At 43.9% G+C, this 57,671-nt stretch carries 49 protein-coding genes and 6 pseudogenes (1 of these 55 running past the window's edge); 24 read left to right on the forward strand and 31 right to left on the reverse strand.

The annotated features are described in order from the left end of the window. The 3 genes and pseudogenes from AB4263_RS19495 to AB4263_RS19505 all read left to right on the forward strand — a co-directional run. Positions 1-306 (forward strand): annotated as a pseudogene (locus tag AB4263_RS19495) (transposase); the annotation flags it as partial. A gap of 537 nt (positions 307-843) precedes the next feature. Next, entirely contained in the window at positions 844-1,290 is a 447-nt protein-coding gene (locus AB4263_RS19500; RefSeq protein WP_372098725.1) for a hypothetical protein, read from the forward strand. Continuing rightward, on the forward strand, positions 1,268-1,687 hold the full coding sequence (locus AB4263_RS19505) for a hypothetical protein (protein WP_372098726.1): 420 nt from the start codon (positions 1,268-1,270) through the stop codon (positions 1,685-1,687). Before AB4263_RS19500 ends, AB4263_RS19505 begins: the two co-directional genes overlap by 23 nt. A 157-nt stretch (positions 1,688-1,844) precedes the next feature. Here the strand turns inward: AB4263_RS19505 and AB4263_RS19510 are convergent, their stop codons facing one another. Beyond that, the gene (locus AB4263_RS19510) at positions 1,845-3,050 is read right to left on the reverse strand and encodes a hypothetical protein (protein ID WP_372098727.1); all 1,206 of its coding nucleotides are present in this window, start codon (positions 3,048-3,050) and stop codon (positions 1,845-1,847) included. 211 nt (positions 3,051-3,261) lie between these two features. Here AB4263_RS19510 and AB4263_RS19515 point away from each other — a divergent pair. From AB4263_RS19515 to AB4263_RS19535, 5 genes and pseudogenes are all read left to right on the forward strand, one after another. Beyond that, positions 3,262-3,422 (forward strand): annotated as a pseudogene (locus tag AB4263_RS19515) (IS256 family transposase); the annotation flags it as partial. Positions 3,423-3,613: 191 nt separating this feature from the next. Next, a complete protein-coding gene (locus AB4263_RS19520; RefSeq protein WP_372098728.1) occupies positions 3,614-4,081 on the forward strand; it encodes a CS1 type fimbrial major subunit in 468 nt (155 codons plus the stop codon). A gap of 968 nt (positions 4,082-5,049) precedes the next feature. Then, positions 5,050-7,245, forward strand: a complete 2,196-nt coding sequence (locus AB4263_RS19525; protein WP_372098729.1) for a TcfC E-set like domain-containing protein — start codon at positions 5,050-5,052, stop codon at positions 7,243-7,245. Between the two features lie 17 nt (positions 7,246-7,262). Next, positions 7,263-7,970, forward strand: a complete 708-nt coding sequence (locus AB4263_RS19530; RefSeq protein WP_372098730.1) for a hypothetical protein — start codon at positions 7,263-7,265, stop codon at positions 7,968-7,970. Positions 7,971-8,456: 486 nt separating this feature from the next. Continuing rightward, a complete protein-coding gene (locus AB4263_RS19535) occupies positions 8,457-9,479 on the forward strand; it encodes an OmpA family protein (protein WP_372098731.1) in 1,023 nt (340 codons plus the stop codon). A 209-nt stretch (positions 9,480-9,688) separates the two neighbouring features. On the opposite strand, the pseudogene AB4263_RS19540 reads toward AB4263_RS19535, so the two are convergent. From AB4263_RS19540 to istA, 3 genes and pseudogenes are all read right to left on the reverse strand, one after another. Beyond that, positions 9,689-9,856, reverse strand: a pseudogene (locus AB4263_RS19540) (DUF2442 domain-containing protein); the annotation flags it as partial. A 200-nt stretch (positions 9,857-10,056) separates the two neighbouring features. Further along, positions 10,057-10,804, reverse strand: a pseudogene (gene istB, locus AB4263_RS19545) (IS21-like element helper ATPase IstB). Between the two features lie 15 nt (positions 10,805-10,819). After that, on the reverse strand, positions 10,820-12,361 hold the full coding sequence (istA, locus tag AB4263_RS19550; protein ID WP_372098732.1) for an IS21 family transposase: 1,542 nt from the start codon (positions 12,359-12,361) through the stop codon (positions 10,820-10,822). A 191-nt stretch (positions 12,362-12,552) separates the two neighbouring features. Here istA and AB4263_RS19555 point away from each other — a divergent pair, with 191 nt between their 5' ends. The 4 genes from AB4263_RS19555 (at position 12,553) to AB4263_RS19570 (ending at position 14,800) form a co-directional block, all read left to right on the forward strand. Then, on the forward strand, positions 12,553-12,930 hold the full coding sequence (locus tag AB4263_RS19555) for a hypothetical protein (protein ID WP_372098733.1): 378 nt from the start codon (positions 12,553-12,555) through the stop codon (positions 12,928-12,930). Between the two features lie 79 nt (positions 12,931-13,009). Then, positions 13,010-13,345: a type I restriction endonuclease subunit M gene (locus AB4263_RS19560; protein ID WP_372098734.1), complete on the forward strand. Its 336-nt coding sequence runs from the start codon at positions 13,010-13,012 to the stop codon at positions 13,343-13,345. A gap of 55 nt (positions 13,346-13,400) precedes the next feature. After that, on the forward strand, positions 13,401-13,841 hold the full coding sequence (locus AB4263_RS19565; RefSeq protein WP_372098760.1) for a lytic transglycosylase domain-containing protein: 441 nt from the start codon (positions 13,401-13,403) through the stop codon (positions 13,839-13,841). A gap of 599 nt (positions 13,842-14,440) precedes the next feature. Then, the gene (locus AB4263_RS19570) at positions 14,441-14,800 is read left to right on the forward strand and encodes a hypothetical protein (protein ID WP_016790675.1); all 360 of its coding nucleotides are present in this window, start codon (positions 14,441-14,443) and stop codon (positions 14,798-14,800) included. A gap of 18 nt (positions 14,801-14,818) precedes the next feature. Here AB4263_RS19570 and traI read toward each other — a convergent pair whose 3' ends face one another. From traI to AB4263_RS19585, 3 genes and pseudogenes are all read right to left on the reverse strand, one after another. Further along, positions 14,819-20,590 carry a conjugative transfer relaxase/helicase TraI gene (gene traI / locus AB4263_RS19575; protein ID WP_372098735.1) on the reverse strand — a complete coding sequence of 1,924 codons (5,772 nt, stop codon included), beginning with the start codon at positions 20,588-20,590 and terminating at the stop codon, positions 14,819-14,821. Positions 20,591-20,683: 93 nt separating this feature from the next. After that, positions 20,684-22,207: a hypothetical protein gene (locus AB4263_RS19580; RefSeq protein WP_372098736.1), complete on the reverse strand. Its 1,524-nt coding sequence runs from the start codon at positions 22,205-22,207 to the stop codon at positions 20,684-20,686. A gap of 455 nt (positions 22,208-22,662) precedes the next feature. Next, positions 22,663-22,874: pseudogene (locus tag AB4263_RS19585) on the reverse strand (type IV secretion system DNA-binding domain-containing protein); the annotation flags it as partial. A gap of 250 nt (positions 22,875-23,124) precedes the next feature. On the opposite strand from AB4263_RS19585, the gene AB4263_RS19590 reads away from it, so the two are divergent. After that, the gene (locus AB4263_RS19590; RefSeq protein ID WP_372098737.1) at positions 23,125-23,754 is read left to right on the forward strand and encodes a UvrD-helicase domain-containing protein; all 630 of its coding nucleotides are present in this window, start codon (positions 23,125-23,127) and stop codon (positions 23,752-23,754) included. A gap of 282 nt (positions 23,755-24,036) precedes the next feature. Here the strand turns inward: AB4263_RS19590 and AB4263_RS19595 are convergent, their stop codons facing one another. The 4 genes from AB4263_RS19595 to traD form a co-directional block, all read right to left on the reverse strand. Continuing rightward, complete coding sequence (locus AB4263_RS19595) at positions 24,037-24,615, reverse strand: hypothetical protein (RefSeq protein ID WP_372098738.1); 579 nt, start codon at positions 24,613-24,615, stop codon at positions 24,037-24,039. 333 nt (positions 24,616-24,948) lie between these two features. After that, the gene (locus tag AB4263_RS19600) at positions 24,949-25,155 is read right to left on the reverse strand and encodes a hypothetical protein (RefSeq protein WP_372098739.1); all 207 of its coding nucleotides are present in this window, start codon (positions 25,153-25,155) and stop codon (positions 24,949-24,951) included. Positions 25,156-25,486: 331 nt separating this feature from the next. Further along, entirely contained in the window at positions 25,487-25,861 is a 375-nt protein-coding gene (locus tag AB4263_RS19605; protein WP_372098740.1) for a hypothetical protein, read from the reverse strand. 211 nt (positions 25,862-26,072) lie between these two features. Next, positions 26,073-28,178 carry a type IV conjugative transfer system coupling protein TraD gene (gene traD / locus AB4263_RS19610; protein WP_372098741.1) on the reverse strand — a complete coding sequence of 702 codons (2,106 nt, stop codon included), beginning with the start codon at positions 28,176-28,178 and terminating at the stop codon, positions 26,073-26,075. Between the two features lie 897 nt (positions 28,179-29,075). Between traD and AB4263_RS19615 the strand changes: the two genes are divergently transcribed. The 4 genes from AB4263_RS19615 to AB4263_RS19630 all read left to right on the forward strand — a co-directional run bounded on the left by AB4263_RS19615 (position 29,076) and on the right by AB4263_RS19630 (position 31,448). Then, a complete protein-coding gene (locus tag AB4263_RS19615; protein ID WP_171350103.1) occupies positions 29,076-29,528 on the forward strand; it encodes a helix-turn-helix domain-containing protein in 453 nt (150 codons plus the stop codon). Further along, positions 29,528-30,097 carry a PIN domain-containing protein gene (locus AB4263_RS19620; RefSeq protein WP_171350101.1) on the forward strand — a complete coding sequence of 190 codons (570 nt, stop codon included), beginning with the start codon at positions 29,528-29,530 and terminating at the stop codon, positions 30,095-30,097. Before AB4263_RS19615 ends, AB4263_RS19620 begins: the two co-directional genes overlap by 1 nt. A 507-nt stretch (positions 30,098-30,604) precedes the next feature. Next, entirely contained in the window at positions 30,605-31,021 is a 417-nt protein-coding gene (locus AB4263_RS19625) for an SRPBCC family protein (RefSeq protein WP_102464168.1), read from the forward strand. Positions 31,022-31,091: 70 nt separating this feature from the next. Further along, a complete protein-coding gene (locus AB4263_RS19630) occupies positions 31,092-31,448 on the forward strand; it encodes a MarR family winged helix-turn-helix transcriptional regulator (RefSeq protein ID WP_252306624.1) in 357 nt (118 codons plus the stop codon). A gap of 324 nt (positions 31,449-31,772) precedes the next feature. Here AB4263_RS19630 and AB4263_RS19635 read toward each other — a convergent pair whose 3' ends face one another. The 20 genes from AB4263_RS19635 to AB4263_RS19730 all read right to left on the reverse strand — a co-directional run bounded on the left by AB4263_RS19635 (position 31,773) and on the right by AB4263_RS19730 (position 50,874). Beyond that, the gene (locus AB4263_RS19635; RefSeq protein ID WP_280557551.1) at positions 31,773-32,315 is read right to left on the reverse strand and encodes a hypothetical protein; all 543 of its coding nucleotides are present in this window, start codon (positions 32,313-32,315) and stop codon (positions 31,773-31,775) included. 83 nt (positions 32,316-32,398) lie between these two features. After that, a complete protein-coding gene (gene traG / locus AB4263_RS19640; RefSeq protein ID WP_372098742.1) occupies positions 32,399-35,206 on the reverse strand; it encodes a conjugal transfer mating-pair stabilization protein TraG in 2,808 nt (935 codons plus the stop codon). A 3-nt stretch (positions 35,207-35,209) separates the two neighbouring features. Continuing rightward, positions 35,210-36,616: a conjugal transfer protein TraH gene (locus AB4263_RS19645; RefSeq protein WP_048661582.1), complete on the reverse strand. Its 1,407-nt coding sequence runs from the start codon at positions 36,614-36,616 to the stop codon at positions 35,210-35,212. Further along, positions 36,613-37,026 carry a type-F conjugative transfer system pilin assembly thiol-disulfide isomerase TrbB gene (gene trbB, locus AB4263_RS19650; RefSeq protein WP_048665083.1) on the reverse strand — a complete coding sequence of 138 codons (414 nt, stop codon included), beginning with the start codon at positions 37,024-37,026 and terminating at the stop codon, positions 36,613-36,615. The genes AB4263_RS19645 and trbB overlap by 4 nt, the downstream gene beginning before the upstream one ends. A 75-nt stretch (positions 37,027-37,101) precedes the next feature. After that, complete coding sequence (gene traF / locus AB4263_RS19655; RefSeq protein ID WP_372098743.1) at positions 37,102-37,881, reverse strand: type-F conjugative transfer system pilin assembly protein TraF; 780 nt, start codon at positions 37,879-37,881, stop codon at positions 37,102-37,104. 33 nt (positions 37,882-37,914) lie between these two features. Next, the gene (locus tag AB4263_RS19660) at positions 37,915-38,223 is read right to left on the reverse strand and encodes a hypothetical protein (protein WP_048661585.1); all 309 of its coding nucleotides are present in this window, start codon (positions 38,221-38,223) and stop codon (positions 37,915-37,917) included. Positions 38,224-38,512: 289 nt separating this feature from the next. Next, the gene (gene traN / locus AB4263_RS19665; protein ID WP_372098744.1) at positions 38,513-40,240 is read right to left on the reverse strand and encodes a type-F conjugative transfer system mating-pair stabilization protein TraN; all 1,728 of its coding nucleotides are present in this window, start codon (positions 40,238-40,240) and stop codon (positions 38,513-38,515) included. Positions 40,241-40,276: 36 nt separating this feature from the next. After that, positions 40,277-40,990 (reverse strand): type-F conjugative transfer system pilin assembly protein TrbC, encoded by a 714-nt coding sequence (gene trbC / locus AB4263_RS19670; RefSeq protein WP_372098745.1) that lies wholly within the window; start codon positions 40,988-40,990, stop codon positions 40,277-40,279. Between the two features lie 253 nt (positions 40,991-41,243). Beyond that, complete coding sequence (gene traU, locus AB4263_RS19675) at positions 41,244-42,254, reverse strand: conjugal transfer pilus assembly protein TraU (RefSeq protein WP_048661614.1); 1,011 nt, start codon at positions 42,252-42,254, stop codon at positions 41,244-41,246. A 133-nt stretch (positions 42,255-42,387) separates the two neighbouring features. Continuing rightward, positions 42,388-43,119, reverse strand: a complete 732-nt coding sequence (traW, locus tag AB4263_RS19680; RefSeq protein WP_372098746.1) for a type-F conjugative transfer system protein TraW — start codon at positions 43,117-43,119, stop codon at positions 42,388-42,390. Beyond that, positions 43,070-45,619 carry a type IV secretion system protein TraC gene (traC, locus tag AB4263_RS19685; protein WP_372098761.1) on the reverse strand — a complete coding sequence of 850 codons (2,550 nt, stop codon included), beginning with the start codon at positions 45,617-45,619 and terminating at the stop codon, positions 43,070-43,072. Before traC ends, traW begins: the two co-directional genes overlap by 50 nt. Positions 45,620-45,639: 20 nt before the next feature. Next, positions 45,640-46,005 carry a hypothetical protein gene (locus AB4263_RS19690; protein WP_372098747.1) on the reverse strand — a complete coding sequence of 122 codons (366 nt, stop codon included), beginning with the start codon at positions 46,003-46,005 and terminating at the stop codon, positions 45,640-45,642. A gap of 13 nt (positions 46,006-46,018) precedes the next feature. Beyond that, positions 46,019-46,414, reverse strand: a complete 396-nt coding sequence (traV, locus tag AB4263_RS19695) for a type IV conjugative transfer system lipoprotein TraV (RefSeq protein WP_048657845.1) — start codon at positions 46,412-46,414, stop codon at positions 46,019-46,021. Positions 46,415-46,416: 2 nt separating this feature from the next. Continuing rightward, positions 46,417-47,955 (reverse strand): TrbI/VirB10 family protein, encoded by a 1,539-nt coding sequence (locus AB4263_RS19700; protein ID WP_132785210.1) that lies wholly within the window; start codon positions 47,953-47,955, stop codon positions 46,417-46,419. Beyond that, the gene (gene traK / locus AB4263_RS19705; protein ID WP_080967332.1) at positions 47,945-48,730 is read right to left on the reverse strand and encodes a type-F conjugative transfer system secretin TraK; all 786 of its coding nucleotides are present in this window, start codon (positions 48,728-48,730) and stop codon (positions 47,945-47,947) included. Before traK ends, AB4263_RS19700 begins: the two co-directional genes overlap by 11 nt. After that, a complete protein-coding gene (gene traE, locus AB4263_RS19710; RefSeq protein WP_372098748.1) occupies positions 48,717-49,292 on the reverse strand; it encodes a type IV conjugative transfer system protein TraE in 576 nt (191 codons plus the stop codon). Before traE ends, traK begins: the two co-directional genes overlap by 14 nt. A gap of 14 nt (positions 49,293-49,306) precedes the next feature. Then, positions 49,307-49,609, reverse strand: coding sequence for a type IV conjugative transfer system protein TraL (traL, locus tag AB4263_RS19715; protein WP_048661540.1), 303 nt, complete (start codon positions 49,607-49,609; stop codon positions 49,307-49,309). A gap of 9 nt (positions 49,610-49,618) precedes the next feature. After that, positions 49,619-49,906, reverse strand: coding sequence for a type IV conjugative transfer system pilin TraA (traA, locus tag AB4263_RS19720; protein WP_048661539.1), 288 nt, complete (start codon positions 49,904-49,906; stop codon positions 49,619-49,621). A gap of 78 nt (positions 49,907-49,984) precedes the next feature. Beyond that, the gene (locus AB4263_RS19725) at positions 49,985-50,350 is read right to left on the reverse strand and encodes a hypothetical protein (protein ID WP_048661538.1); all 366 of its coding nucleotides are present in this window, start codon (positions 50,348-50,350) and stop codon (positions 49,985-49,987) included. Positions 50,351-50,694: 344 nt separating this feature from the next. Next, positions 50,695-50,874: a TraY domain-containing protein gene (locus AB4263_RS19730; RefSeq protein ID WP_048661537.1), complete on the reverse strand. Its 180-nt coding sequence runs from the start codon at positions 50,872-50,874 to the stop codon at positions 50,695-50,697. A 787-nt stretch (positions 50,875-51,661) separates the two neighbouring features. Between AB4263_RS19730 and AB4263_RS19735 the strand changes: the two genes are divergently transcribed. The 7 genes and pseudogenes from AB4263_RS19735 to AB4263_RS19765 all read left to right on the forward strand — a co-directional run. After that, complete coding sequence (locus AB4263_RS19735; protein WP_372098749.1) at positions 51,662-52,495, forward strand: hypothetical protein; 834 nt, start codon at positions 51,662-51,664, stop codon at positions 52,493-52,495. A 1,091-nt stretch (positions 52,496-53,586) separates the two neighbouring features. Beyond that, positions 53,587-53,952 carry a hypothetical protein gene (locus AB4263_RS19740; RefSeq protein WP_372098750.1) on the forward strand — a complete coding sequence of 122 codons (366 nt, stop codon included), beginning with the start codon at positions 53,587-53,589 and terminating at the stop codon, positions 53,950-53,952. A gap of 311 nt (positions 53,953-54,263) precedes the next feature. Further along, on the forward strand, positions 54,264-54,584 hold the full coding sequence (locus AB4263_RS19745) for a hypothetical protein (RefSeq protein WP_372098751.1): 321 nt from the start codon (positions 54,264-54,266) through the stop codon (positions 54,582-54,584). Positions 54,585-54,718: 134 nt separating this feature from the next. Then, a pseudogene (locus tag AB4263_RS19750) lies at positions 54,719-54,790 on the forward strand (DUF4113 domain-containing protein); the annotation flags it as partial. 384 nt (positions 54,791-55,174) lie between these two features. Then, complete coding sequence (locus AB4263_RS19755; RefSeq protein ID WP_102556540.1) at positions 55,175-56,020, forward strand: RepB family plasmid replication initiator protein; 846 nt, start codon at positions 55,175-55,177, stop codon at positions 56,018-56,020. Positions 56,021-57,120: 1,100 nt separating this feature from the next. Continuing rightward, complete coding sequence (locus tag AB4263_RS19760) at positions 57,121-57,399, forward strand: type II toxin-antitoxin system RelE/ParE family toxin (RefSeq protein ID WP_048659319.1); 279 nt, start codon at positions 57,121-57,123, stop codon at positions 57,397-57,399. Beyond that, positions 57,399-57,671: the 5' portion of a HigA family addiction module antitoxin gene (locus AB4263_RS19765; protein WP_048659320.1), read on the forward strand. Its footprint extends 30 nt past the window's final position; the window shows 273 of its 303 coding nt (coding positions 1-273); it begins with the start codon at positions 57,399-57,401; the stop codon falls past the right edge of the window. Before AB4263_RS19760 ends, AB4263_RS19765 begins: the two co-directional genes overlap by 1 nt.

A 57,671-nucleotide genomic window follows, 5' to 3' on the forward strand; every position in this document is an offset into this window, starting at 1 on the left:
TTTAACCAGCCAATATTGCCGTCGATGGAAGCTGCATTTTTCAAAGAAAACGGCCAATGTGACCCCCACCATGACTTACATGGGCCGATACCGCGGCCGCCCATATCAGCGTCTAGGTTACGACATGATTTCCAGGGAGGCTTAGTGACGTTTGATTATCTTAACCATAGGAATGGTCGGACGGAGTCCCTCATTTTGAGTCCAGAAGCACTGATAGAGCGCATGATTGAGCATATTCCAGATAAGCACTTCAGAATGATTCGATACTTTGGTTTTCTATCGAACCGACGTCGTGGTGAGATGCTCCATCATGCTCTGATTCAATCCCAAATCAGGTCAATTTAGGTTTTTCGTAGGATGAGTGTATCTGAAATAGCGAAAACAGTGTGAAAGTGTTCAATTAACACTCGACTTTAAATTGTAGTGTAGGAGTTAGGTCAGTCACACATTTATTTTGACATGAGTTAAGCCACAATAGTTCAAGGTAAGGAATGGTTCAGATTCCTTACCTTAAATTTTAGTGTTTTTTGAGTGCAACAATTTTGATTTGTGTGTAGTCAACTTTCGTGAGAAACGAACGAATAGTTGTCCATCGCATAAATCCGACACAGGAACGTCAAAGCGTTGCCCGTCAGAGAGCTCTTAACATTATAAAAACAATAGTTATCCACTTATCCACAGGACTAATTATCCTAAACTAAACTTAATATGAACCAAATTGATCCTTGTTCGCTCTAAAGCCTTGTCAGTAATGGCTCTGTCGTTGATCTAGGTGTAGCATAGGCTGTGCATGGTGTAGCTTGCACTGTAAAGTATGTTAGTAACTCATTTTGGATATTAACTATGGAAAACAAGCTCTTATCTGTAATTAGTGATGGTCTGGTTATATCTGATACACATACTATCCAACCTAATATATTAATTCGTACGGCTTTATTTACGCCGATTGCTAAAAACAGCAATAAAAGTGATGATCTTACCGTTGTTAAGCACAATGTAAGCGATGAGTTCAGAGATATATCTTTGTACAAGCGTGAAGGCTACGAGTACGCATCTCTAAAGGGGGAGAGGCTCAATGTTCGGACCGACTTCAAAGTGTGGTGTGGGGTTGTTTTCGCTTTTTCTAAATATGGTTACGACTCCGATAAGATAACAATGAAACTCTCTGAATTTACAAAGTTTTGTGGATTTAGTACACAGATGTTGAACTCTAAGTTTCGTAAACGTATCAAGGAGTCCCTTGAGCGCATCCAGAGCAAAGATAAGTATGGCCACAAAAGATGGTTCTAAAGCAACCTCAACATCTTTGCTTAAAAAGTTTGTGTACGATATGGATAGTGATACGATCATTTTGGAAGGTGAACCTGACTTATGGGAGTTGTATCGTATTGATCGTCAAATCCTAATTAGTATGCGCACTCTTTCGTCCATTCCAAGAGCTGAAACTGCCCAATGTTTGTATTTGTTTTTTGCGTGTCTACCTGAAGACCCCTTCCCAGTATCTTTAAGTCGTATGAGAGATCGTCTTGCTTTAAGTATGAGTAATAAGGAAGCGAACCGTTCTATTAAATCTGCAATTAAGAGTTTAGAATCAATTGGTTACTTACATGGTCAGGAGACGACATGGCATGGTGAATGGGCCTACAAGATCACCAAGAGAAATAAAGCTCTCCCTGAGATCAATTAGATACTGACTGTATTTAAGGTAAGGAATCTGAATCATTCCTTACCTTGTTTCACTGCTTCGATTTTGAATTGTTCGGGATAACGTTGGCTCATGAATACCTCTTTTTAGCTAGTTTATTTAACTAAAAGGCGTCTAGGAAATCAGTGGCAATTCAGACCTATAGGATAGCATCAATATAGATGTGAAGCTTTCCTTGATAACTACTACCGGGAAAATTTTCATATATACGTTCTGATTCACCAGGTGAGGTCTTTATTCCTAAATAAGTGTGTTGCCAGAGCACATCAGATTGCATTTCGTTAATAACATGAGACTCGTATTCCTGATCTATTTCAATATTATTATTTTGAATAGTAGAAATTTCACCTAACTTATCCGGCGCTTTAAAAGTAATGTCTAATTCGAGAGTATCATCATTTTCATTCTTCATGGCGCATTTGCCGTTTTCAGTTTTAAACTCACACGTATACCAAAATCTGAACTCTTCTCTATTACTATAAAATGTGACGCTACTATGCGCTTCTAATGTTTTAGGAGCTAGGCCAGTTGTTAACCATGTATTAAGTCTGTCTTGTAGTGTTAAGTGAGAGGTTTCAGCTTCCACAGCAAAACGATCTGGTACGGATAAGTCAACAGTAAATTTAAATTCACCATTGACTACGGCAAACGCAGGGTTAGCAGGAAAAACTATGACGCTATTGCTGCCTTGAGTACCATACGAAAAAAAACCGTCACCTTTATAACTTCCTGAGAAGTATCTACCTTTTGGTACACGCATCTCCATGCCAATATCTCTCATGTACATTCCATAGAGTGTATTTCTCATCGTTCCATTGCCGCTCGGCATTTTACAATACCCATTATCAGGTACATATACTCTAAATGTACCATTGGCTGCTGAAGATGATCTATAATAACTACATTTTTCTGGTGACCCATCCAGTGAGAAAGTGCCGCTATAATTTGACGTGCCAAATTGAATTTCAGTTTTGTTCACCCTGACATAAACGGGCATTTTATGACCAGATAATTCATTTGTTAAAATGATTTCTTTATAAGTGTTATCTTCTAGGTGTATCGCTGGCCAATTAGGATCATTCTTGTCAGGAAAATGATTTTTAGAGTCCTCATATGGAGTGAAATTAAAGCTACTACTCCATGGAACTCCAAAACCCGCATGGTCCGTAGCGGACAAAATAATATCCTCTTTTACTTCACCATCAATGGGGAGTTCATACTTAAACTCTGTCGAAGATGCATTAAAAGTAATAATAGCAGTGAATATTGAACAAACAGTTATAAAAACTTTCATGAGAGTACATTCTGAGGATTCTGAGGATTCTGAGGATTCATTTTTCGTCATTTTCACCATGCTCACAATGGCATGGCGAAAGTGGTGCGCACCTATTATGCTATTGACTAACTTGCGCAACTGTGCATCTGTTGGGTATTAAGTGGTCAGCTTGGATGAAAATAGAGCTATGCTGATTTTTGGTGTATGAAAGAGAAAGGAAGTTGCGGTGTAATCTGTTGATGCTGTTCTCCCCAGAACGATTAACCGATAGGTACACCGCATGACTAATAATACTGTTGTTTCACTGAATACACACCATAAGACCCGCTTACAGAACTGATACGTCAAGGGGCTAGATATTTGATTGCACAAGCTGTTGAAGCTGAGCGAGCCTTACAGACTAGCATTGGGGATGTCGAAGTTCAGCTCTCCAAGGTTCAAAAGGTAAGGAATCATTGAAACTCCTTACCTTTAGAATCAATCCTTTACCAAGAATGAATAGCTCGGGACTTAGCGGCGTTAGCATATTGACTGACACTTTCAGGATTTATGCCAACGGCAATGAAGGGTAAGATTGTTAAGATTATTTGACTCCTAGACTTGAGTGAAATAATTTTAACAAAGGATTAATTATGAAAAAGTTAGCAATTTTTGCACTTCCTCTACTTCTTGCATCTACTGTTCAAGCAGCAGAAACAACAACCATTCAATTGTCAGCGGATGTACCTAGTGATTCATTTCACTTCCGTCCTATTACTCCAATCACGGGTGTTCAACAATTTGAGTGGGACCTGTTGAATGACAAGCTAAAACCTATGTCTTATGACTTTTCTTTCAATAAAGGCGGCGCTAATGATTCAGTAACAGCTACGCTTGCGAATGATGTTCAATTGACTAATGGTGCTGATCAAATTCCAGTAATCGTTAGTGTTGGCGGTGTCACTTTAACGACTACAGCAGCGAATGTTGTAGAAGAAAGTGACGCGCAGACGGGTTCTAAAACTCTGACCCTCACGCCTGATGCTACAGGCCGAGCTGCTGCTGGTTCATATACTGGTACAGTTGAAATTGCATTTGATGCGGTTGTGAAGACGCCATAAAGACTCAAATAAAAGGGAGATGGATAACAAACATCTCCCTCCATAACTTAAGTCGGTAGTGATAACATTTATGTCTGTTTGCAAGTTTTTACTATATCTCGGATTGTAAATGCTGAAACAAATGACTTGTGTTTGAATTACCCATTAAAAGAAGGCGTGAAATTAGTTTCTCTAGTGACAACTGATATGGCTTTTCTTTGGAATACTGCATTTGATTACAAAAGTAAGGTCGGTGATCATTCGATATCAGACCATTCGTTTTAGAAAACTTCCTAACAAGTCATAAGCAACGCTTTACGCTAAATTATATCAAGCGCAAGTTAGATTTGGAACTTCGAGTTATCACGAAAAGTGGAGGCTTGACGATTGTAATTTCATTTCTGATTCAGGGGCGGGTCTTTCAATATTTTTCCCAGAGAATGACTCTAAAAACCCCTAAAGGACAATATTACGCTGGTAAATATAGAACTCGTGGGAGTATTAAATATGGACCTAATAGTTGTGGGCATGTACTACTAGAATGAATTTTTTAACAAAAGGGATGTGTTTAAATTTTGGTATGCGCGTAAAATTAAAGCTTAAACTGGTCAATGTATTATGAAAAATGAGCATAATTATTTCTTGGGATCATATGTATCATTAACTCCACCGAGATGTTTAGGTGAAATATCCTCTGACGCTATTGTTTATAACATAGAATTTGACACACATCATAGCTTTAAAGTGACAAAGCACGAACATTCTTAAATTAAAATCTTAAAATTTAAACAATTGATGGCGAGTCGGAGAGGATGTTTGAAGATTCCCCCAGTTCAACATGCAAAGAGAATTTACATCTATATGTTGATGCCTAGATTATATATTTAGTCGTTGATTTATCATTCGCAAAGTCAAAGTCAAAGTCAAAGTCAAAGTCATTATGTTTTTGTGCCAAAGGACTTTAGCTGAATTACAAAATGAGAAAATTTATGAAATTAAAATATGGTATTTTCTTAGCTCTATTTATAAGTAGTTCACCTAATGCTGAGTTATTCTGGAATGACCTTTACGATGAGCCTAGGCTGCTTTCATTAAATATGGATAAAAATAATGAATTATTAGGTTTCTTTAAACTATCGTTAAATGGTGATTTAAAACTTTTAGAAATTATCGATGGTGACCCTACAACGACTGGAGTTGATTCTCTTTTATCTGGGATCAATATGAAAGAATGTAATGCGGGACATTGCGATAGTATATCTTATATTGTCTTCAATAAAAATACTGGTGTATTGGAAGCTATAACAAAAAAAAACGACCTTAAAACTGATACGGAATCGACAAAGTCTTTTCAACTTGGACTACAATCTATTGCGTCTAATGATAGCCTTTCTACTGAATTGTCAGCTACTACATCACTATATGACTATCAAATAGTGACAGATGGATTAATGCAGAATAATAAACACTGGGATGACAGTTATAGATTAAATAATGCATACATAAAAAAAAATATGGGTGATAAAGTTTTAATGTCTGGACTGTTTACAACAGATAATGTTAATTCTGGATACAACGGTAGCATTAACGCACAGGCGGTGAGCGCACTTGGAATGTCAATTAATTCTAGAGATTTGCGTGATTCTAATAGTGATGTAGAACGAAATATATTTCTATCTTTGACTGACGAAAGCTATGTTGAGGTTTATAAAGGAGATCAGATGATTGATAGCTTAGTGCTTGGTTCTGGTCTCAATAAGATTGATGCATCGTTATATCCAATGGGTAATTACGTTGTTACAATAAAGGTTAAGTCTAGAATAACGGATAAAAACTATGAGTTAGAAGAGTATGTATACTCATCAGATATTAAAAGAAGCTATGGTATAGGGTTTGGTTTACCCTATAATTCCTTTGAAAGTAACTTAGAAGGTGATACCTTTTATATGTCTGCATTTCTCAATTCACCTCTGACTAAGGCCACATCTTACGGTGTTATTTTTGATTTGTATGGTGACCAAGTAAACTTAGGTGCGAAACTGAACTACAATATGGACTTTCTTAAGCTTTCTGTTGAACCAAAACTAGTTGAGGACGATTTTTCAGTAAACCTTAATAGTGCGTACTCCGGTGAATTTAGTTCGATTAACAACTATATGTTACTCGAAGAAGATCGATTTTACTCTAGTACGAATTTAATGATTAGATTGAAAGACTTAAAATCTTTGAGGTTAAGTCACAGGTATGATAATAACCAAAAAACGTCTAATGATTTAGAATATCATGAACTTTCATTATCTTACGATAAAAACTATAGATGGAAAGGACTGAATATAAGAGCTAACTATGTTATTTCAAATCGAGTTGAAAGAAGCGCGGATATTGACACTACATTTGGAGTAAACTATTCAATAGGGTTTGACCAAAGTAATAATTTTGATATTGGTGTTTCTTTACGGAACAATGACGGTGAATCTAGTACATTTTATAACGTAGGGTATCAAAAACGTCTAGATAACGATGTTCTCCAGAGCGCATTCATTTCCGCTAATTCTGATGGGAAAAATAGTCATTTATGGGACACAGGTGTAAATTTCGATAACGAGGCTATTAAGGGAGCAGTAAGAGTCTCTGGAGCGGCAGGTAAAAGTAATTTTGATGTAACAGGAAATGTTAGCGCCAACCTTCATAGTGACTTTTCCAATATTAATGTATCGTCCTCTACTGCTAACTCTGGTCTTATTGTCAAGTTAGATAATAACAGTGATGATGAAGTAAGAATGTTATCAAATTTTGGTCACATGACTTTAAAAAATGGAGACAATTTTATCCCTTCACCAGCAGGAGAGAATATTGATGCTACATTTTTTAGTGATAGTAACTTTGAACTTTCTAGGAAAAACTTTTCAACAAAGATATTGGAAAATGGGTACACGTTTGTTGACGTGTCTGTCATGCCCACAGTTACCGTTATCGGTAGGCTCATAACAAACGATGACTCAGATATGTCGAGTCATTTGATCAAAAATCATGCTTCTGAAACATACGCTAACAAAAATGGTTACTTTATGTTAAACGTTGACATGGAAAATCCTAACATTACTATTGGCGATAAAATTATTTATATTGATTTAGTAGACCAGGATTCTAATCATCCAATTTATCTTGAAGATATATATATTTAACTTATCTGGAGTTTATAATGAAACGTTTATTGATTTCTTTTTTTTGTTTGATAGGTGTTATTATTAGCCTGTCTGTTAATGCATCTATACAGCTGAGAAGTATATATTTTAATATGGATTCTCCAATTATTACTGAATTCATATCTAATAGTAGTAGTGAAACACCTATTTTTGTTAAAGCTGAAGTGTATAAATTAAGGTTTGATCCCGATCAAGAGCAGTTTGTAGAAGTGGAATTGGATGATGAACGAGAACTAATGTTGACCCCAAATAAGTTTGTCATTCAACCTAGAAAAACGATCCCTTTCAAATTAATAGGTAAAATGACCGATCAGTTTGAACGTTACAGAGTTAGGTTCCGAGCAATAAGCCCCAATGACGCTATGGAGTCATTTGAGGAATCAGATTTGAATGGCATAGACTTGCCTGAAAAAACCACAGCAAGCGCAGAATTATTGATTTCTTATGGTTCTGTCGTCTATAAAAATCCAATTAGAAAGAACTTCGATACGAAAATAAATAAAAAAAATGGCAAGATAGAGATAAGAAATGATGGGAATAGTGTTGTACTATTAACTAGAATAAAAGCATGTAAAAATAATGAAGAACAAAGCTGTGAGTTTTTACCTGATTATTTTGTTGTTCCGGGTCAATCTTCATCTATAGCGGGTGATAGAGTGACTTTTGATGTTGTTGAAAATGGTAAAAGTACACATTTCAATTAACGTTACCTATAAAAATAATTTCGCATACTTGCCAAAGTACGCGTTGATTTTTGTAGGATGAGATTATCTCCTTAACCTAAGAAGTTCATTGCTGTAAATAGAAATTAAAGCTAGGCTTAGTGTTGTTGGTGATAAATAGGGGAGAATAAACAAACGCAAATTTAGTCGATGATATAAAAATATTGCCTCGTTCTTGATATTGTTAAGTCAAAAAAAACTCTGAACCTGATTAAATCAGAGCGTATCAATAAGGAGTTTAGTTTATGATATCGTAGGATCGAAATATGAGGCGAAATTATAGTTATGATGGGAAGTAAGTTCTTAAAAATTGTTTTATAAATTTATATTTTCTGGATTATTTTAACACATCGTAATTGTTTGTATTTTTGTTTTAACTATTTTAGTTTTTAATTCTTTGAAAGGATCAAACCTCGACATTTACTAAAAAATCAAGTGTAAACAAAACATACTGATGATTTATGGCCAATGAACGATCTTTACTTAAGAAGTATTATACCTGCTGAGAATACTATGCGAAAAATAATGTTGCTTACTAGTTTAATTAATTTTCCTGTACTGGCTGTAATTCCTTCATCTCAATTTTTTGTTGGTGTTAAGGGGGGGTACCAATGGGTTCTCGACGAGAATCACTATAACTTAGACCCAGAAGGCACAAATTTGGGTTTAATTTCAGGTCTATACGGCGGGTTACAGTTAACCCCTCTTTGGCGCTGGGACTTAGGTTATCAATATCATAATGAACTAAAAGCGGATGCCACATCTGCTAACACTAAGACTTGGTTGATTGAAAGTGCTTTGCGTTATGATTGGCACCTACAAAATGACCTAAGCTTATACGGTCGATTTGGGCTAGCTTATTGGAACATGGAAAAAATGGAGTCTTTTTCGAGTAAGAACGACACCGCTGGCTTTTCTCCTCTCAGTGAAGTGGGGATTGGCTATAATTTTGATCATGACTTTCAATTATCGGCAGGCTATCAATATATTTATAATATTGGTAAAGGTACGGAAAAGTATGATAGTCAGGGATTGTTGGTGAGTTTTACCTACTTTTTTGGCGGCACAGCGAAACCAGAGTTAGTCGAAACGGCTGTAAGCCCTATTGTTAAAGATGTTCCAGTTAAGGAAATAGTCACAGTAAAGCCCCCTCCTCAGATAACGACAACGACCTTTTCAGGTATAGCATTTGATTCTGACTCAATCGACCCGAGTCAAGAATTAACTGAAATCGCTTCATTTTTAAAGTTTTACTCATCAGCTAAGGCCATTGTGATAGGGCATACTGACTCTACAGGTTCAGCGTTCTATAATCAAAAGCTTTCCGAGCGTCGTGCTCAAATGATCGTCAATAAACTGATTGAATTGGAAGTCACACCGACTCAGCTTGAGTGGCAAGGTAAAGGTGAATCGCAACCTGTTGTTAATAACAATACAATTGAGGAACGAGCTAAAAATCGCCGAGTTGAAATCACTATTCACAATCTCTGATTTCATGACTTGATTAACACAAAATGTTACTGATTGCAATCTAAGTAATGTGCACAAGCAAGTACGTATTACTTTAAGGTAAGGAATCGGAATCATTCCTTACCTTAAATTGACGGTTGAAATACAGCCCGACAACTGGCGATCAGTAGGCTGCATCTTCGGGCGCTTCTGTTTTAATTTGCTCGATGTCCATAGACATCTTTTCCCTCTTAGGGTTTTGCTTTTAGTGGGTATTTGTCAGGATTTTTAATTCCATCCAAAGTTAAATCCACATCCAATTCAGGCCAGTAATAACCATTACGACCTTGCTTTTCAACATTAAATACCGCATTGACTGGCGCAGTCTTAAACCAAGGAAACTCTTCAGAGCTTAAAAAGTGCTCCTCATTCTCTGCTAGTAATCAAAGGCCAAGAAGGTTAACCCCTAAGACCTTAACCGAAGTGTTTTTTCCAAGCTGCTCTGATTTCATCTTCATGCTCTCTTAGGGGTTTGCGTATTAACATGAAGGAGATCGGGTAATAACATCGATGGAGATCAGTTTTCTCCGGCTTCATAGAACCCTCTTTTAACTTACATTTACTGATCTCCTTCCGTCAACTGACTACATACTTTTCTCATTGATTCTCCCGCTAAGTTCACTTTTATGCTTCCGTGAACGAGACGGTCTAAGATCGCATCTGCGTGAGTAGCATCTCCGATCATCCTATGCCACTCCTCTATCGGGAGTTGGCTGATGAGCAAGATTGACCCTTTTTGATAATGTTGATCGATGATTTCAAGTAGATCACTACGCTGATCGGCGGCAAGAGGCTCAAGCCCCCCAGTCATCGATGATGAGGAGAGCACTCTTTGCAAGCTTCCCAAGAAGCTTGGGATAGCTACCATCAGCATGACTTTGATAACATTCTTCTAAGAGGTTCTTTAGACGGAAGTAGTAAACGCTATGCCCCTGTCGACAGATATGCCGCCCTAGAGCACAAGCTAAGTACGTTTTTCCACACCCTGTCGCTCCTGTAAGAAGGATATTTTGTTTCCGGCTTAACCATTGGCCGCTTGCTAAGTTTCGGATTACGGATTTCTCTAATCCTCTACCTGAGCGGTAATCCAGTTCTTCTAACTCCGCATGAAGCCTGAAGCGCGCCTGCTTTAGCAGGCGAGCGATCCTTTTATTTTCTCTCTGTGTCAGTTCTTCATCCAACAGTAAGCTAAGTCGTTCTTCGAAGCTCATTTCTTGGTAAGTACTAGGGATTTCATGTTGATGCTCTAGAGCACTTTTTATGCCTGAGAGCTTCAGTTGGGTCAGTTGGTTATGTATGGCTTGCATATCGATTTCCTGTGCTTAGTGATAATACTCACTGCCTCGTACGTTGCAGTGTTCTAGGTCCGCTAGATGATCCGAAGTAGGCTGAGGAAGAGGCCGCTTATCAAGCCCTTTCTCTAAGATGGATTTAATTCCTTTGAGTCGGTATACACCGGTCGCTAACGCTCGCTTACACGCGTCATTCAGCCTGTGATAACCGTAGGGTTTATGTAGCTGCATTAACCCCATGAGATAACGGTATGCTTGAGTCGGATGGTCTTTGCTATCGAAGATATGGTTCATTAGTTTTACCGTCGACTCACCACTTGCTGCCCCCCATTTTAAGAAGCGTTCCGGTGTCCATTGTGCATACTGACGATGATTTTCTGGCATGTGTTTTTCTAACGTACTGTAACCGAACTGTCGCTTCCTTGGGTGACTAGAGACAAGTTGACCGTTATGGTAAAGCGTGACTAGTTCACCGCTAATATGTGCCTCTAACTGCTCCCGAAGTAAGCGGTATGGTACTGAGTAGTAATGCCCATCAAGCTCTACATGATAGTCCATATGAACGCGTACCTTTTTTACGTAGGTGTAGTGATACGCTTGCCGTGGGAGTGCGTTAAGCTCAGGTTTATCGAGTTGGGTGAAGAGTTCGTATCGAGAACTCTTTAGCTTCTGCATCGGTCTTTGATTGAGCTCGAGCAAGAGCTCCTTGATACGATAATTGAGTGAACTCAGGCTGAAGAAGGTTTCATGTCGGAGCTTAGCCATTATCCACCTCTCAACGACTTGGACGGCTGTTTCCACCTTTGCCTTATCTTTGGGCTTTCTTGGTCTTGCTGGCATCACAGCGACGCCATAGTGTGCCAACATCTGTTGGTAAGTAGGGTTGATGTCGGGGTCATACCGGCATGCTCTTGTTGTGCTGCTTTTTAAGTTATCAGGAACCACGATTTCAGGTGTACCTTCCAGATAACCAAAGCATCGGACATGGCTCATGACCCAGTCCTCAAGCCCCTGGGACCAGGTTGCTTCAGCATAGGTGTAACTTGAAGCCCCCATCGTTGCGACGAAGATTTGAGCCGTTCTTATTTCTCCGCTATCAGGATCGACAATGTCCATGGTAGGCCCACAGTAATCGATAAATAGCTTTTCACCAGCCTTGTGAACCTGGCGCATCGAAGGCGTCATGGTTTTGTTCCAAGCTTTGTATAAACGGCAGTAGTGATTATAGCTGTAGTGACCATCGCTATTACGTTCGGCGTATTCTTCCCATAAAAGCTGAAGTGTCATGGTTTTAGAGCGAAGCTGCTTATGGACATCGGCCCAATCGGGTAACGCATACTTTTTAGGAGCCACTGTCGTTTTGAGGAACTCTCTGCTCAACATGGCATCGTCCCAGCCTTCCAGCAGTGGCCATTGGGAAATACCAAGTTGTGAGGCTCTATTCGCATATCGCGAGACGACTGAAGCTGAGATAGACAAGCTTCGAGCTATTTGTCGATGGCTAAGTTTTGCACCGTATTTTAAGCGCAGGATTTCTTTAAGTTTTCTCATAGTGATAGATGGTGTCGGCATATTGTTCCCAAAAAATCGAAATAACGATATTTAGGATAGGATTTCACACATCTATGAGGCGGGAAAAATAACATCGATGGAGATCAGGTAATAACATCGACACTGAAAAGTGATCTTCATCGATGGTAATTGGTGATCTCCATGAATGGTACTAAGCGATCTCGATGGATGTTATTAGGTGATCTGCTTAGATGAAAATACGCACCCAACAAGCTCAAACCGATTTATTCAATGAACTAGGCGCATTTTTCGCTTTCTCTAATCAACAGTTTAATGATGCCAAGAAAAAAGGCATTGAATATGTATCGCTTGGAATGGGAATGATTGTCCCAGAAAGTAACGCTAAAAATTTAGTGGTGCGTTTAGGTGAAATTCAAAAAGAGGGGATCAAAAAAGATATTGAAGAAAATGGAAAGCAAGCCATTATTCGCCGTGAGCTATTCAATCATGAATGTTTTTATACGAATGATATTTGTGATTGTGTTGATAAGCTCGAAGAATACGGCTATTCATACGATGATATTTATGAGGTATTTAATCATATTCGTAAAACAGAAGATGTGTATTAACCAAAAATAAAAAGCCTCAATATTTATTAGACGTAAATATTGAGGCATGTTCAAGTTAAGTAATATGAGGTAACATAAAATGAACACTTTGAATACTACTCCAAATCAAGAAGAAATGAAAGCACAACGTTATGTTTGTACAGCAATACCTTTTGAGTTAGGAGAGATAGTCATGACGCAAGGCATTGCTGAATTACTGGATAAAAATATTGGGGCAAGTTTACACATTTACTTAATGCGTCATAATAATGGGGATTGGGGTAATGTTTGTGCTGAGGATGAAATAACCAATGACGAAGCGGCCAAAACAGGCGAGCGTATTATATCTGAATACATACTGTGCGGTGAACGTATATGGATCATTACCGAGCGAGATAGAAGCGTAACAACTGTTTTACTACCGAGTGAATATTAATCACTTTCAATATGCGATAGAATGGAGTACACAACGGACTCCATTTTTTTTGATTATGAAAAAATTATCTTTGCTATTGCTATTGTTATTGTTCCCAACCGCTGCGGGCGCGTTCTGTTTTGATGAAGCCGGATCTCATTACAATGTTGATCCAAAATTGTTGCGTTCTATTGCTCAGGTCGAAAGCAGTCTTGATCCCAACGCTTACAATGAAAATAAAAACAGGTCGGGAAAAATTATAAGCCGTGATTTTGGGTTGATGCAAATTAACTCTAGTTGGTTCTCCCGACTCGCTGAATTTAACTTAAACAAAACGAATATTTATGAGCCGTGTTTTAATGTTTCATTAGGCGCATGGGTATTAAGCTCTAACTTTGCTACACATGGCTATAACTGGAACAGTGTCGGGGCATATAATGCCGGATTTTCTAAACGCACCGAAAACGCTAGAAAAATATACATCCAAAAAGTACAAAAAGTTTATTACCAACCGTAATTAAAATTAGCAGCTATGCACCATTGTGGTGCGGTGCTGACTATCTCAAACTCTTCCTTTTCCGCTTTCCATCCCTCTCAATATTTACATTATCACCCTTGATTCAATCGCCAACGGTTCGGCTTTTGCTCTCGTTGTTCCTAGAGCACCACCCAAAAACACAAAACAAACGGAAGTTCATTGGAGTTGATCGTCACTTCTTTAGAATCATCCACACCCTACGGCACATTGATTTCAATGTGAATGGTTGTCTGTGAGAAATATAAAGATAATAAAAACAATGACTTATGTTTATTGGTGGAGGTGAAATAGAGCGTGAAAAAATTTTCAAAATCTCAACTAATTAGCCGCTGAAATCCTAGTGTGAAAATATGTAATCACATTGAATTATCATTGACGCCTTTCTGTATAAGGGGTTGCGGTTATTTCAATCTAAATTCAATGGGATTTAATTGAATTATTATTTATCCCTTTGTAGGTAAGGCTTTGGCGGTTTTTTTAAAACTAAGTACAATGGGTTTACATTGAGAGTTTATTGGATTTCATTGGGGTTTAAAAGTGGACTTCATTGACATTCATTGAGGAGAAAAGGCTAAATTATGTCGCGTTCTTACCCTTTACAAAGCTCCCTTCGAGGGAAGCTAGAGCAAGATTTTAAGAAGTTCAGAGATAGAGAAAAGTTAAGTGATGCTGAGGCAACTCGTCAGCTTTTCACCTTGGCGTTGCGTATCAAACTGAATGACAGTGACGATGAAAGGCCGTCGAACCGTGAGTTGATGGAAGAAACGTATCGTAGAGTTAGGCAAGTACAAGGCGTGCTAAATTTAAATTTGGCGCATAGCTTTGATGGGGAGGGGTATTATAAGAATAAAGCGGATTCGATTGAGCAAAGAAAATCCAATACCGCTTTGGTTGATAAAAGCGTCGATGAATATCTTGAAGGCGAAAAAAAAGGGTAGCCATTGGCTACCCTTTTATTATCGCTCTAACTCTCTGTCGATTTCTCTGTCTTCCCAATGGCTCTCTTTCTCTGATTGATTAAATTCCATCTCTTTTTGAGGGGAATATTCTTTTGGCTCAAAGTGATCGAGTGATTGGCTGTCGGTTTCTTTTTTCTCATTATAGTTGAGGGTGTCTAATTCGCTCTCTTGATGAGAAATGTGTGGCTCACTTAATTCAATGTTATGTGCGCTGTTATCTTGCTCTAGTTTATCAAGGCATGATTTGATGTCCTCTTTAAGGTTATCATCTGACATGAATTGAATGTCTCGACCATTAAAGTTCTCGACGATTTTCTCAATGTTGTTCGGGTTTAAATCGTGGTTGCCGTGATTTAATACAATAATGATGTTCTGTCTCAGTTCATCGGTAGAGATGTTTTGAATGTCGTTCTTATGATTGACGTTGATAATGTCAATCTGCCCTTGAGTTTGGTCTCGAATTAAAAACGAGTTTTCTATCGATGTGCTGATGATGGTGGTGTTTAAATCCTCCCCCTGATGGAATTGTGTTAATTGTTTGGATTTTTTTCCTAGGGTTCTTGGATTAATATCTAGGGAGGAGTCTTTATTTCCTTGAGTGTCTAAATAGGTCACTTCTATGGCTTTGGTTTCACCTTGTTTATTGTGGATGTTGGTTAGCATCGCAGGGTGAAGGGATCTATCTTCGGATGAATAGACCGCCGGGTGGAATTTTACATGGTTGTTTTCAATGTTATTGACACCGAGCTTGTTTAAGTACGTTTGGGCCAGTGTGTTATCCATCGGTAAGCTTTGATTGATATAATCCTTAGCCCTTTCTTCAAACTGCGCAATATGCCTTGGGGTGGTGCTCAGTAATTTTTCGTGTTTACTGTTTTCCTCCAATTGATATTTGTCCGGCTCATTGAGCATCTTGTGCGCTTCATTCATCGCGGCTTTATAATTCATTTCCTTATGACTCATGATTAGGTTAATCAATGCGCCTTTTTCGCCCGTGGTGTAGTCTTTAAAATACCCTCGATGCTCTCCTGTTAGGGTCACTTTAATGGCTGATTTACCAATGCCAAAGGTTAAGTAATCCCGGTCTGATTTGGATTGATTCGGCTGGCCTAATAACTGAACGGCGAGGCTTTCTGTGTATTTTGGTAGTTGCGTATTGATGTGCTCCCTAAATTTGTTGTAGTCAAAGTCACCGCTTTTATTTTGGAACCGGACGTCCTCATGAGGGAGGGCATTACGGTTAAAGTAAGTGGTGTCTTTGGGTGGGATTTGGTTGAGGGTTTCTATCGCGCTGGCTTTGTGGCTCTCTTTAGAAAGCCAGCTTTTGACCAGTTGTTTTGTGTTGTCGGTATAGAGCCGAATGTGCTGACTGGCACGAGTCACATCGATACCGGCGCGTCTTAAGTTGGTCAGTGCGCCTTTGCTTTGTATCGCGCTAATGACGTGTTGATAGGTGGATCCTTGCGCCATGTCTGCGGTTCGACTGTACGCGTAGTCCCAGTGCCCGTCTTTAAGCGCATTAGGGTGAAGGTTGAGTGTTTGTCCTGTCTTAGATTGAGCGACAATACTGTCTGTAGTCGCTTGCGTGATGCGGTACTCCACGTTGGCTTTAATGCCGCGCTCTTTATCGGTAAAACGGGTGATGATTTTATCGCCCGTTGAGAGGGGTTTTTCTGACACGCTAAACAGTGTCGTGAAGGTATGGTCTCGATTGCGGGGTAAGAACGGCCTTGTCTTACCTGTACTCGCGTCTTGAAGTGTTACTACGCCATGCTCTGAATCTACGTGAGTGATTGTCGCGTACTCACCGGGTCTGGTGCTCAGTATTAAGCCTTTTTGATACGGCATCATGGTGGTGAGCTCTTCACCCGTCGCACCGATTGAGCGTAGCCGGGTTGCGATGACGTTCTCTTTGCCTAACTCACTCTTTTTCATCAATCCGACTCGGATGTATTCGGTAGTTTGGTCTCGCTCCTTGTTGGTGTAAAGAATGAGAAGTGTGTTTTCTCGCGTCTCTGGTGTGCGCTCTAGATAGTCCTTGGCGATCATATAGGGCAGTTTTTCTGTGGCTTCTAACTGCGCTTTGTGTCGGTCTTTACGGTGTTCATTCAGCGTGGAAATGACATGCTGGCGGTTGCCTTGAGTATCAGGGGCTTGCTGCTGGAGCTTATCCAGGGCGCTCTGTGGCTGCTTATCAATGATGTTTTGCGCCGCATTAAGTAAGGTGTCGTTTTGCTGACGGATGATGTCGGTCATGTAAGCGGTATCGATGCGGCCTTGGCTTATGGCTAGCTCAAAGGGTTTACCGGCACTGAGTGATAAAAGCTGCTCTTTATCGCCCAATTTGACTGTTTTGGACTGACTGTCATTGACGAGCTTTGTGAACTCATCGGCTTGCTTGTTGCTGACCATGGAGCTTTCATCGAGAAAGAACAAGGTGTGTTGATAGTCACTGGCTTCTCGATTGCCTTGCCGGATGTCAGAAAGCAAACTGTCTAGCGTTTGCGCTTTCACGCCTTTGCTTTCTAGCTCTGCAACCGCGGCGTGAGTGGGCGCAAGACCGATGACGCTTTGCTCTGGTTGCTGGCTGGCTTCTTTCACTAACTGGATAAGTTCAGTATTGGATTCAAGCATGGTGGACTTACCTGTGCCGGCTAACCCTTGGATGGCCACAAAGCTGTCCTTGGTGGTTGATATGAGGGTGATGGCGTCCTTTTGCCCTTGGGTTAGGCGAGGCTTGGTATTGAGAAAGTCTTGCACCTGTTTAGGTGTGGCAAAAGGCTGATGTTGGTCTTTACCATCATCGATGTTTTGCAAGATGCGCTTTTCAGTCTCCAGCGCGGCGTGCGTCGTCCAGCGTGTGCCGTCACTGTACTCTGCAGAGAGGGTGTCGCTGCGTTTAGTCAGTTCTGTTTCAACCTGCTCTTTGGTCATAGAGCCTCCGGCTTCTTCAAAGGCGTAACGCACCGCTTCCACCACTAACGCTTTTTGGCTAAACGCCGCTTCTCGCTCTGAGAGGTGGTTCAGGGCAAAACTGACCGCTTTTTCGATGAGTGGGGCGTTTTGCGCTTTGGCTAGTGCTGACAGTGCCTGACTGACATCGTGCTTTAGCCAATCTTGGGTGGCGTCATTTAGGTAGCGGTCGTTGACGTTTTGCGTCTGTAATACGCGCTCAATGGCTGACGGGGAGACTTGCTCTTTCTCAAGTGCGCTTTGGGCTTTGTCCGGTTTGTCGGTGAAGATATCAAGGCGCTCTGTTTTTTCGGTCAGGTCGTTTATCAGGGGCTTAGATAAAGTAAATGCTTTACCTGACAGCAAGGTATGGGCTTTTTGCTCAATATGGTGGGCGCCGTGAACATAGTCGTATTGCAGCGGCGCGTCTTTTAAGCTCTCTAAGTTGACGCGCTGCGTTTGACCTTGGCTCTCAAGCGTGAGGCTCTCTTTGCTAGCGCTTGTGACAGTGTAACTTTTATTGACGTCCAAACCGGCAGGGAAGTGTTTGCCTAACGAGCGAAGACGTTCGCCTTGGGCGATGTTGAGGCTTTGCGGTTTGCTGATTTGCATCTTCATGCGCTTAAAGGTGCGACTGGACGGGTCAAAGGTGTGTGACTGTCCATCGCGTTTGCTGAGTGCGGTCATGGTGTTGCTCTCTTTATCGATGCTGGCGATGACAAAGCTCTGAGGTTTGTTTTTCTCCCAGTGGGTGAGTGTCATGCCTGGTTTGTAGTGTTGAACGAGGGGTTGTTGCGCTTTGGAGAGGTGGTGAGGGGTTTGAGTGAATAGGGTGGTTTCGTGTCTGGCGAGGGCGCCGGTATTTTTCAGTTGGCCCCGTATCGCTTCGGTTAACCGCCGCTGCTCGACGCTGGAGGTGGCAATCACTTGCGTGTTGGCTTTATCAGGGAGGTCGGCGTACACCCGCGCTATCCTATCGCTATCATTGTCATGCAGTTTCACGTTGGTATGGCTGGCTCGCTTGCCGACCCAGGAATGACTCTCCACATTGCCTTTTTGATACAACGAGATAGCGTTATTGGTTTTAAATCCCTGACGGCTTGATACGCGGTTAAGCATCACCACTTTACTGCTCGATTGTTTGGCTTTATCGGTGAGGGCTAACAACTCATTCGCGCTCATCTTATTGGCGTCATCGATGAGCAAGACGTCTTTATTGGTCAGCAGCGTATCGCTTTGCAATAAGCTGTGGGTAGTGTGGCGCTGCTCTGGTGAAAAGAGCTGACCGACCCAGGCACTGAGTGTTTGACTCTTGCGCTGTACGCTCTCCATGCCCTCTGTCTTAGCTTTCACGCTTTGGGAGACCAATTGGACACGTTTACCGCTGTGATTTCCTACGTTGAGTAGCTGCTGCGCAATATCTTGTGATGAGCCGTGTACATTGACCACATGGAACTGTTTGGTGGAGTGGTACAGGTCAGTCAAGATACGCTGCTGGTTTTCAGGGATAGCAAGCTTGTTGAGCGTGCTGGATTCAACGTGGGTGCGCATGTGATGCGCCCGACCTTGGGTGCTGTCGATAAGCGCTTGTTCGTTATCAATTAAGCCTTTGGTGGTGTATTGCCCTTTCTCTCCTAAAGGTATGAGTGTGCCATTTTTAATCCATTCATCTGCGATGGTTTTTACTTCAATGGCATTGGCTTGAATACCGCCTTTGGTAAAATCAGAAACAGCCAGTTCAACGATTTTTTCTAAGCGAAGGGCTGTATTGTTTTGTTCAAGATGAGAAATAGCACGCGACAGGGCTTCTTGAGCGATTAAGGCTGGCTGAAATTCTTGTTTAGTGAATTGTTGTGCATTCTTTACCAACTCTTCGGGCTTGTACCCCATATCTTTAATTTGCTGCTGCCACTTTGTAGTGAGTTCACTGCTGGTCTGATAATTTTTGCTTTTACGGGTGTCAAGCGCAGCGGTATCTCTTGCTGCTTGCGTGTCACCAAAGTTTAAGGCTTGTTGGTCAATTTGTTGCTTTCGAGTAGAGGAACCCTCAATGAGAGGTTGCGGTACGCCAGAGATGTCTACCTGTCCATTGCCTAGCCCATGAGTTTGATAGCCAATGCCTTCAACGTCATGCGCTATTTTGCTGTGAAATAACGCCGTGTAATATTTTTGGAAGTTATAGATGCGTTCGCCAGTCCCGTTAATCACGCCCCCTTTTTGCTTAATGGTTGAAGCGAGTGAGCGAAGTTGTCCCTCCTGATCTCGCGTCATATTTGGGGTTAACAAGTGGTAATGAAGTTGCATGTCATTTTCACGGCTGGTCTTATGACCGATGGCAGCGAAAATCATGTTGTCTGTGTTGTGATACTCACGTTCGCCTTCTATATTGATGGATGTTACTTGTGCGGTGTCTTTTTCAATTTCATTGGCGACAAACTTAACTGCGTCTTTGAGAATGCCAAGTAATCGTGTATCCCCACCGCCTAACGCTAAAATGGAGAAGCCTTTAGATACGGACAAAGTCAGATCTAAACCGCATTTATGGTTATCTCGTTTCCCTTTAATGGTTTCACCACCAAGGTTGCCAGAAAGCACCGATTCTAGGGTGGCTTGCTCTACGGGTTTACCCGCCAGTCCCGCTTCGATGGCCAGCTTGCCATGCCAGAAGGTGTTTTCTACCTGGTCTTTTTCCTTGAGGTAATAGTTGTCGCCCGCGTCTTTTTCTAAAGAGACGTCAGGTAGGTCTTTGGGGTTTTCTTCGCTGAGGTAATATTTGGCAGCGCCAGAAGCGGATTTCAGTGGGCTAATAGAAAGCATGAGTATTTTCCTTATGCAACGCAAATTGCCGCTAGCAGCAAAACTGAGCGGTGAGTGGAGGTTAAGGGGGAAGTGGAATTAAAAGAGGTGTGGTTACAAAATGATCCCAACACAAGCAAAGGAATTGCTAGCGGTTAACGTTCGTTCTTCGTGAATGATGACGCCATTTTCATCAAGGTGAATGGATGTAATGCCCGCTTTAAATCGGTCTAACGCTACAATTTCTTCATTGGTTAAATGTTTGCCATGAGTTAGGCATTCCAGGCGGTTAAAGCTATATTCATCGGCGGTCATCGCTAGTTTCGAAGAATCAGAATGCTTCATGCACTCATTGCCATACAGCCAATCTTGAGCACACTCTATATTTGGCTCTAACTGGTAAGTCATATGGTGGGTGACGCTTGCAAAAGAATGGGACTGGCTTGTCCATTTGTAGCTTACTTGAAAACAATCAACCTCATCGGGAATGACGGCATACCAACCTCGACTTTTCGGCGAGGTCTCTAAATGCACAGACACGTAGCGTTTGTTTGGCCAAAAGCGCTTTGTTTTTAGATTGCCGTTTGGTTTCGCCCAGTCGGGGCCTATAAACTCAAAATGAATGTCTGTTACCTTGTTGCTGGTCAGCTCAGGTGTCAGAAATATTCTAGGCGTAAATTGAAGGTATCGCTCCTTGGGGTATTGAGGCAAATGGATGTCGAGTTGGTGTTTAATGGCCGATTGGATCTCTGAGTGTGCTTGAGTGTAGCATTCTGACCATTCAAGACTTTTTGCCGCCTCAATGGGTGACATGCCCCGGGCATATAAATCGATATAGGGTGTCCAATCTATCTTGATGTATCGGTATGGGATTTTTTTGAGATGCGCTGCAAATGCCTTAAACCATTCTTTCCATTGGTCGTCATATTCGTTGGTCATTTTTCCGTTGAGATAATTAAGACCTTTGCGAGTAAAAGTTACGCACCTTTGATCATCGTTGAGTTCTAGGTACTCGTCTGAAATCAGTTGCTCTAATATGTCTCTGATTAGCATGCCAGAGTGTGGGTAAACATCCAAAGCGCGCTCTTTTGCTTGAGACTTGCTCAAGCTCATTCGCTTTTCTTTCATGTGCGCTAGATACTGAGTGTTGATAGGGTCCACTTGGTAATTTTTTGTTCTTGGCCACAGCCAATCTAAAAGGTCGCGGGCATAGGCCGTATTCGGGCCTAATTCTAACGTATAGGACGTTGGCGCTTTGGGTAGTGGTGGAAGTTCTTCTTCATTGCCATTCATGGCGTTTAACTCTTCGGACGTTAAGTTTCTTAGTATGACATGGGTAAAGCCTTCAATATTGTCGATGTGCTCCCCCAAGCTGACTCTGACACTTTGGATGAAAGGAATGATGGATGCTTGGTTAAATAGAATGTTGTGGGTTGGCTCGTGGTGCGTGACTGCTTGCGCTTTTAAGTCGTCCCAGTCGCCATAACCTACCGCTTGAGCGCAAATCGATAACCATGTGTTTTTTTCGGGGGCGTTGCCCTGAATGATTTCAGCGAAGGTAAGTTGATCGAATATAGTGTGTAATTGTTTCTTTAATATCGGTAGATGGTCAGAATTAAAGAGGGTCTTATTTGACATGGTAATTCCTTGATGAATGAACGTAAAAAAGCCTTGCAATGGCAAGGCTTGGAAGAGTGGTTGAGTGATTATTCGAGATGATGAGGCTCTAGGGTGTAGTCTCCATGGGGCGTTACGCTTTTCATCGATTTTCCTTTAATGAATCTCATCAATGATAGGCCTTACGTGCGCTTATGGTGCACTATAACTAAATATCTAGTCATTACTAAGATTGAGTCAGTGCACTTTTTAACACGATGGGTGCTAAGTAAATGAAAGTCAGGCCTATCGAATTCAATAAACCAAATAACGAGTACTCCATGCTGATGCTCAGGAGTAAAGCGAATCCTGCAGAGGTGAGTACGAGGTAGTGAGGAGTGTTGGGGCGTTTTTTAACAAAAAAACCACGATGCGCTTCAAACTATACAGTGATAAAGAGCCCGCGGACGCGATAGCCAACCACATGGAGATGAGCGGTCGCAGTGACGCATGCTTTTCATGTAGGTGGCCAATACCGATTTGATGGAAATCGCGATTTTCTTGATGTCTTCGATGCCAGGGCGGCGGCCTCGGTGCCTTCCAGAAAATTACCTAACGCTTCAAGCTCACTGGTCAAAATTAAACTCAATAGGCGTGCGGTCGTCGCGGGTTTATTGTCCTGGCTCATGCGAAAGGCGGTGGATGAAAAATGGTGCGTTCCTAGTTTTAATTTTTGCTGTCAGGGCGATTTCATTTCAACGACTCGAAGTGGGAGCAATCTGATACATAAGCAGTTTGAAAGTATTATCGACTTTTCTTACTCCATTGGGGTGCCCCTCTATACCTTTACAAAATAGGGCATTGATAACTTATGTGGACACTCAAACTGCAACGCTATCGACTCTCAGTTTCTATGGCTAGCTTGGTCATTCCATAGAAACTGGAAAAAGAAATTGAACATGAGTGGATACACAACTTTTAATGATGTTTTTTATGACTTCTCTGACCCTAATCATCCTGCATACAATAGCCACGACACTCAACGGCTACTGAAATACAACCATTTACTAATAGATGAGTTTAAAGACATATCACCCAATATTATTGGATTTTTTAGGCAAATAAAGAGACACCTTTCTTCTAATCAAACAAGACCGGGCGGTTCGCTCATTTGTATTGGGGATGACCTTCAATCAATTTATGGTTGGAGAGGGAGCTCTGCGCTGTACATTACGCATTTTGAGCGCTATTTCACAACAGACCATACTCATGAAAGCATATCACTAGAGGCAAACCATCGAAGCCACTCAACAATACTGACCAAAGGACAAACTTGCGCTGATAAAGTCAGAAATAAGTCCTCAAAAAGTTATAAATTTTGTGCAAATGAAGAAAGACATGTAGACCCTGGATGTCATATTTATCCAGCCTACGAAGAAAGATTTTATTCGGATCTATACTCATACATCGACTACGAGCTTGCTGCTATCACTCTTGAAAAAGAGTTGGAGAAGAGAAAACCTACGAAAGATAAGCCGATTTACATTTTATATAGATCTTTCAATAACAAATATTCAAAAAATCTTTGAAATGGAACGACTTAATTAAGAAAAATGCTGACAAGATTAAGGTAATCAAGTCTCTAACTATTCATGCTAGTAAGGGGTTTAAGGGGGACTGTGTCATCGTGTTAGGCAACATTCCCCCTTCCAAAACAAACTTTATCCGTGAAGGGCTATATTATCGATCCCCTGATATCTCATCGACTTGCATATGTTGCAATTACTCGTGCTAAACAAGTTTTACACTGGTTTTTCCAGTCCAACAGTAGCTGTGATAACTTAGCTCATTATCTACTAAATGAATGAGATTTATTCCAATGGATGCGTGGGTGGTGCTGCTGTCACTCGCTCTATCTTTTGAGGTAATGGGTTGTCAGGGAACCGCTCAACATACAACAGCCAAAGAGCATGATCTGAGGCACTAAAAGATAACTCATCACGAAGGTGATTTTTCGTAAAATCTCCGACAGAGTATCTATCAAAGCAAAACGCTCTTCTAAACAGAAGAGCTTGTGCGTATGCACCTGGGTCATTGCTGGCAAGGCTACTCATTGCTTTCTTATCAATCGAGAGCATCCTCTCTGCCTTTGTTGCTATCTGAATGAGAAACTTCACCCACTCTTGAAGGTTCGGCGAGTTAAAGTTGTGGTCAATTTTCATGCGGTTAGCTAAGTTCCGACAATCACTTAGACTCGACCAGTCTTGTAATTGTTTAACGATGTCATTTTCTATGCTCAAAAACTGATGAGCATGTTCGACAAGTTCCTCTTTAGAACAGTCAAAAAGAAATGCTTTGAATTCATCTTTCATCTTAAGGGTCATTGGAAAAGAGGGAGCTGGATAGAATTCATTATCCTCCTCTAAATAATCGTGGTCATACTTAGGCATAAGGCCTCCTTAAATTTCTCATCAAGTTCGCCATTACTCTTGAATCGTGATATTTCATAAAGATAAGAGCGCAGATTAAACAACCGCTGACGCACTGCGTTTGTCGGGCTTACTCCACCTCTACATGCAAGCATATAGCAGGTAGAGCAAACCAATATTTATCCAGCAAGGTTAAAATGGGGTGGGTACAGTCGCCCCGTATTTGGAAAGTGAAGCCATTGAATGTTCTGCTTATTCAGGGCTCTTACCCATAAGAGGGAACGTGCAGGGGATGTATTTTCGCTTCGATATGACCGTCTTTAAATATCGGAGAACAATAGAGTTTGATCATTTTTATAACTCAGAAAAAAATTTCTTAAGCTCACGATGGAGATTAGCTGGGCAATCTCCAATTGCGATCCAATAGTCAACAATACCTTTGATTTTGCCGATATCTGCATGACCGTTGTTATGCATAATTTTCATTAACTCTAAAGTCGGAATAGACTTCACTTCAAACGCTTCAGCTAAGTCAGCCATGCCTTGATCATCTGCCACCACAGGAATATCTAACTCTAGCGCATACGCAATGTAGAGGGCATCAACCTTTTAGCGTCTCTATAAGTAAGCACGAAATGTCGCCAGTCGTTGCCGTCGAGCATATCGAGAACAAAGAGTGGTTCAGGTTGTTTTAACATGTCAGGGCCGCATCGTATTTTTTCATCATAGGTTATTGTATTCGATGATGGAGGGAGAAATTGAGTGGCGAGTATGATGACCGTGCTCATGACCATGTGTCGTGTTTGTTTGAGTAATCACGATGGTTTCAATTGTTGTGTTTTGTTGTGTCGTTGCCAGCGTCACTGTGCCAAAACCAAGATTTGGTAAACTATTATCCCATATAAAGAGAGCCTGAAAAGGGGCATAGCGCAAATACGCATCCGTTAGAGCCGCAAATCAACATACCTTTTTCTAGCAAGAGCGTAGTGGTTCCTAATGCCTGGTACTCTTTTCCTTGTGGCCGATTTCTCCACACTTCTTGTCCTGTTAATTGGTGAATGGCGATAATGTGACAATTGGTTGCGCAAAATAATAACTCTTTAAGGTATAACGTTTTCGCGGTTTCTTTCTCTTCTGCCTCGATGGGGGAGTGCAGGAAACAAGTAAATCCTTGCTGCGTCAGTTGACTTGCCTCCTCTTTTAATGTGCCATTTTCATTACTCAATAAAAGATATTCATTTTCTTTGTGTAGGAAAAGATAACGCATTAATCGTCTTTCCATACAGGCAGTTGATGTGCTTTAGGGATAGGTTGGTTGTAAGGGTATTTCATTTGCAGTCCGTATTGGGTTTTAGGGTTCATAATTACTTTCCATTGTTGAGGTGATTAACATCTTTGTTTAAATGCCCTCGACACCTAGTTTTTGATAAGTTGACCATTTAAGAGGGGATTTAAGTTCCTTAAAGCGCAATGGCTATTTATTCTACCATTTCTCCAGAGTCCATCTCGATATCTTGAGATATCGCCGACTCTTCAAGCTCTTGTTGCGCGCGCTCTTGATGGTCATTGTCTGATTTGAGCTTTTCCGACTCCTTGCTGGCTAACGCTTTGACTGTCTCACTTCGTTGTGCTTGTTGGATTTGGTCGGTTTCCAGCTTCATCTCTTCCGGCGTTTCAAATTGCTTGGCTTGGATTTCTGTGAGTGCGTTACGCTCTTCTTCGTTGAGGAGCATACCTGGGGCGACACACTCAAAGTAAATCGCTTTTTGATACGCCTTGGTCATGGCGGGCGATGGGGTGTAATCACGCTTAATAAAGGCCGGTGTCACATCTCGCATCTTATCAAAGTGCAAATCCAGTTGAGTGATAAAGCTGCTTCCTGGTACGCGAAGGTAACATTGCAAATCATCCATGGCTTGTATTTCACTGCTAGAGACAACAGGGCGGGTGACGGTTTGGTGACCAATCGATACCCCGTCACGCAACGCATTTGCACCGTAAGAAATGTGCTCTATTGACACGTCCACCTCTTGCTCACCTAAATCTTTTGACGAGATTTGCGCCATTTGCGCGGAGGGGGCACGAAAGTAAAAACGGGAGTTGAGTAAGTCAAAAATGACGTCCGCGGTGTTTTTGCCGTAGGTTTTCACGAGCTGAGCATAAGACTGGAGACCAATCACATAACAGCCTCCAAACTTACGCACTTCGGCAATGATGGTGTCAAGCTCAGGCAGTTTATGCAGACTTGGCATTTCATCCATAATCACCCAGATACGGCGATCTTCATCGTCTTTGAGTCCCAAGATAGCGTTAGAAGCAATGGCAAGCCAAGTCGAAATCAAAGGACGCAGAGAGGCGTGTTGCTGCGCGTTACTGGATAAGAACAAAAAGCCTTTTTGTTTATCGTCTTGCACCCAATCGGTGATAGAAAACGGTTTGCGTTTGGGCTTTCCTTTCGCGTCTTTGTCATCCAATCCATCCAAAAATCGTAGGCTCTTGATGTAGGTGGCGAGCACCGACTTAATGGAGATGGCCGTCTTTTTGATGTCTTTCGAGACCAGGGACGCAGACTCTGTGCCTTGCAGGAAATTACCCAGGGTTTCAAGTTCAGACGTGAGTATCAGACTGAGCAGCCTTGCGGTCGAGCAGGGCTTGTCATCTTGGCTCATGCGATACGCCGCACTCGAAAAAATAGTCCGAGCGGAATCCACCCAGAACGGATCGCCTTCGCCATGTTGCGGGATAAGTGCGCTGGCTATATTTTCAAAGTCAGGGGCTTCTTTCGCATCACACCACACATCCCAATTGGCGCAGCGTTCATCGAAGGGATTGAGTAAGGTGTCTTGGGTAGGGTCAAAGAACTTACTGGTAAAGGTACAGCCTTTATCATAAATAATGGCTTTATCTCCACGTTTACGTATCCAGCGTAATAGTTTACGAAGCATGACGGATTTACCTGCCCCTGTGGTGCCGTCGATGAGCATATGTTGAACTTCAAACTCATGTTTAAATAAGGCCTGCCCATCCACTTTGAAATCAGAAATCCGTCCGTTACCTACGCCCTGTTTTTTGAGTTTCTTTGCCCGTTTTTTTAAGTCGTTAGTGAGTACTTTGGGCTCTGCGTATTGAAAACCTCGGACGTGAAAATCTTCACTTTGTTTTTCGCCTTGTCGTTTAAAGAAAGTCATGGCGAGCATTAAGATGGTGAAAGCAATACCGATGCCAATCAAAAAGTTGATTTGTATTTGGCGTATCACGTTATCGTAGAGATTGATGAGTTGGGTGTTGTCCAGTTGGGAAGCGAGCGTGCCAATGTAGCGTGTCCCGCTCCAGAAAGTCGTGACTTCGCTGTTAAGATCGTGTCCAAGGCTGGCATAGATATGATTGCGCCAATAGTAGAACACAGACCAAAAGGCGTTATCGGGCGCGCGTAGCCAGGTAAGAACGCCAGTGAGCGCTATCACCGACCAAATGGCGGCGTAGACTAAGGTATTGTTGACTTGAAAGAACATCCGAATGGAGTGAAAAGTAATTTGTCCGCCACGGGTAAAGTGGTTGCCGGACGCGCGTTTAGGTCTAGGCATCGTGGTTCCTTGAGAGTGAAATGGAGTACTTTTTAGATAATTACCTGCGTATGCAGATAAGCTGGCCAACAATTGAACGGTTGTTGGCTAATGGTATTGCTGTGTAGGGCTCTGATATGAAAAAATTTACGCATGCAGAAGGTTAGACACGGATGTTAATCTCTCCGACGGGGTGGGGAGTCTAGAGCCCCGACATGTTGGCAAAACTTGGGTGGTTTTATTTCCTTGCGCTGACCACGGTCTCGAACGTGGTCAGCGTTATGTTCGAGAACTTCAAAGCAATCCTGATTACTATTTTTCTGAAGAAGAAAGGTGAAATTGGTCTCTGAGTAATAGAGATGGTGAGCTTTATGCTGATGATGGGTATCACCGGACAGTGATTGGTCGAGTGTTTTTAGAAACGAATGGCTTTGAGCCTTTTATTAAAAATGTCCCCGTTGCTTATTGCGCTGGGAGGTGATCCATCGTATTCGTATTTTCCCGCGTCGCCTGATTTCAAGGCGATTTCATGGTAAATTTGTCAGAATGATAAAGTTCTTTATGACCTCCAACTTATATGAATGACCAACTAACCCCAATCAACAAAGACCATTTAAAAAAGCTTATCCGAGCAGAACTGGAACCGACATGGTTTGATAAACAATCAGTTAGCCTACATCTGGCTGACCAATCCCTCTCATACACTACATATTGAAGTACTATGATTAAAGATAGTTAAGCATGCGTTGATAGACCTTAAACTAGGCCGCCTACGAGCACTAAGTCCAACGATAATGTGACACTCTCTTTCTTTCGAATATTTCGAATATTGACTTTTTTTCGAATATTTCGGATAATGTCATGGTAAGAAGATTTGTATACCATGACATCAGAAACTAAAAACTAGAGAGAAACTCGATGAATACTGCTACAAAATTGCCAAGCGCTGAAGAAATGGCACTGGCTAAGCTTGGTAGCCAAGAGTTGTCAGCCGTTATAGAAATTAATGGTGAAGCTCAAAGGATTAACGTTGTCGATAAGTCTGGTAAGACTCACGAAGTAACTATTCCAGCAAGCGCATTAAATATGATGATCGAGATGCTTACTCAATTAGGTCAAGGCAACTCTGTTAGCATCACACCTATTCATGCGGAACTCACAACGCAAGAAGGTGCTGATATGCTAAACATGTCTCGTCCTACTTTCATTAAGCTTCTTGATTCAGGTGATATTCCGTTTAGCCGTACTGGCAACCGTAGAAAGGTAGCTCATGCTGATCTTATGGAGTACAAGAACTGCCTAGAAGAGAACAGACTAGCTGCTCTTGCTGAACTATCTGCATTAGACCAAGAAATGGATATGGGATATTAATGGCGTCATATACGGTAATTCTAGACGCATGTGTAATGTACCCAGCTCCACTCCGAAGCTACCTAATGTACTTGGCCAATACTGGCCTGTTTAGAGCGCGATGGACAGAACAGATACATGATGAATGGACTCGAAATCTACTGAAAAATAGGCCAGAGCTAAATGCAGAACAACTGCAAAGAACTCGACAGTTAATGAACGCAAATGTTCCAGACTGCTTGATTGAAGGGTATGAGTCTTTAATTGATGGCCTTACTTTACCCGATGTTGATGATAGACATGTTGTAGCTGCCGCCATTAAAGGTCAGGCTGAGTCTATCATTACGTTCAACCTAAAAGACTTTCCTTCTTGCGCCCTCGATCCTTTAGGTCTAACAGCAATACATCCAGACGAGTTCCTGTGCGATATGTTCGAATTGGACAGTAGCGCATGCGTTAAGGCTGCTCAGCAACAAAGAGCTTCATTAAAAAGGCCACCAATGAGCCAAGATGAGTTCTTAGCTTGCTTACAAAAGCAGAGACTCCCAAGCTTCATCTCACACTTAAAGAGCTTCAAATTGATGCTTTAACTTTGAATTAGTAGATTTTAAACTAGGCTGCTGATTGCGGCCTTTTGTGTCTGAAATGTGTTTACTATTTAGCAGTACTCTCCCCGATATTTAAGAGAGCATCAATCGATGTTCTCATATCTTTTTAACACTTTTGGCATATAAGAAAAAGTACGGTGATTTCAGTAGCGTGATCTGCTACTGAGTAATTACGTTAACGCAGAAAAGGGTACTTTCGAGTTAGAAAGTGCCATAGGTAAAAATTCACACAATCGTTAGCAATCGTTAGCAATTTTATAAACCATTTTTGGACAAAACCTTGCCAGCGCTTTTACTAAATTAGAAAATAATGAATAACTACAGGTACGGTAAATTGTTAACTTCGTTCCCATTTTAAATGTCTATAGACAAGAGTTATTAAGCGTGCACTCCTACCTCCTATTCAAATACACTTACTTGCTCTTGCAAACATGCCCATAACAAAATATAGTAAACTAGTTTACCAACTTCCAATCGAGATGGAACAGAATGATTTTTGAAGAACGTATTTGCATTGAAGCCTCACCTCAAGACATATATTCGTTATATACCGATGTCGAAAATTGGAGTCAATGGGATAAAGAAGTTGACTACTCTCATCTCATGGGAGAATTCAAGATCGGCACTAAGGGTATTCTGAAGCCGAGTAATGGACCTAAATCACAGATTGTAATTGCAGATGCTATACCAAATAAGCACTTTACTGTAACAAGTAAACTACCATTCTGCGTTCTATCATTTGAGCATCATTTGCAGGTCAATGGAAAAGTAACTCAAGTAATTCATAGAGTTAAGTTTTCAGGTTTAACTAGTTTTTTGTTTGGGAAAATCATTGGAAAGAAAATCTATAAAGGTCTACCGTCTACTCTTGAAGGACTAAAAAAAAGGGCTGAACACAATGTTTAAGCACGAACTCCCTTCGAACAGCGTAGGTCTACAACTCTGGGTTGTTTACAATAAATGGCATTCAGAGGTAATGAAGCACCTCAAGCCTCTAAATATTAATCATACTCAGTTCGTTATACTCGCCTCCATACTATGGTGTAACAAGAATAAAAACAAAACAACACAAGCAGAAATAGTCAATATCACTGGCTTGGATAAGATGACACTATCCAAGTCGATGAAGACTCTAGTCGCTAATGAGATCATAATTAAAGATAAAGACGTTAGAGATACACGTAGTTTTTCGCTCAAACTCTCGAAAACTGGAGAATCTCTAACGAAAAAAGCCATCGCTCAGGTAGAAGAGTTAGACCAGCTATACTTCGAGAGCCTACAAGACCAGAGAGCAATATTCACTTCTCTGCTACTAGGCCTTAAAAATAGTTAAGCGAAAGTAAGGCAAGTTGCAGGGTTTGAAACTGAGTTCAATCCCTCTCTGGCTCACTTTGGGGCAAAAACGTGTCATCGCCTTTCCTAAATTAGTGTGATAACCAAGCGATTCTGTCGTATCGTAACTACCAAGCAGCGGCTAACGAATACCTAGTCTAGAGTAGAGATATTTAACCCGTTCCTATTCTCTCGTACTGGCTTTTTTTGTCTGAAATAAAACGAGCGCTGAAAATCAAAAACCTCGAAAGTTCTATAAAAACTCACGAGGCTCTGAGGGGTATCTAAGCGGCAAAAATATTAGTCGTATCGTTTTTGGCCGAGATTAATATTTCCAGCCGTTCAGTTGCAACGATTTAGGAATAGGGCTGTAGCAAGGGTATTCGGTTTGTAAGCCGTATTCGAAAATATATTCTGTCGAAACCATGAATGCTGATGCGAAATTATCTCGTCTAAACTTCTGTGGATCGTTTTTGGCGGTTTTCTCAAGCACCAGCCAGATCATATCTTTAAGAAACTCAGGATGGCGATTCGGGTCGAGCGCCATCGTGTCACGCATACAGAACCAGCTTCCTCCACCTAGGCGTTTTTGATGATTAGCACTGCCAAAATACGCAGTATGCAAACCTTGTAGGTAGGCGTTTAAGCGTATGGATCCCACAGTGTCTGTTTCATCAATGTGCTGCAAGAAGTAGGGCAGTTTGGTGATGTCTGGCAGGTCTTGGGAATATGGTCTTTTATTTATTACCGCGAGCTCGTACTGCTCGTGTATCTCGCTCAGCAGTTGAGTGAGCTCAGGAGAGCGGGGTTGAGCTTGCACTTGCACGCTCGCACAGGTAAGTAGCAGTAATGGTAAGACTGTTTTCATGGTCACTCTCCCTTTAGAAACCTGTTCATAATACCAGTATTTAGGCGGTGCATAAAGTTCTTTTTTATGCACCGAGATCAATATTATGTTTTCGGTTTTTTTGTGTATCTTGGCGTTGCTGGATAGGCTTGGTCGGAGGTGACGTATTCCGTCCTTTCGGGTGGAGTGACCTCCTCTTCGACTTGCGACGCGATGGTCAGTTTAATCATCGGCTCAGGTTTGCTGATGGGTTTCTGCGCCTCCTCTTGTTGATACCTCACTTCATCGGTGACACCATCAAAGCGCTCTTGATTAAACAGTCCGCCCGTTTCATTGTTGTGCAGCATAGCCGTGCGGGTAGCAGCCACGGTATCGACGGTACTCCCCCATTCTTTCTCCATCGTGTTGTTTTGCTCCGGTGAGAGGGTAAGTGGCCCTGTCGGTGTGGTGGCTTGGTGCGCTTGGTTCATTTTGCCCACAATTTTTGCCGCGTCACCATCGAGCCCCGCCATGGTGGCGAACGCTTCAGTGCGAGTGAATTCTTGCCAAGACTTTTTAGCATCAGCAATATCTTCCGGTTGATGGGCGGTCATCAGGCGTTGGACGTCTTCTGGCTTTGCTTGTCGTTCCAAGTAATTCTGGAAGCCTTGAATCGCGTTGGCCGTAAAGCTGGCACTGCCAGAGTCTAGGCGCGTTTGGGTGTTTGAGAGGGCGTTCAAGTCCGATTGGCTTTGCATCACGCTAGCACCAAGAGATTTGGTGTTGCTAGCGTTAATCGCAAAATCATGCGCAAACTGCTCAACCGACGTTCGTGTGTCTTTATTATCCACCTGCGTGCCGGCACTGGTCACGGCATTGGCCCCTTCGGTGTATTGTTTCGTGGCTTGCTCAAGCTGCTGCTTTTGCTCGGTATTCATCTTGCTGTAAGCCGTACGTTCATCATCAGACCATTTCACGCCGCCACTGGCGCCTAAATTGAATGGCGATGCCCCTTTGCCTGTGCCTACGCCGCCCTCGAAGCCGCCATAGACACTTTGCAGGTAAGCTTTTGATTGGTCTTTCGTCCAACCCGTTTGTTGAATCACGCTGTCAACCGCTGTTTGCATGTCATTCATGCCTTGACTGACTTGAGTGTTAAAGCCACTGGTGCTGCCTTCACCGTAAGCCAGGTTTTTACTCACACTGTCATGCCAGCGGTCGCTCAGCGCGGCGCCTCCTTGGATAGTTTGACCCAGTTGGGTGCTATTTTGCTCTAGGTTTTGCGCTGTGTGACTACGGGCATTCGCCACACTCTCTTGCAGCATGCTTTGCGTGTTGGCGCTGATGTTGCCGCGACTGGTGGTTTGTGAGCTGTCGTAGGTGGTGCGCCCATCTCCGTGTTGTGTGGTCACCGAGCCGTCTGGGTTTTGGGTGTAGGTGTGGCCCTGGTTGGTTAGGGTATTTGTATCAAACTTATTGGCATGCGTGTTGTTCATGCTGTGGTTGTCAATCTGCATACTGCCAAAATCCAGATTACCCGTGGAAGCCGCAGCACTGGCTCTAGCATTGGTCGAGTTAATCATGCTCGATAGCTGATAGTTCATGCTCGACAGGACTTCTTGACCGCCTTTTAAAATCCCTTTGGCTATCATAGGGACGGCTACCATCAAGATACCGGTCATCCAGGCGAAGCGACTGTGAAGCTCATCCGCGGTATTCGCGTTGGAGAGCACCAGCCCTCCGAACTTCCCCGAGACATCCGTAGACAGAGACTCCAGCCCCCAAAGCTGAAAGCCGTTGATGATGGCAAACAAGGCTGGCCAAGTGGCCAAAAAGGCAAACGTGCCAAAATAGTTTTTGAGCACCATCATGGTTAAGCCAGGAATGACTGCCGCCCCGGCAACAAAGAAGCCCAAACACGCGAACAACATAAACATCATCGTATGGAGCATCGGCAAGTATTCTCTCGCCATTAAGCCCAATGACGCCCACATCGAGGTGGTTTGCAGTTTATTGGTGGTATAGGCGTAATTGAGCGCGGCTTGCGTTGGGTCTAGGCTATCAAGGTTATAGCGCAGCTCGTTCATCAACATATTTTGTTTGATGGTGTTGGACGCGCTGGTACTGATGGCAAAAAATTTGTTGTAGCTGCGCTGCAACGATTGCACCACTTGGGGTTTATAACGGTCCGCGTCTTTGCCGAGCAATTGATGCGCTAACAAACTCATGTTTTTATCTGCGGCATCATTAAAGCGCTGCTTGATGATAGGGTAGGCTTCTTCGCACCGCTTGTAGGTGCTTTGACCGCCCCCTTCATCAAGAAAAAGGGCGCGCAGTGGGCTTTGCCTAACGCCGTCTAGAAAGGCAAAAATATCAGGCGCGGCAAAGAGTTCATCCCAGGTGTATTTCCCGTTGATTCTCACATCCCCAATCATGCAGTTATGAAAGTAGTCTCGCCAGAGCTTTTGTAGCGCCAACTCATTGATTCTGGATTGTCTTGAGAGCTGATAAAGCTCAGAGCCAAACAGCATCCCAGTCCGACCATAACGCTCATCGTCAGAGGTGGTGAAAATGCCTTCCACGCCTTCGGCCATCCCCACCATGATAGAAGAGAAAAAGTAAGTAGGCACGGCCACGAGGTAAGGGACATTATCCACCTTGTAAGCCTTACCCGGTTGCGTCTTATCGATGATAAGCATGTCGGCTTTCATATTGATTAGAAACAGGGGCACAGCAAAGAACACCACCATCCATTTGATGAGGTCTTTGGGATTCCGTGACAGCATGAAGATAAACAAACTGGTAACAAGCCCCAGCATCATGCACATCTGTAAGTAATCCCCAAAGGTATTGGTTCTAAAAAAAGTGGCCAGCGCATTAAAGGCTTTGTTGACCACTTCGCCGGAAGTGTAAGTGTAATATTCGAGTATCATAGGTCAGTTCCCATAAGCTTGCGCAGGTTTGGTGGTCGTGCTGATTTCATTTGTGCTTTGCAGCGCGGTTTTTCTCTGCGAATCAATCAGTTGATTGCGTTTGTTGAGCGCTTCAATGGCTTTATCGGCAAGCCCCGCGGTAAAGCGTTTGGCGTTATCGATATCACGAGTGATGAGGGCGATGTCATCCTGGCTGTTGTTGGTGTTGGCTAAGGATTGGCTGGCAACATTTAACATGCTCACGAGGTACTGATTAAGCAGCTCCACCGCTATCATTCGCGAGTAGTTGCTGGTATCGGGGGGTTGCTTGGCGGATAAGTCGTCAATAAAGAACTTGAGTACCGGCGTTTGAATCAGCTCCAGAAAGCCCTCTTGTTGACGCGTGAGTCTTTGGTCGGTGGCTATCTTTTGCAGTATCGAGTCCAGTTGTTTGCGTATCTGGTTTTGAATCCCGTTGGCTTGAGTGATGGAGAGGTTATTGCGCTTGGTAATGGTAATGCACGCATCAGGGGCTGTTTTGCGACACTGATAAACGTCAGACTTGCCCCCTTCGAGCAAGACATTGACCAGATTGTTGTTGTCGGTCAAAAGGCTAGGGTAGTAACGCGGGTTGCCGTCTTTGTCGTACACGTAAGTGCCTGACAAGCTCATCATAAATTGCGCTAGATTTTTGTCGGAGGACAAAAAAGCGTTATTCATGATCGCAGACCAGACCACGTTGTGATGGGTTTGGGTCATATCTTTTAGCGCTGGATCCTTTTTGGCGTTCGCTAATTGACCGGCCGCCTTGCCTCCTGCGCCACATTCCTGCTGACCTTGCACCCAATCCGAGAAGGCATTGTTTTGTGTGCCGAGGGCCGCGCAGACGTGCTTTTTGGTGGCGGGCAAAGCAAAGGCGGCCAGTCCACCGATGGACGCTTGCGCGGCTTCACAAGAGTTCACCGATTGATTGAGATATTTGTCGAGCCTGGCTTGGAGATTATCCAGGTTTTGTTTGAGCTGCGGCGCCCAGGTTTGCAGGGCTAAATTGACAATAAAAGGAGGAGCATTATGAATAATCGCTTTGCCCAGTTTCACCAGTTGGTCTGAGCTGATGTGTGAAAATCCTCCCATAAACATATCAATGCCAGAGCATCCCGTACTGATTGAAGGGACCGTGACGCTGACCAATTGTGCATCGACAATTTGATTACGCACAAACAAACTGCCACCGGTGTAGTAGTTGGCCGACTGCCCTTGGTAAGCCGTTGGGTTTGAGACGTTGGCGTTATACCCTGAGTTATCAAAAAAACGCGCCAGTGAGTGGTTGGTGTCGGCGTGGCTAGCGCTTGATAAGCTGATAAGAACGAAAGGAATAACTCGCTTATGCACCGAAACGGTGGATAAGTGGTGGAAAAGTGATCGCTTCATTGCAGCGCCTCCTGCACACGCGGATCGTTAAGGGCGTTCTGAATGCTATGAGCCAGCGTGCTTTCTGGGACGTCTCCAATGCTCAGACGTGAGAATTTACGGCTGTTGACGTTCATTAAAAAGGTCGCAGGCATGACCGTTTTCCTCTGGCCTGGAAAAAAGGTTTTGCCTATCTCTGGTGTGACAGGAATAGGGACCTCAAACCCTAGAATGCCTGGTCCATCAACAGAGAAGGCGTAAACCGGTAATTGAAATCGTTCGCCAAGGCGAGTGATTTTAGGAGCTGTCTTATGGCAGTACGGGCAGGTGCTTTCAAAAAAGAACACCAGGGCATATTGGTTTTGCATAGCAGCATGTGCGGTGGTTGCATGAATCAAAAAAGCCAGCACAAGGGTACGAAGAAATGGCATAGCGCCTCCTGACGTTTTAGGAAGAAATAAAAGAGAGTGAACATCCTTTAAGAGAGCGGCATGGACGAAGTTGCTTTAAAAATCCGATTGCTCAAAATTGGTGGCGACATTGTAAAAGCGTCCAATTAAATCATTTTGGCTTATCCAGCCGTACGCCAGTGGCTTCATCTCTCCAGTGCTTGGCTGCACCAAAATTAAGGCGGGCGTAAAAGGCACCGAGACTTTGCCTTGATTGTGGCGGTTTTCTTTGAGGTGAGTGATGAAGGTTCCGTCATTACTGATCCCAAGTAGCTCAAAATGGTATCGGTCAGCAAACGCTTGAATGGATGGGGCGAGTTGCTGGCTCAGTGTATCTTCCCCGTCATAGACAAAGAAAAAGCCCCATCCGTCTTGCTTCATATTTTCAACCGCCGCGGTTTTCTTTTTCTCCTCTAACTCTAAATACACCTGTCTTGCTGCTTGCTCGGTCGGATGGTCTTTGGTGTAAGAAAACTCCGGTCTTTCGAGCAGCAGCGCTTTAAAGGTCATGCCCAATTGGTCGGTTTGGTCCGTGATAAAATGATTTAACGCTAAAAACTTCGCGAGCTTGTCTTTATCTTTGGGATGAATGACCGCGTCGTTTTGCGCCTCAATATGCACGGAGTGAAACCAGTCCATCTGTTCGGTGGCCGATAGGGTTTTAGGGCTTGATACTGTGGTTTGCGTGTTGCTTGGTAGCGGCTTAGGTTTGGGTTTGTCGGGCCTTGCCTTAGGCTCGTTGTACCATCGCCACCCTAGAGGGGTTTCATGAGCCAGAGTGGGTGGGAGGTGGGCAAGCAGCGTTAGGGTAATGACGCAAAGCAGTGTTTTATTCATCATCATAGACCTTGGTTAAGTGAGATAAAGCGATTATGAGGTTAAACACTTGGGTCTTTCGCGTAAGTGGCGCATCTGCTGTGGGGATGGATTGCGCAACGTGAGTAAGTATTGAAGGTATTTATCGTGCAGCAAAGCGTGGTGTTTCGACCAGATGCCTTGCTCACTGCTAAAGTAGTGGGTCTGCTTCTCAATGTTCTCTATCAGCTCTCGATATTCATCCAGCCTTTTCGTGATGTCGGGATAGCGGTCAAGCTGTTTGATGTGTATCACGTCACTTGGAATGAGTCGTAAAAGCGTCAAGGTGTCGAGCAAAAAAGTTTGAAAGGGTTTGATAAACATAACGATGTCCTTCCTGGTCATTGAGGTGTGTATGTTAAATAGGATCAAAGGGACGAAAAATACAAAAAGTTACACACTATCGTATTGCTGCAGCTTTCGAAATTGGGCGTTTAATGAATAGGGATATTTATACCGCAGAGGCTCTTATGAAAAAACAACTATAGGGGAGTGAAGCAAAGCTGTGAAAGTTTGAGGCGGAGGCGCTGGGTGAAGGTGAGTCAGCAGCGCCAGGGTAATGACACCAAGCAGTGTTTTTTCATCATCATAGACCTTGGTTCAGTCGAGGTGGTTATCCGCCCGTGGCACTTTGAAGTCGTTTCTTGATTTCATCAAAGTTGGGGAGGTTGGTGTTGGCTCGCATTTCTGGGTAGAACTCTTTAAAATCAATGTGCTTAAAGTTGATTTGACCCAGTTCTTCGGGAGTAATGGCGGCGCAGGTGGGATTTTTTGCACTGCCTAACCGTTTACCCAGTTGCTGAATAGAGCCTTGCTCTTGAATGATTTTGGCTAGCTTGTTGTCGTAAACGCAGTAACTGCGCTTTTTACGTGTGCAGACACCCAGCACTTTCTTGGCGCAGTATTGCCCCACGTACAGGGTTAAGCCTTTCTCTTTGGCTTTCCCCAACGCTTCTTCCGCTTCGCTGCATTTCGCTCCCAATCCTTGCCCCCATCCTGAGTCTTTACAACAATCGTTAAAACCCGCGAGTTTCTTATTGCACTTCATCGGCTTACCCGTGAATATTTTGGGTGGGTCTCCGATGTCTTTCACGGCTTCGGCAAGCCCCGCTAGCGCGGCGACGGACTTGTCAAAGTTGCCGTTAAGTTTGGGCTCGGGCACATAGCACTCTCCGTCAAGACAGAAGGAGTGCTCACCACATTGCAGGTCAGTGGCTCGGCATGTCTTCTCAGCACAGCTCTTTGTGACCTCTTGCTCGATGCACACCCCATTTTGCTTAAGGCTGCAATGTCGAGTTTGAGTCGTACAGTCTTTCGGAAGAGCTGCGCAGGTATCCGGTCGGTCACACTGATGGTTGACCCGATATTTCCAGCAATCGAGCGTGGTCGGAATGCCATTAATGGTGCGGGTGGCTCGACCTTCAATGCATTGCTGATTAGTGACATTGCACGAGTTCATCAGGCTGCATTGTGTTCGCCAGGTCATATTGTTCTTGATGCAGTTCCCCCCGGATAAGGTGAACCCGCTTGAACAACTCAAGGGAGCTTTCATCGTCTGTATGGTGGGGCGACAAATCTGGTAGCGTTTATCCCAGTATTCGCTACTTTTCCAGACAATGTGGTCGGTCTGTTTTAAATCGCCAATCGTGTAGCCTTGCCTGGGAGAGACAATCTGGTTATCCCACAAATACGCGGTTTCTGATCCTGAAAAAGCTCGGGTTCCCCCCGTTCGCCTTACGTAATTGTCATTATTGTATCGGCATTGTGGGAGAGGGCGTTGGCAATCCTCCCCTTGCAGTGTCCAGCCGGATGGACAGCGGTAGAGTACTTCACTGAGGCTCACGGAGGCGACGGGGAATTTTTCACACGGTACTGGGTTGTGAGTCGGCCGGTGACATTGCTTTGCGATGTTATCAATGACGCACTGGGAGCCACTCTCACAATCCACATAGGCATTTGAGATGCCATGAGTGATTTCAAAAGCATTCTCTTGGCCAAGTAAGGCAAAGCGCATCGCCGGGTCGTCTTTAACATCGGGTCGACCTTTATTGAAGTTCGCGTTGATGTCTTGAGCCAGTTCATTGGTCACAAATTCTGTCCCTTTTTGTGCATTGATCTCACTGTCAGACAGTGTGGATTCTTTTGGACGGCGGATCTCTTGTCGACACGTGGCGTCTTTGCAATAGTCATCGACATTGAGCGGGAGCGCATGAGGCGTGAGAGTTTGGCTTGCCGTTTGCTTCGCCCAATTGGCGCTCTCAGTAAAGGTGTGTTGTTCGCTGGCAAGAGCGAGAGTAGATAAAAAACTGAGCGTGAGCGCAGCCCAGAGGTTAATGCGCATAAGGAGCACCTCATCAAAAGTTGGGGTGAGAGAGGGTTATTGGGAATAGAGCGTGCGCAGCAGCGGGTGAATGTTTTGCTGCGCATCCCCGGCAGCGAGGTAATCCAGAGCTTGGTAAAGTGAAATGTTGCCGTAAAGGATGTCGTAGTCACTGGCTTTGCAAGGCTGCTTAGGTAAGCAGCGGTTTTGTTTGACCGAAACAAAGGCCGGTACGTGGTGAATATCAAATTGCTTAAACCAATCGGGGCTGATGGAAAAGCCGCTTTGAATGGGCGCCTTATTGGGTGAGCGTATCAAGGCCTCGATCCGCTTGACCGTGGCCGGAAAACCTTCGGGTAAGACACCGCGTATCACCAGTGGCACGCCTAAGTGTTCACTTTGCATCAGAAGCTGTTTTAGCGCGATCTTGGGCATGGTGAGTGACACAAACACCATTACCCCTTTTGGGGCTTGGTCAGGGTGGCGCGTGGGCTTTTGTCTTCCTAGCAAGGGGGAAAGAGTCTCTTCTTTGACCAAGTCTTGAACGTTGCGGCTGAAAGTCAGCGCTTCTTCTCGATAAGCCTGGGCTTTATTTTGTATGTCGTCAGTGGCCCCCGCCTTCGCCGCCTCCGGTTGTTGAGTCATTTTTTGCTCAAGCTTGGCAAAAGCTTTGAGCTCTTGCTCTGTGTAAGCTTGGGTGGGTAACGCGATAAAAAAACACAGAAAAACAAGAGAGCGCCTAAAGGTGCTCTCAAAAGATGGAATGGTCATAGTAACCTCTTCATTATGGCCGCTGAAAGGGTGGGTAGAGGGTGTGAGCGTTTTGGCAGCTGATTGACTGCCCCTGACGAGCATTGAGATCGCGACAAAACGAGAAGCAAAACTGCGAGAGCGGGAAACAGCAGTAAATGTGCTTGTGGTTGGCGAGATCTATTTTTAAAAAATCGGTAAGGGAGTCAGGGTGACTGGCAAGGAATAGGTCAGTCTCATTTTTGTGGGTAGGTCTGGGCATCATCGCTTCACCTTATAAAAAGACACAGTTGCGCTTTCGCCATTGTACAAAACCAAAGTTATCCCCTGTGACCGGATTGTCATGGCCGGCTTCCCAGAGCGTGGTCGTGGTGGTGTACGGGTGACACCAGGCGGCATCGGGAATAGGGCCCGACATTTGATACCGATAACGAGATTTTGGCAAAATAGGATCGGGATATTGATAACAAATCGCGCCATCTTCGCCGCGCGTCTCCCAGATGATCCCTTGTCGATGCAGTTTGTAGTTAAGCTTTTGCATCAAGAGTGTCGCCGCCTGGATGGGCGTGTCTCGATAGTTGGTGGTGCCAGTAAGCGGATAGGCACTGCCCTGTGAGCCTAAACACCAAAATAACGCATCAATAGGTAAGGCCGTGTTAGTGGAGGTCAACATGGCTTCGGGCACGCACGCAAGCTGAGCCACTAGGTTACCAAACAGTAACGCTTCGGGATTGAGAATGAGGGATAACTCATCGTCGTCCCAAAGTGGGTCAATTTCCGTCATGTAGGCAACATCAAACACATCTGTGGCCATGCAGGCGGTGGATTGCATCAGTTGTAGCCAATAAATGATGGGGTACTTATACCAATGGGCGTGATAAAAACCTCCGTCACTGCTGTCACTGTCACGAGCGGTCACGCGACCACCGATACGCTGAGTGTTGGCGCCTGACATTTGCACGCCCATGTTCACCATACAATAAGGGACGCGCGTGATATCGGTTAAGGCATAAGGCTCCCAATAGCCAATGTTGATGCCGATTTGCACAAAGATAGGCGGCGGTTTCGGGCAATAAGAGATAGGCATTGTGGGGTTATTGGTGTCTGGATATTTGGACGGCATGACCGTGGATGAGCCTATTGTCATCGGGAACAAACAATCCCAACAAATATCGGTAATGGGGTTAATAAAACGGCTTTTACACGCCGCACTGGCTGCTAGGGTTGATGGGGCAATAAAAACCAATAGGCAGCACAACAGTAAACGCAAGTGTCGTTGAGTCATGGTGGACTCCTTTTGTCTCGACAACAGGCTTCGCCACATTATCGCAGCCAAAAGCGAGCTTGGTTAATAGAAAAAGAAGTGATATTGGAAGCATGATCAAGGGGAGGCGCGCACTTCTAAGGCCATTTCATTATCATTGCTCTACTTCCAAGGGCTGCAAACCCGATACGTTCACTTCATCGATGCGCCAGCGCGTGCCATCTTGATAGGCAATGGCCGGGACGTGAGTGATGTTAAGCGATTGGGTTAAGTGGCCTTGCTGCGCAAAATACATTCTTGCATCAAGTAAGGTCGCCATTTTATTCGGGCTGCCTCCCGTCAGCACCCACTTGATTGGCTTGGCGTTTTGATACTCGCTGGCGAACCTTCGTTGCTGCGCGTCTCTGGCATCAAAAAAGACCAGTACCTTACTGAGCTCAAATAGAGGCAAAACGTCTTGACCGTCTACCTTTGGCCAAGTGCGGCTATCAAAGGGGTTCACTCTGGTGCCCGCTTTGGCAATCACGGCCCCCGTGGTGGGGGCGATGATGTCTTTAGGGAGAGTGATGCTTGGATCTACGTAAAAGGTGCGGGGATCGGTTGTGGTGGTTAAGCCTGCAACCGGCGGCGGGTTTTCAATGCTTTGCAGGGCGCGCTCAGTGAACTCGTTTTGCATGTCCGCCAATTGACCACTGGCCTCAAACCCTTTCAGTCTTTGGTGTATCCATTCCAGCATGTCGATTTCACCGATAGGGAAGACCGGGGCGACTTGCCCCAGCGCTTTCCCGTGAGTGTTAAAAGTGGCCATGCCTGCTGCGAGGATAAAAGGCAGCAAACTAAGTGCTTGCCCCAATGGCTTGATTAAAGGCGTCAATGTCTTTGCCATAAAAGTGCCTGGAGGTTTGCTCAATGGCGCGCTCCAGTGATTGGCCTTGTTTATAAAGATTTTCACAATACTCAAACTCCTTAGGCTCGGTTGAGAACATGGCGCGTTTCACCGGAGAGGCGAAAAAGCGGTGATAGGTGACATGGCCACCCGCTTTGATGCGCGCGCTGCTGTATCCTGCTTCAACAGACGGGGCGAAGCTTTTAATGATGCGCTGCTCAAACGGTGAGAAGGCATCCGGGTTTTGGAGCAGATACTTATCAAACCCTTCCCCTTGACGAAGAATGATGTGAATGTCTGAGTTGTTGTAGCAGGCTTTGGCTTCCTCGTTACTAAAGAAGTCTTCAATCCCTTGAGTCACCGTACAAAAAGCGCCGCCGAACTTACGGGCGGTGCGATAACCGGTGTTGATGAACTCCCTCGCTTGCTCGTTTGCCCCAGAGAGGAGGCTCCAGGCCTCTTCAATGATGCACAGCTTTGGGGTAGAGCGAGATCCAGCCAGGTACATCTGCTGGTTAATCGACACCATGAGAGCAAAAATCACGGGTCTGAGCACAGCAGGCGGGAACCCATCGAGTTCAAGCGTGGTGATTTCCACATTGGGGTCGAGCATGGATGGCTTGTTGAACACGTCTTTGTACATGCCATCTGTGCAGAACTTTTTCAGTTGCACCGCTATGTCTTTAATGCGTCGGTCGCTTTCTTCTCCAGCAATCTCAATCAAGGCGTCTCTGACATCATCCACCAAGACTTGATGACCTTTACGCTCCCATGCCGTCACTATCGCATCGCCTAAGACGCTTTGTTGAAACGCCGTCAGTGGTACGTAGGGTGACGCGATGGTGGCAAACAACGCTGTGATATTATCGAGCGCTTCCATCATGGGATCGACAGGTCTGCCGTCATCATCCACAAACTCAAACTCAGCACTTTGCATGGCGCCTAAATGCGTGAACGGGTTTAAGAAGATGTTGGCGTGGGTCATGTAGGTCCCCCCAAGGCTCAGGGTCAGCTTTTTATAGCTGGCTCCTTTATCGAGGATCCACACTTTACCACCCATGGCGTAAACCGTTTCAGCGATTTCTTGGACTAGGAAGCTTTTCCCTGCGCCTGAGCCTCCCGTCAGGGCGATGTTTTGGTTATCACTGCCACAGGTGAAAGGGTTAAAGAACGAAATTTGTTGGCGCATAGTGGGCAGCAATACGCCCCCTTTGAGCTGGCTAAAGTCCATGATGAGCGGAAAGAAATTCACCAGGTTAGAGCTCTTTAAGGTACGAACGCGCCCCGCTTTTTTACAATCGCCCCATAATCCTTCACTCATCATAAAAGGCAACATGGAGAGCAGCGCTTGTGGCTGATTCATTTTCAGTGGAATGATGTCAAGGCCAGCATGGCTAAATGACTCCTTCGCCGCTTGGGTGTCTTTTTTCTGGTGGGTTTTATCGGTCATCAGCGAGACCGTGAGCACCATAGATGCAATGGTGAACTCTTTAGACAACAACCCTTTTTGCAAGGCTTTGCGCTCTTTGAGTTCATCTTCAGCCATGGGCGCGAGTATCGCCATTTGGCTGTTCACCGTCTTGGTTAAGTCTTTTATCTTGTTATCGTTATCCGCATTTTGCTTACCGGTTGGCTCATTGCGAAAACTCAAGGTAACGCGATGAGGGCAAGTGATGTTACGCGACACATTACGGATTGAAGAAAAGGCTTCTGGTAAGGCGTACAAGCGATAATCACTAGGCAATCGAGAAAGCCCTAAATGAACAAGGCGTGTGCGTACCTCTTCCCCTTGGTCATTGGTATGACGGGTGGCGATATGACCACGATGGGTTAACGCTTCGGTATCGGGAGATAACGCTTGCAGGTTCAAAGGTTCTAATGGGTTGTAGCTTTTTTCATTGGGTCTGTCTTGGCGTTTATCAAAGTTTAAGGTATCACCGACGCTGGTCAACAGTCCCTCAGGCGTGACGGGCAGTAAATCAAAACCAAGCTGCGCCAGCCCCGTTTCTAGAGTCATTCTCGCATCAAGCAGCTCTTGTGGGTCTTTTTCCGTGGTGGAGACAAAAAAGAATGCGTCGTAGTCGCGCAAATCAAAGCGATTGTTTTTTTGCCTATGTAGAAACCCGTGTTGCGCCGCGTAGTGGGCGTAAATGGCGTCATCGTTGGCCATTTTCTGACAGATACCGCCCCGCAGACTGAGTAGGGCTTGGTTCCCTTCAAGATAGTGCGCCACTCGGTTGTGACCAAAAAGCTGCACTTGATAATCCCATTTATCCCCTGCGGGTAAATCCCCCATAAGGTGGCTTAACGACTGAATTAAATCGTCGTTAGCGCCCCCAAGGAGACTGATTTTAAAACCAAAACCGCGAGAGTGAGTATTGTCGAACACCTGCTCAATGGGATCGTAGTCTCGATACGGCAGTTCATGGTGAAGGTGGTTTTGGGCTTGCTTGGCCTCTTGAAATAAGGAGGATAAGCCACTGCGTGAGGAGGAAAACATAAGGCGTCCTTTTTCTATTTTTACCAAAACAAAGACAAGGGCCAACTAACACTCTGCATCGCTTCATCACTGAGTCGGAGGCGGTGAGCAAGCTCAGGATGCCCTTTTTGTTGTAAGCAGGTGTAGGGGCTCCGTTTGATTGAGGAGGGAAGTGATCCGCTCTCTTCTTCTATTTTAATAGCAGGAGGCGGCACGCAATCTTGGACCGCTTGATGAATAACGCGCTCATCTAGGGCGTACTGAGACTCGATGTAGCGCGCCACAACGTGATCTCTGGCGTCTGTGTGCGAGGTGATAAACTGCGCCACTTGTGCCAGGGCGCTGCTCAGTAATGTGCCCCATAATATCGCGCCCGTGATAACCATGATTTTTAAGGTTCGTTTCATTATTTTTTCCTAATCAATCTTTCCAAATCGCGCGCGCAGGGCGCCCAGACCAACGGCTATCGTCTAAGACAAAGTAAACATCCATCGTATCGATGTAGTGATTGTCTTTGTCTATGAAAGGGAAGACGGTGAGTTTTTTAACGTGTTCTTGGCTTCGCTCAGGCTCACCATCTCGGCTACGCCTTGGCAGTAAGGTAAAGACAGAAGGTGGGGCGAGACGAGATTGAGGAGAGACGGTGGCATTTCCACTGTCTCCGGTATAACCGTATAGGTTGTCTCGAACCTCGTTCATGGTGACACACCCTGAAACGCCGCCGACCTTATCGCAACTGTATTCGCTCTCAAAGCCCGCGCTGCAACCGGTCAGACCTAAGAGTATCGATAGTGAGAACAAAGAATGCCTATTCATGGTTATTCCTCACGCCCAAAGCCCACGTCGCTTAACCCTTGTTGGGTTATTTTTTGCGCTAATGGGTTGATGGGGGCAGTTTGAGTGGTTTGTGGAAGAGAGGGAACGTTGGTGATGACATCCAAGAGCTGGTTGCTGTTGGAGACTTGCTCACGCTGCTCATTAATACGGGTTTCGTATTCATCGGCCAATAGGGGATCTAATGGAAAGCCTTCCAAAAAGACAATATTGACGATGGCACCAGGATTGACTTCCACTATCGGATGATAGAGCTCGGCCAGTTTGATGTAGTAGTCCGCCAATTTGCTGCCAACGCTTTCCGTGGCGCCGCCAAGCAGATTCAACCCAATTTTATCGCTGTTGATGCTTTGACTTGGTCCGAGCGCCGTCGGTGTCGTGGTTTGTGCCAGGGCTTTACCCGCATCACCGACACCTTGCAAGATCCCCGCAATGCCGGCCATTTGAACGATTTTACCGTTTTTCATAATGGTGGTACCGCGAATACCATTGCGCCCAAAGTTAAACACGGTCGCATTGACGGGGATATCGAGAATATCGCCATTAGGGTGGATGCAGCTCATTCTATTGGTGCGAGCGACGCCGCGACTGGATGAGATTTCGCCGTAAACGGCACCGGTGATCGTGCAATTCTTTAATTTGGATTGCTCACCGTTGGGTAAAATCCCCTGATTGACGGTCTGAAAGACAATCGGTGAGGTATCCCCTTGTCCAGAGACGCCCCCATTAGCGTCTGCGCCGCCGGTGATCACGGCGGTCACAAAGGTGCCTGTTGGCACGTAGTTATCGGTCGTGCGACGGGATTGTCTCTCCTCTACACTGGCTTGCCAGTGAAATTCAAAACTATCAAAGGCATCCCCGCTAAAGGCCACATCATCTTGCTCTTGGTACTGGAACTCATTCACCTTGGCGGTATCTATGTTGCTATTAATGGCAGGTCTTGGGGGCAGTTTGTATTGGCCAAAAGTGCTTCCCTGATGGATCTCTACGCTATGTTGATTCGAAGGATCGCCTGCATTGAGGGCTGAGGCTAATTGCGTCTCAAGTTGGACCTTGAGCGCGTCAACTTCATCGAGCTTTTGTTGCATCTGCTGCTCAAGCTCCGTCAATTGCGATGCTTTATCGCGCTCATTGGCTTTTTTAATATTCTCCAACTCAGAGGTTAAGCTTTGTCCAAAGCGACTTAAGGTGCCTTCGAACCGCGCTAAGCTTTGCTCGATTTGGTTGATTTTATCTTGTTGAAACGTCAGGGCGGACTGGTTGTCTTTGTCGGTAAAATCATCGGTGACGACAGCACCAAATCCGACGTCTTGAATGTCCTTGCTTTGCTCTTGGGGAGGCAATGTTAACCGCCAAACAGCAAAAGCCAGGGCGGCAAGCACCAGTAATACCGTGAACGTAATGGTGCGATTGCGCTTTCTTGTTACGGCATTGACCGTGCCACCGTCTTCAAAGTCACCGTCGGTATCTTTGAAGACGCGTTTTTTAAAGCGGTCAAAGGCGTCTTTGGGTTTATCGATCATGGGTGGCGCCTCCTCCGGTAATGAGATAGAGCGTGGTGGTTTGCCCAGGTTTTAACTGATAGGTATCGAGCGCGGCTGAGCGTGCGGAATAGCTGTAGAACTGTGCGGTGGTCAGTGCCATGTCACTGCGGCTTTGATTTTTGAGTTGATAAACCACCCCAGAGTAATCACGGCCAACGAAGACCGTTTGAGGGATGATGGCCAGTGACGCTGCATCTTTGGGTAAGGTTTTGGGGTCAACGTCGTGACGTTTAAAGCCGGCGATGGGGGCGCCATCATGAACAAAACGCATCATGGCTTTGGTGAGCGCTGTCATGGCGGCGGGGTAATCCGCCGCCTGCTCAGTCGGGCTTTGCTGCTCTTTATAGTTTTGCGACCAAACAAACTCCGTGACCAAAGACGGGGTGGCTTTGGGGGTAATAAACAGAGCAAACAATCGCCCTTTTTCTGTCGTCAGGTGCGCGGTAAACGGTAAGGGAAGGTTAATTTTTAAGGTGATAGAGCCGGAAGCGTCTTTTTGGTTGCCCGTTGAGGTACAAAATCCTTTCGGGCAGACGATCGAAATAATACGGTCATTTTTGACCAGCAAACGGTTCACGTTAATGGAAGAGAGTGACAAGGGGATCGTGTCGCCTTCGTCAAACTCATAGCTCACCATAGCGGCATTTTCAGCTAGGGCAAAAGAGGGGATGAAAAAGACCACCCAAAGCGCGATGGACAAAAAATAAAGGTGCCATTGCGGCGATGGGGTGAATGATTGCTCATAAAGATTCATCGGTGTCGACCTCGACTTCTTCAATGGAGAGTAAACCTATGACGCCTTGGTCATAGCTAAAGTTGACTTGATACCACTTAATCTCCGGATCTAGGGCGCGTTGGCCTACGTGCTTTTGGAGTTTCCCATAGAGTTGCACTTGGAGAGTGTTGAGAGAAATACGGACAGACTCGACAGAAAATTGGCTGCTGATGTTGTCTTTTTTAATTACCGTGGCTTCTCGAAGCAACTTAGGTTGAACGATGTGCCAGCTTGTCTCGTCTAAATATTCAAGTAACTGACCAAACTGACGTCCAACGCTGGCTGGCGTAATGTTGAGTTTCAAGTAGAGAAGATAATCCGCCATTTGCTCAAGATAAGGCTCATCGACTGTGCCATCCGAAACCGTAAAGGCTTGAGAGAGGGTGGGTGGGATTAGGGTTCGGCTCTGATGGGTAAGGGCTTGATAACTGGTGTAACCCAACACCAGGTTAGTGATAAGCATGAAAAGAAAGCCTGCACTCAAAAAAAGATTGAGGAGACTTTTGACGGCCAGCTTATCCCGTTTAACAAACGGGTCCATGATGAAGGGTCTCCTTAGAAAATCCAATAGCGACGACAGGCTGAGGGGGTACGCTTAAAGAGGGCGGGGCTGACAAAAGAAGCGCCCCACCAATAAAGTGACAGGGTAACGATATTATCGCCGTATTGTGATTTGATGTAACGCAACCCCCCAAACCAAGCCAGCGATAACGTCAGCCCTATCATTTCGTGTTTAAGCCAGAATGAGAGGCCAAAAATGCAGAGGGCAGGCACGAGTTCATCAACAGGGAACCCGAGCCAGCGGCGACCTTTGTTCATGTGTTTTGGGATAGAGAAAAACTGATGAGGGTCTTCCATTGTGACTCCTTAACCTAAGCCGACGAGTGGCGCTCCAACATTCCACAAGACTGAGCCACCAATGAACCCGCCAACGGCCGCAAACCAGTTACGGCTCATCAGTCCAGTGACGACCGCCCCTGCAAGCCCAGTCCCCAGCATGGCGGTTTCAACCGCAGAGCCTTTGCCCGCCGTGTCTTTCATGGCTTGCTTACCTGACGCGAAGATATCGGCAGCCAGAGCAGGCTGAGTGATAAGAAGTGTCGAAACAGCAACGCCAAGCCCGACAAGGAGGGTGCGCTGGGTGCGTGTTTTCATAATAAGTATCCTTATTGAGTGATAAAATTATCAAGTACATGGTCAGGATGGAGGGAAAGGGGGCTCCCTCCCACATCCTTAAGAAAACATCGAAGACTTCGCGTACTTCAAACCACGATTACGGCTCACATGTTGCTTCCAATTTTGAGCGCTAATGATGGTGTTCTTAAGCTTCCGATAACGTTTTTTACAAGCATTATTTGAAGTTGGGAGAGTGAGACGATTAACTGACTGAGCTTGTTTTTGAACCGCGACCAAATGAACACCCTTCCAACAGAAAGGAAATGCAAGGTGCCCAGTAAAAGGCAACAAAGCGGCAAACGCCATGTGTTCACGCCCAACCGTTCCCAGTTCTTTGACGCTGACAAAATCCCCTTGTTCAACAAAGTGGCCTAATAAACTCGCGGCCTCATCTTCACGACAATATCCGTAGATAATTTGCATCGTCCACACTCCTTGTTAGGGCATTGTTTTGTTCTTTTAAAAAAACAAAACGATGGGCTCTCTTTCAAGAGCCGTGCTACAAACTGGCTTGAGCATTCTTGTAGTAGAAGGCGCACATCCAAAGGATGTGGTGTCTGGTATTCCCAAGTAACTCTATTTCACCACTCAACCAGCGTGCTTAATTGAGTAGAAAAACAGCCTTGGACGTCGCCCCAGGTAAGGCTCCTGAACTTTTTAGGCATATTACGCAGGCCTGCGCCCCTCTGCGGCGCTTTTTGCAATAGTGAAGGCAGCCCACCTTCGAGGCCATCTGAGGTAATAATCCCAGACGGCAATCTGATTCGTTACAGAGACCAATTAGGAAAACGTTTGAGGTGATCTTCTAATCGAAGTTTCCCTTCGCGCTTTTTGGCCCGCTCTGCTCTTTTCGCCGAGAGCGTTAACGTTTTATTCGCCTTTGATGAAAGATTAAAAGCGATACCGACTTCCTTGTTCTCAACCATACATTCTGATTTAAAATTCATACAAAAGTCTTCCTAAATAGAAAAAACCGAAACGCTCTCGTCCAGACCGAAACATCAATGAGTCATGTAATCGCTCACTGGCGTCTAATTTTGTTGGTTTTGTGATTTACTGCAAATTTCTTGAATTTAACATAACCTAAATAATACGCACCAAATTTAAGATGCTGATTTTAAAGAAAATAAATTGGTGTTTACTGTTGGCGCTCTTGTTATTAGACATAATTAATAGATTAATTATTTTAATTTCCCTCCCTTAATGTGCTATAAATTTTTCTAAGGTTATTTTTTATCTTGTTGTTATTTATGGATTTTTCATATCTGCGTATTATTTAGGTTATGTTAAGGGAATAATCCCAAGGCACACTTAGCGTTTGAAATATCAGGCGACGCCGCGCTATACTTGCTTTAGGTCGTTAAGGTTAAAATACACGACATTGGCCGCTAACCAGTAGTGCCTTATGTAGTGTGTTTTCTTAAGGTTTAGAGTGTGTTGGGCCTCCAACTCGACTATATAGCACTCGCAAAAAAGCCGTCTTTCCCAAGAGTAGACGGCTTTTTTGTGTCTAAAAAACCGACGTTTGATTTATTTACTCGGTTGAGATAGGTTGAAATTTCATTGTTTGGTGTGGAATCTGAACAACCTCAAAAATCTCTTGGATATCAAAACATGACTCCTTTGACTCAGCCTTGGCGTGGGCTAAAGCCCAAACAACACCTTCTCAATAACACCGCTTGTTTATCCCTCGGGATGAAGTGTTGTGTGTTTTAAACGTGGACGGTGAATGTTATGAAGACGCCTGGACACGACTCCTCCCCTCCCCCGTTCGATAAATCGAGTTACGATGCGGAGTATCGCCGTAAGCGTAAGGCTCGGAAACTGGATTTAATTGAATTGTATCAACGTGTCGTTGAAGAAGAGAACGCGCGAAACCCTAAGACGCCTTTTGAGATCGGATTTAAGTCTCGCCGGTTGCTCCGAAGCGGTAAGGTAGAAACCCTACCGCCAGAATACGCGCGGATCTTAAAAGGGTGTGAAGAATTTATTACCAACCCCAATCGTTTCCCGTCACTCAATGCATGGGGCGGTGAAGCGGTGAATAATGTACAGTGTCGCACCTTAATTGCGAAAGTATTAGCGTGCATTCTGCCGAACACAGACCTCATTGGAGGGCGCATCGGTTTGCCCACTGAAGCGGGATTGAAAACCATCAGCTACGATCAACTTCAAGAAGATTATGCGTTGCGCTTTGGGGAGTTTATTTCGCCGAAGTCCTTTGCGAAAGCGGTGAAGTATCTAAAGCGTGCCAGCTATTTTCACAGTGAGCGGATCAATGTGTGTGTCGACCAAGACGAAGGGACGATACGCAGCGCACCTGCATACAAACAGTTTACCCCTCGCTTCTTTAATGACTTAAAAGTCGTGCGTTACGCCAACATCAGCGAATTGATCCTCGCGACACGGAAGCGTCAGACAAAGAAAGGACTGAGCTTTCAGTGGCTGTCTTTTCGTAAGATCGCGTCAGGGATACAAGAGATCTTCAATGCGTCAACATTAAACACGTACGCTCAAGCAACCTCCGCCTTCTTTAGTGAGTATCAACCCGACCTTGCCCCTAGTTAAAGGGAGATTTTTGTCTCCGCGAAAGCGGAGGGATCCGTACGTCTGAACCGTATCCTACCCTGCTTTATCTCTCATTTTTCTTGTTTTAATCACCGGGTTGTTTAGGGTTAACTTGCACGCTTGGCCTTATTCGGAAAGGATTTTTCTATTCACTGTTTTTCATGAGAAAAGCAGTGCAAGAAAGGGAGGGTAAAAAGAATCGCTACAATAGTGCTCAATAAGGGGCTGCGCTTATGAACACTACGTATGAACATGAATACCAATATGAATAAAAAAATAAATATTTAAGAACAAGCAAAAGCCGAACGCGATACCTTTCTTTTGTCATACGACAGGTACCTTCTTCGATTCAACGCTAAGTCATGTGGATCCCTTTCATCATATCCTCACTTAACGTCCACCTACATCCGGATGGTATGGCTTAGCAGGACTAGGGTTTTGTGCTGTTCATATTGCGGCGTAATTAGAGCAGTATCGCCCTGTGAGAGGGTGTCCTTCTTACATTCATAAAAATGGTCACGGTTTGTATTTGCGGCTTTACAAAATGAATGGGCCCCTGAACGTTAAGATTAAGGTTAGCGTTTCGATTTATCTGCGTCAGAGGGTAATTCAAGCTCAGGGAACATAAATTATTATTAGTTCAATGCGTTTCTATTCTTACACTGTTAGCCTGAATACCTTATGGGTTACTAGAAGAGAAAAGGGTGGATATGACACTCCCTATTTTTCACTCAAGCAACGTGAGGTGTCGGTGGGTATGGCTCAGTATGTTCCCGAACTAAATGCGGCGGTCGGTCACTTGCAAAACAACCGTAACATGAAAATCGCAATTTCAGTTAAACCGCAGAACCCTACAATGCATTTGGGGATTGGCCACAAGAGTGGGAATAATATTAATGTAGAGAAAGAATATCCATCGCTCACAGACCTTTGTACTACTCATCTAATGAACAGTTGTGCGTTATATGTTGTTGTCTTGGTTTAGCTACGACTACCAAGACCATAACCGATTAATACCATCATACAGCAACAATCGAAAAACAAGGGAGATTCAGCCCTGTATCGTTGTAATTATTAATCAAGAGGATTACATGAAAAAAGCACTTTTACTAATAGCTTTATTGGCAAGCCCTACGCTCGCATCTCAATTGACAGAAGTATTTACCGATGAATCTGATTGTTCGGTTAAACAAGTAGGTTATGCGCTAAAAGACAATCCAGTTGTTTTTTCTGGCGAACATTGGCGCGGAAAATTTTTCTCCGGATGTAATGCTTTTATCCCCAAGAAAGAGTTCGATAAGGATTTCTCTATTTGCTATCTAACAGGTGTAAGTGTTAAAGCAATAGGTAGCTGTAGGTTTGGCGAGAATACTAATGATGACGGTGTTAAAGGCTACATATTTGAATTTGATGATCAGGGTTCTACGTCTTGTAGATTTACATGTGTGAAGCTGTAATGGGGAAAATAGATGCTTCAATCACACCAAAAAATGCAATGTTTGATGTCCCTTATTTTGTCTTTGTTCGGCTTTGGAATTGCGCTGACCATGATAGTTTTAGACGTCAACACATCAGCGAGAATAGCGGCTTTCTTTAGTGGTTGGGGCTAGACCTCTGCTTTGATTCATTATTAGGCTACTTAAACAGTGGCTTAATGTGGGATTACTTCGCAGTGTTAGGGATCTGTTTAATTCCATTCGGTGCATACATTGCAGTCGTTAACTATCGCATTATGCGTGAAGACACCAACTAGAGGGAAAGTTGTCGCATGAAAACAAGTCAGATTTTGGAATTGCTAAGAAAGGCATCACCAACATTACAAGTCAAGATTCAATATAAAAAGTATGGTGCACTACCAGTTGGTAAAGTCTACCATGAACCGCCAAAAACCTTCCTCCAAGAAGCAAAAGAGGAAGGGGGATACTCTAATGTTAAAGGGCTATTAGAGCGTCTTGAAAGCATTGATGCCACGGTTCCTTTTGATGCGGATTTAATTTCTGGTGATGATTGGAATTTCCAAGAAGTACAAAGTGTGCTTGAAAGCGAAGGAAAAATCCTTATTCAAATTTCAGATCCAGTTTTTGATTAAGGGGAAAAATATTATCCACGCCGAGGCTCTGACAGAGAAGATCACCATGGACTTTCAGGTTGTGGATGAGCTTTGTCTGAAGTATTTTCAGAAGTCGATATCGTCATTTCTCCCAAGGAACAACATAACATTGGCAGATGAATCGTAACTTTTTATCGCCTCAATATACAACAAAGCTTAAAGATCTTTCTCAGATCATGTGTTGAGTTATTTATTTCAGATTTGTGTGTGGTCAACTTTCGTGAGGTACGAGCGAATAGTTGTCCATCGCCCAAATCAGACACAGGAACGCCAAAAGCGTTCCCCGTCAGTAATTTAGTATAAAGGATTTGGATAGTTATCCACTTATCCACAGTCCTAATTATCCTAATATGAACCTAATATGAACCTAATAGATCCAAATTGATCCTTGATCGCCTCAAAGCCTTGTCAGTATTGGCTTTATGCATGATCAGGGTGTAGCCTAAACCGTGATAGGTGTATCATAAACTGCATCTGGTGTAGCCTAAACTGTAGACGGTGTATCATAGACTGTGTATGGTGTAGCATGAACTGCAAAGTATGTTAGTAACTAAATTTGGATATTATCTATGGAAAACAAACTCTTATCGGTGATTAGTGATGGTCTGGTAATATCTGATACACATACTATCCAGCCCAATATATTAATCCGTACAGCCTTATTTACGCCAATTGCTAAGAACAGTAATAAAAGTGATGATCTTACTGTTGTAAAGCATAATGTAAGCGACGAGTTTAGAGATATATCCCTGTACAAACGTGAAGGATACGAATACGCATCTCTCAAAGGTGAAAGACTCAATGTACGAACAGACTTCAAAGTTTGGTGTGGGGTTGTCTTTGCTTTTTCAAAGTATGGTTATGATTCCGACAGGATAACAATGAAGCTCTCTGAATTTACAAAGTTTTGTGGATTCAGTACGCAGATGTTAAACACGAAGTTTCGTAAGCGTATCAAAGAGTCACTAGAGCGTATTCAGAGTCAAAAGATAAGTATGGCTACGAAAGATGGCTCTAAAGCGACATCAACCTCGTTGCTTAAGAAATTTGTTTATAATATGGATACCGATATTATCATCCTGGAAGGAGATCCTGACCTGTGGGAGCTGTATCGTATTGATCGTCAAATCTTAATTAGTATGCGCACCCTTTCGTCTATCCCAAGAGCTGAAACAGCCCAATGCTTATATTTGTTTTTTGCTTGCCTACCCGAAGACCCTTTCCCTGTATCTTTAAGTCGCATGAGAGATCGTCTTGCTTTGAATATGAGCAATAAGGAGGCTAATAGATCGATTAAATCGGCAATTAAGAGACTAGAATCAATTGGTTACTTACATGGGCAGGAAACGACGTGGCATGGTGAATGGGCTTATAAAATCACCAAGCGAAATAAAGCTTTACCCGAAATAAAGTAGCCAGCTTCCAATTGCCAATTACTATTGTGGTGTAACCATAACTGCACGTTTGGGATCGCTATGTCAGGTGTATCCATTACTGTAGTTTTGGGTTGGAAAATCGTGTAACGCATACTGTGCACAGGCAATCTTCTTAAATGGTGTATCCCAAACTGCTTCTTTCCGCTTTCATTCTTCTAAAGGTGTAGCCATTACTGTTTTTTCTGTCTATATATTGATAGAAAGGTGTAGCCTCAACTGTATTTAGTGCTATACAACTCATTGTTTCTACCTCTTGGTGTAGTGCAAACTGCATTTTATTTTTGTAGTGATTTACTTTTTAATTTTAAGTTATTGAAATTATTTAGTTAAAATATCGCTGCCTTATTTGTGAATATAGCTATTACACTAGGCGTAACAAAGACTGCTATAGTTATTTACGCTTCAAAAAGCCATTTTAAGCACTACTTGGGTGTAGCGCAGACTGTTTCTAATTCTTAAGTCATTAAAAATAGTGGTGTAGCCTAACCTGCTAATGTTCATGCTTTCCTATCTGTAAGCCGCAGCTAAGCCTAAAAAATATTCAAGAAGCCTTATTCATATCAGATCAATATTTTGGCTCGTTGGAATGTAAAGGCAACGATGAAAGTTGGGTTATATCGATTACACCTACCGCTTTCTTTATTGATCAAAAATCTTTGTTGTGTCGATCGCTGGTAAACTTTTGGCAAAACTTACCAATGATTAAGCGAAAGTTTACCACCATTAGATCTAGGGCTTTTACGCACACCGGTTACACCGCATCTTGTGCTTTGCCTGTTTTCCCCTAACTTTTGCACTGCGGCCAACACTGCCAGTCTTTCTTTTGGACCTAATGCTTGGTAGTTTTTAGCCCATCGTTGGGCTTTCAGCGTTGCAAAAACATATTGCGAAACCAAAATGAATGGCAATAGGTAAATGCAATCAGGGAACTTTTGCTTAGCGTAGGATAATTTACTAATTCCCTCTCTACCCCACCTCCAATGATCACGGGTATAGCAAAACTGGCTAAAAGAACAGATGAGAGCTAAAATGTCTTTACCAAGATTGTAGCGTGAAGCGCAACACGCTATAGTATCTACATGATAAAATCATTTAAGCATACAGGTCTGGAAAAGTTCTTTGTTAAAGGGACTGCTGCGGGTATCCAAGCCAAACATATCAAAAAGCTAAGGTTACAGTTAGCTGTAATCAATACCGCAATTGTTATCGCTGATATCAATAAACCTGGCTGGAGACTACATCAGCTAAACCCAAAGAAAGATGATGTTTGGGCTATTGATGTTAACGGCAACTGGCGCGTTACGTTTCAGTTTAGAAATGGAAACGCTTTTATACTCGACTATAGGGACTACCACTAATGATTATGCACAACCCTCCACATCCGGGCGAACTAATCCACGATGTGTACCTTGAACCGTTTAACCTTAGTTCTAGAGCCGTAGCCAAGAACTTGGGTGTAAGCCCATCTACTTTCAACCGCATCGTGAAAGGCCAAAGCTCTATCAGCCCTGAGATGGCACTAAAGCTACAGGTTGTACTGGGCGGAACTCCTGAGAGTTGGTTAGCGATGCAACACCAGTATGATTTATGGAAAGCAAAGCAGACTACTAACCTCAAGGCCGTTAAAACT

Origin of the sequence: Vibrio sp. 10N.261.55.C5 (assembly GCF_041470505.1) — a bacterium.
GTDB classification, from domain to species: Bacteria; Pseudomonadota; Gammaproteobacteria; order Enterobacterales; family Vibrionaceae; genus Vibrio; species Vibrio crassostreae_C.

Excerpts from the sequence above, each read along its gene's own strand:
- traK (WP_080967332.1), bottom strand. The coding sequence starts at position 48,730 with ATGAATCTTTATGAGCAATCATTCACCCCATCGCCGCAATGGCACCTT.
- traW (WP_372098746.1), bottom strand. The coding sequence starts at position 43,119 with ATGGCAAAGACATTGACGCCTTTAATCAAGCCATTGGGGCAAGCACTT.
- AB4263_RS19505 (WP_372098726.1), top strand. The coding sequence starts at position 1,268 with ATGGCCACAAAAGATGGTTCTAAAGCAACCTCAACATCTTTGCTTAAA.
- traV (WP_048657845.1), bottom strand. The coding sequence starts at position 46,414 with ATGAATAGGCATTCTTTGTTCTCACTATCGATACTCTTAGGTCTGACC.
- traN (WP_372098744.1), bottom strand. The coding sequence starts at position 40,240 with ATGCGCATTAACCTCTGGGCTGCGCTCACGCTCAGTTTTTTATCTACT.
- AB4263_RS19525 (WP_372098729.1), top strand. The coding sequence starts at position 5,050 with ATGAAATTAAAATATGGTATTTTCTTAGCTCTATTTATAAGTAGTTCA.
- AB4263_RS19740 (WP_372098750.1), top strand. The coding sequence starts at position 53,587 with ATGAAAAAAGCACTTTTACTAATAGCTTTATTGGCAAGCCCTACGCTC.
- AB4263_RS19520 (WP_372098728.1), top strand. The coding sequence starts at position 3,614 with ATGAAAAAGTTAGCAATTTTTGCACTTCCTCTACTTCTTGCATCTACT.
- traA (WP_048661539.1), bottom strand. The coding sequence starts at position 49,906 with ATGAAAACACGCACCCAGCGCACCCTCCTTGTCGGGCTTGGCGTTGCT.
- AB4263_RS19690 (WP_372098747.1), bottom strand. The coding sequence starts at position 46,005 with ATGAAACGAACCTTAAAAATCATGGTTATCACGGGCGCGATATTATGG.
- AB4263_RS19660 (WP_048661585.1), bottom strand. The coding sequence starts at position 38,223 with ATGTTTATCAAACCCTTTCAAACTTTTTTGCTCGACACCTTGACGCTT.
- AB4263_RS19580 (WP_372098736.1), bottom strand. The coding sequence starts at position 22,207 with ATGTCAAATAAGACCCTCTTTAATTCTGACCATCTACCGATATTAAAG.
- traG (WP_372098742.1), bottom strand. The coding sequence starts at position 35,206 with ATGATACTCGAATATTACACTTACACTTCCGGCGAAGTGGTCAACAAA.
- AB4263_RS19555 (WP_372098733.1), top strand. The coding sequence starts at position 12,553 with ATGAAAATACGCACCCAACAAGCTCAAACCGATTTATTCAATGAACTA.
- AB4263_RS19735 (WP_372098749.1), top strand. The coding sequence starts at position 51,662 with ATGAAGACGCCTGGACACGACTCCTCCCCTCCCCCGTTCGATAAATCG.
- traF (WP_372098743.1), bottom strand. The coding sequence starts at position 37,881 with ATGAATAAAACACTGCTTTGCGTCATTACCCTAACGCTGCTTGCCCAC.
- AB4263_RS19530 (WP_372098730.1), top strand. The coding sequence starts at position 7,263 with ATGAAACGTTTATTGATTTCTTTTTTTTGTTTGATAGGTGTTATTATT.
- AB4263_RS19620 (WP_171350101.1), top strand. The coding sequence starts at position 29,528 with ATGGCGTCATATACGGTAATTCTAGACGCATGTGTAATGTACCCAGCT.
- AB4263_RS19645 (WP_048661582.1), bottom strand. The coding sequence starts at position 36,616 with ATGAAGCGATCACTTTTCCACCACTTATCCACCGTTTCGGTGCATAAG.
- traL (WP_048661540.1), bottom strand. The coding sequence starts at position 49,609 with ATGGAAGACCCTCATCAGTTTTTCTCTATCCCAAAACACATGAACAAA.
- traC (WP_372098761.1), bottom strand. The coding sequence starts at position 45,619 with ATGTTTTCCTCCTCACGCAGTGGCTTATCCTCCTTATTTCAAGAGGCC.
- traU (WP_048661614.1), bottom strand. The coding sequence starts at position 42,254 with ATGACTCAACGACACTTGCGTTTACTGTTGTGCTGCCTATTGGTTTTT.
- AB4263_RS19635 (WP_280557551.1), bottom strand. The coding sequence starts at position 32,315 with ATGAAAACAGTCTTACCATTACTGCTACTTACCTGTGCGAGCGTGCAA.
- AB4263_RS19755 (WP_102556540.1), top strand. The coding sequence starts at position 55,175 with ATGGAAAACAAACTCTTATCGGTGATTAGTGATGGTCTGGTAATATCT.
- AB4263_RS19500 (WP_372098725.1), top strand. The coding sequence starts at position 844 with ATGGAAAACAAGCTCTTATCTGTAATTAGTGATGGTCTGGTTATATCT.
- AB4263_RS19615 (WP_171350103.1), top strand. The coding sequence starts at position 29,076 with ATGAATACTGCTACAAAATTGCCAAGCGCTGAAGAAATGGCACTGGCT.
- AB4263_RS19725 (WP_048661538.1), bottom strand. The coding sequence starts at position 50,350 with ATGCAAATTATCTACGGATATTGTCGTGAAGATGAGGCCGCGAGTTTA.
- AB4263_RS19605 (WP_372098740.1), bottom strand. The coding sequence starts at position 25,861 with ATGCGTTATCTTTTCCTACACAAAGAAAATGAATATCTTTTATTGAGT.
- traD (WP_372098741.1), bottom strand. The coding sequence starts at position 28,178 with ATGCCTAGACCTAAACGCGCGTCCGGCAACCACTTTACCCGTGGCGGA.
- trbB (WP_048665083.1), bottom strand. The coding sequence starts at position 37,026 with ATGCCATTTCTTCGTACCCTTGTGCTGGCTTTTTTGATTCATGCAACC.
- traE (WP_372098748.1), bottom strand. The coding sequence starts at position 49,292 with ATGGACCCGTTTGTTAAACGGGATAAGCTGGCCGTCAAAAGTCTCCTC.
- AB4263_RS19510 (WP_372098727.1), bottom strand. The coding sequence starts at position 3,050 with ATGACGAAAAATGAATCCTCAGAATCCTCAGAATCCTCAGAATGTACT.
- AB4263_RS19745 (WP_372098751.1), top strand. The coding sequence starts at position 54,264 with ATGAAAACAAGTCAGATTTTGGAATTGCTAAGAAAGGCATCACCAACA.
- AB4263_RS19595 (WP_372098738.1), bottom strand. The coding sequence starts at position 24,615 with ATGCCTAAGTATGACCACGATTATTTAGAGGAGGATAATGAATTCTAT.
- AB4263_RS19570 (WP_016790675.1), top strand. The coding sequence starts at position 14,441 with ATGTCGCGTTCTTACCCTTTACAAAGCTCCCTTCGAGGGAAGCTAGAG.
- istA (WP_372098732.1), bottom strand. The coding sequence starts at position 12,361 with ATGCCGACACCATCTATCACTATGAGAAAACTTAAAGAAATCCTGCGC.
- AB4263_RS19760 (WP_048659319.1), top strand. The coding sequence starts at position 57,121 with ATGATAAAATCATTTAAGCATACAGGTCTGGAAAAGTTCTTTGTTAAA.
- trbC (WP_372098745.1), bottom strand. The coding sequence starts at position 40,990 with ATGACCATTCCATCTTTTGAGAGCACCTTTAGGCGCTCTCTTGTTTTT.
- AB4263_RS19700 (WP_132785210.1), bottom strand. The coding sequence starts at position 47,955 with ATGATCGATAAACCCAAAGACGCCTTTGACCGCTTTAAAAAACGCGTC.
- AB4263_RS19625 (WP_102464168.1), top strand. The coding sequence starts at position 30,605 with ATGATTTTTGAAGAACGTATTTGCATTGAAGCCTCACCTCAAGACATA.
- AB4263_RS19730 (WP_048661537.1), bottom strand. The coding sequence starts at position 50,874 with ATGAATTTTAAATCAGAATGTATGGTTGAGAACAAGGAAGTCGGTATC.
- traI (WP_372098735.1), bottom strand. The coding sequence starts at position 20,590 with ATGCTTTCTATTAGCCCACTGAAATCCGCTTCTGGCGCTGCCAAATAT.
- AB4263_RS19590 (WP_372098737.1), top strand. The coding sequence starts at position 23,125 with ATGAGTGGATACACAACTTTTAATGATGTTTTTTATGACTTCTCTGAC.
- AB4263_RS19535 (WP_372098731.1), top strand. The coding sequence starts at position 8,457 with ATGAACGATCTTTACTTAAGAAGTATTATACCTGCTGAGAATACTATG.
- AB4263_RS19630 (WP_252306624.1), top strand. The coding sequence starts at position 31,092 with ATGAAGCACCTCAAGCCTCTAAATATTAATCATACTCAGTTCGTTATA.
- AB4263_RS19560 (WP_372098734.1), top strand. The coding sequence starts at position 13,010 with ATGAACACTTTGAATACTACTCCAAATCAAGAAGAAATGAAAGCACAA.
- AB4263_RS19565 (WP_372098760.1), top strand. The coding sequence starts at position 13,401 with ATGAAAAAATTATCTTTGCTATTGCTATTGTTATTGTTCCCAACCGCT.